This is a genomic window from Pseudomonas delhiensis (assembly GCF_900187975.1).
Classification (GTDB): Bacteria; Pseudomonadota; Gammaproteobacteria; order Pseudomonadales; family Pseudomonadaceae; genus Pseudomonas; species Pseudomonas delhiensis.
This window is the reverse complement of record NZ_FZPC01000007.1, coordinates 55450-109702: the sequence shown is the minus strand read 5'-3', so window position 1 is coordinate 109702 and position 54253 is coordinate 55450. Positions and strand designations below refer to the sequence as shown.

General features: G+C 68.1%; 54 protein-coding genes and 1 other RNA gene. 27 read left to right on the top strand and 28 right to left on the bottom strand.

Annotation, left to right across the window (positions count from 1 at the left end):
- Nucleotides 1–17: 17 nt before the first annotated feature.
- Nucleotides 18–473, bottom strand: coding sequence for an EVE domain-containing protein (locus CHC02_RS08325; RefSeq protein WP_089391014.1), 456 nt, complete (start codon nucleotides 471–473; stop codon nucleotides 18–20).
- 187 nt (nucleotides 474–660) lie between these two features.
- On the opposite strand from CHC02_RS08325, the gene CHC02_RS30720 reads away from it, so the two are divergent.
- Complete coding sequence (locus CHC02_RS30720) at nucleotides 661–792, top strand: hypothetical protein (RefSeq protein ID WP_279615544.1); 132 nt, start codon at nucleotides 661–663, stop codon at nucleotides 790–792.
- A gap of 1 nt (nucleotide 793) precedes the next feature.
- Here the strand turns inward: CHC02_RS30720 and CHC02_RS08320 are convergent, their stop codons facing one another.
- The 4 genes from CHC02_RS08320 to CHC02_RS08305 all read right to left on the bottom strand — a co-directional run bounded on the left by CHC02_RS08320 (nucleotide 794) and on the right by CHC02_RS08305 (nucleotide 2176).
- Nucleotides 794–1435, bottom strand: coding sequence for a 5-formyltetrahydrofolate cyclo-ligase (locus CHC02_RS08320; protein WP_089391013.1), 642 nt, complete (start codon nucleotides 1433–1435; stop codon nucleotides 794–796).
- A gap of 10 nt (nucleotides 1436–1445) precedes the next feature.
- A non-coding RNA gene (ssrS, locus tag CHC02_RS08315) (6S RNA) lies at nucleotides 1446–1624 on the bottom strand.
- A gap of 31 nt (nucleotides 1625–1655) precedes the next feature.
- The gene (locus tag CHC02_RS08310; protein ID WP_009615099.1) at nucleotides 1656–1970 is read right to left on the bottom strand and encodes a cell division protein ZapA; all 315 of its coding nucleotides are present in this window, start codon (nucleotides 1968–1970) and stop codon (nucleotides 1656–1658) included.
- Nucleotides 1967–2176: a TIGR02449 family protein gene (locus CHC02_RS08305; protein ID WP_009615100.1), complete on the bottom strand. Its 210-nt coding sequence runs from the start codon at nucleotides 2174–2176 to the stop codon at nucleotides 1967–1969. Before CHC02_RS08305 ends, CHC02_RS08310 begins: the two co-directional genes overlap by 4 nt.
- A gap of 172 nt (nucleotides 2177–2348) precedes the next feature.
- Here CHC02_RS08305 and CHC02_RS08300 point away from each other — a divergent pair, with 172 nt between their 5' ends.
- The 10 genes from CHC02_RS08300 (at nucleotide 2349) to gcvP (ending at nucleotide 14697) form a co-directional block, all read left to right on the top strand.
- Complete coding sequence (locus tag CHC02_RS08300; RefSeq protein ID WP_089391012.1) at nucleotides 2349–2903, top strand: UPF0149 family protein; 555 nt, start codon at nucleotides 2349–2351, stop codon at nucleotides 2901–2903.
- Nucleotides 2904–2912: 9 nt separating this feature from the next.
- Nucleotides 2913–4247 carry a Xaa-Pro aminopeptidase gene (gene pepP / locus CHC02_RS08295; RefSeq protein WP_089391011.1) on the top strand — a complete coding sequence of 445 codons (1335 nt, stop codon included), beginning with the start codon at nucleotides 2913–2915 and terminating at the stop codon, nucleotides 4245–4247.
- A gap of 1 nt (nucleotide 4248) precedes the next feature.
- Nucleotides 4249–5433 carry a 2-octaprenyl-6-methoxyphenyl hydroxylase gene (gene ubiH / locus CHC02_RS08290; protein ID WP_089391010.1) on the top strand — a complete coding sequence of 395 codons (1185 nt, stop codon included), beginning with the start codon at nucleotides 4249–4251 and terminating at the stop codon, nucleotides 5431–5433.
- A 9-nt stretch (nucleotides 5434–5442) separates the two neighbouring features.
- Nucleotides 5443–5925 (top strand): DUF4442 domain-containing protein, encoded by a 483-nt coding sequence (locus tag CHC02_RS08285; protein WP_089391009.1) that lies wholly within the window; start codon nucleotides 5443–5445, stop codon nucleotides 5923–5925.
- A 22-nt stretch (nucleotides 5926–5947) separates the two neighbouring features.
- Entirely contained in the window at nucleotides 5948–7165 is a 1218-nt protein-coding gene (locus CHC02_RS08280) for a 2-octaprenyl-3-methyl-6-methoxy-1,4-benzoquinol hydroxylase (protein ID WP_089391091.1), read from the top strand.
- 117 nt (nucleotides 7166–7282) lie between these two features.
- Entirely contained in the window at nucleotides 7283–8284 is a 1002-nt protein-coding gene (locus tag CHC02_RS08275) for an extracellular solute-binding protein (RefSeq protein WP_089391008.1), read from the top strand.
- 193 nt (nucleotides 8285–8477) lie between these two features.
- The gene (locus CHC02_RS08270; protein WP_089391007.1) at nucleotides 8478–10124 is read left to right on the top strand and encodes an ABC transporter permease; all 1647 of its coding nucleotides are present in this window, start codon (nucleotides 8478–8480) and stop codon (nucleotides 10122–10124) included.
- A gap of 73 nt (nucleotides 10125–10197) precedes the next feature.
- Entirely contained in the window at nucleotides 10198–11280 is a 1083-nt protein-coding gene (gene gcvT / locus CHC02_RS08265) for a glycine cleavage system aminomethyltransferase GcvT (RefSeq protein WP_089391006.1), read from the top strand.
- Nucleotides 11281–11331: 51 nt separating this feature from the next.
- Nucleotides 11332–11721 (top strand): glycine cleavage system protein GcvH, encoded by a 390-nt coding sequence (gene gcvH, locus CHC02_RS08260; protein ID WP_089391005.1) that lies wholly within the window; start codon nucleotides 11332–11334, stop codon nucleotides 11719–11721.
- 99 nt (nucleotides 11722–11820) lie between these two features.
- On the top strand, nucleotides 11821–14697 hold the full coding sequence (gcvP, locus tag CHC02_RS08255; protein ID WP_089391004.1) for an aminomethyl-transferring glycine dehydrogenase: 2877 nt from the start codon (nucleotides 11821–11823) through the stop codon (nucleotides 14695–14697).
- Between the two features lie 197 nt (nucleotides 14698–14894).
- Here gcvP and CHC02_RS08250 read toward each other — a convergent pair whose 3' ends face one another.
- The 3 genes from CHC02_RS08250 to CHC02_RS08240 form a co-directional block, all read right to left on the bottom strand.
- Nucleotides 14895–15221, bottom strand: a complete 327-nt coding sequence (locus CHC02_RS08250; protein WP_089391003.1) for a DUF2388 domain-containing protein — start codon at nucleotides 15219–15221, stop codon at nucleotides 14895–14897.
- Nucleotides 15222–15339: 118 nt separating this feature from the next.
- Nucleotides 15340–15663: a DUF2388 domain-containing protein gene (locus CHC02_RS08245; RefSeq protein ID WP_089391002.1), complete on the bottom strand. Its 324-nt coding sequence runs from the start codon at nucleotides 15661–15663 to the stop codon at nucleotides 15340–15342.
- A 100-nt stretch (nucleotides 15664–15763) separates the two neighbouring features.
- Nucleotides 15764–18133, bottom strand: coding sequence for a tetratricopeptide repeat protein (locus CHC02_RS08240; RefSeq protein WP_089391001.1), 2370 nt, complete (start codon nucleotides 18131–18133; stop codon nucleotides 15764–15766).
- A gap of 361 nt (nucleotides 18134–18494) precedes the next feature.
- Between CHC02_RS08240 and CHC02_RS08235 the strand changes: the two genes are divergently transcribed.
- Nucleotides 18495–19289 (top strand): thymidylate synthase, encoded by a 795-nt coding sequence (locus CHC02_RS08235; RefSeq protein ID WP_089391000.1) that lies wholly within the window; start codon nucleotides 18495–18497, stop codon nucleotides 19287–19289.
- 64 nt (nucleotides 19290–19353) lie between these two features.
- Here CHC02_RS08235 and CHC02_RS08230 read toward each other — a convergent pair whose 3' ends face one another.
- From CHC02_RS08230 to CHC02_RS29885, 3 genes are read right to left on the bottom strand one after another with little or no spacing between them, the layout of a single operon-like run.
- On the bottom strand, nucleotides 19354–20175 hold the full coding sequence (locus CHC02_RS08230) for a class I SAM-dependent methyltransferase (RefSeq protein WP_089390999.1): 822 nt from the start codon (nucleotides 20173–20175) through the stop codon (nucleotides 19354–19356).
- Between the two features lie 5 nt (nucleotides 20176–20180).
- Nucleotides 20181–20549, bottom strand: a complete 369-nt coding sequence (locus CHC02_RS08225; protein WP_279615545.1) for a CARDB domain-containing protein — start codon at nucleotides 20547–20549, stop codon at nucleotides 20181–20183.
- 2 nt (nucleotides 20550–20551) lie between these two features.
- On the bottom strand, nucleotides 20552–21838 hold the full coding sequence (locus tag CHC02_RS29885) for a CARDB domain-containing protein (RefSeq protein ID WP_139210203.1): 1287 nt from the start codon (nucleotides 21836–21838) through the stop codon (nucleotides 20552–20554).
- A gap of 302 nt (nucleotides 21839–22140) precedes the next feature.
- On the opposite strand from CHC02_RS29885, the gene CHC02_RS08220 reads away from it, so the two are divergent.
- Nucleotides 22141–23304: an iron-containing alcohol dehydrogenase gene (locus CHC02_RS08220; protein ID WP_089390997.1), complete on the top strand. Its 1164-nt coding sequence runs from the start codon at nucleotides 22141–22143 to the stop codon at nucleotides 23302–23304.
- Between the two features lie 7 nt (nucleotides 23305–23311).
- Nucleotides 23312–23743: an acyl-CoA thioesterase gene (locus tag CHC02_RS08215; protein ID WP_089390996.1), complete on the top strand. Its 432-nt coding sequence runs from the start codon at nucleotides 23312–23314 to the stop codon at nucleotides 23741–23743.
- Nucleotides 23744–24002: 259 nt separating this feature from the next.
- Here the strand turns inward: CHC02_RS08215 and CHC02_RS08210 are convergent, their stop codons facing one another.
- From CHC02_RS08210 to fdhD, 4 genes are all read right to left on the bottom strand, one after another.
- Complete coding sequence (locus CHC02_RS08210; RefSeq protein WP_089390995.1) at nucleotides 24003–24422, bottom strand: glycine zipper domain-containing protein; 420 nt, start codon at nucleotides 24420–24422, stop codon at nucleotides 24003–24005.
- 110 nt (nucleotides 24423–24532) lie between these two features.
- Nucleotides 24533–25024 (bottom strand): hypothetical protein, encoded by a 492-nt coding sequence (locus tag CHC02_RS08205; RefSeq protein ID WP_089390994.1) that lies wholly within the window; start codon nucleotides 25022–25024, stop codon nucleotides 24533–24535.
- Nucleotides 25025–25356: 332 nt separating this feature from the next.
- Nucleotides 25357–27678, bottom strand: a complete 2322-nt coding sequence (locus tag CHC02_RS08200; protein ID WP_089390993.1) for an FdhF/YdeP family oxidoreductase — start codon at nucleotides 27676–27678, stop codon at nucleotides 25357–25359.
- 13 nt (nucleotides 27679–27691) lie between these two features.
- Nucleotides 27692–28516: a formate dehydrogenase accessory sulfurtransferase FdhD gene (gene fdhD, locus CHC02_RS08195; RefSeq protein WP_089390992.1), complete on the bottom strand. Its 825-nt coding sequence runs from the start codon at nucleotides 28514–28516 to the stop codon at nucleotides 27692–27694.
- Nucleotides 28517–28767: 251 nt separating this feature from the next.
- On the opposite strand from fdhD, the gene lysM reads away from it, so the two are divergent.
- On the top strand, nucleotides 28768–29205 hold the full coding sequence (gene lysM, locus CHC02_RS08190) for a peptidoglycan-binding protein LysM (RefSeq protein ID WP_089390991.1): 438 nt from the start codon (nucleotides 28768–28770) through the stop codon (nucleotides 29203–29205).
- Nucleotides 29206–29287: 82 nt separating this feature from the next.
- On the opposite strand, the gene yrfG is transcribed toward lysM, so the two are convergent.
- On the bottom strand, nucleotides 29288–29950 hold the full coding sequence (gene yrfG, locus CHC02_RS08185) for a GMP/IMP nucleotidase (RefSeq protein ID WP_089390990.1): 663 nt from the start codon (nucleotides 29948–29950) through the stop codon (nucleotides 29288–29290).
- A 114-nt stretch (nucleotides 29951–30064) separates the two neighbouring features.
- Between yrfG and nudE the strand changes: the two genes are divergently transcribed.
- The 6 genes from nudE (at nucleotide 30065) to CHC02_RS08155 (ending at nucleotide 35526) form a co-directional block, all read left to right on the top strand.
- Nucleotides 30065–30631, top strand: a complete 567-nt coding sequence (gene nudE / locus CHC02_RS08180; protein ID WP_089390989.1) for an ADP compounds hydrolase NudE — start codon at nucleotides 30065–30067, stop codon at nucleotides 30629–30631.
- Nucleotides 30631–31449, top strand: a complete 819-nt coding sequence (cysQ, locus tag CHC02_RS08175) for a 3'(2'),5'-bisphosphate nucleotidase CysQ (RefSeq protein WP_089390988.1) — start codon at nucleotides 30631–30633, stop codon at nucleotides 31447–31449. Before nudE ends, cysQ begins: the two co-directional genes overlap by 1 nt.
- Nucleotides 31450–31685: 236 nt before the next feature.
- Nucleotides 31686–32498 (top strand): bifunctional DNA-formamidopyrimidine glycosylase/DNA-(apurinic or apyrimidinic site) lyase, encoded by an 813-nt coding sequence (mutM, locus tag CHC02_RS08170; RefSeq protein ID WP_089390987.1) that lies wholly within the window; start codon nucleotides 31686–31688, stop codon nucleotides 32496–32498.
- Between the two features lie 112 nt (nucleotides 32499–32610).
- Nucleotides 32611–33189 (top strand): lysophospholipid acyltransferase family protein, encoded by a 579-nt coding sequence (locus CHC02_RS08165; RefSeq protein WP_089390986.1) that lies wholly within the window; start codon nucleotides 32611–32613, stop codon nucleotides 33187–33189.
- 85 nt (nucleotides 33190–33274) lie between these two features.
- Nucleotides 33275–33616, top strand: coding sequence for a multidrug transporter (locus CHC02_RS08160; RefSeq protein ID WP_089390985.1), 342 nt, complete (start codon nucleotides 33275–33277; stop codon nucleotides 33614–33616).
- 44 nt (nucleotides 33617–33660) lie between these two features.
- Nucleotides 33661–35526, top strand: coding sequence for a Na/Pi cotransporter family protein (locus tag CHC02_RS08155; RefSeq protein WP_089390984.1), 1866 nt, complete (start codon nucleotides 33661–33663; stop codon nucleotides 35524–35526).
- 1 nt (nucleotide 35527) lies between these two features.
- Here the strand turns inward: CHC02_RS08155 and ggt are convergent, their stop codons facing one another.
- The 6 genes from ggt to CHC02_RS08125 all read right to left on the bottom strand — a co-directional run bounded on the left by ggt (nucleotide 35528) and on the right by CHC02_RS08125 (nucleotide 42071).
- Entirely contained in the window at nucleotides 35528–37231 is a 1704-nt protein-coding gene (gene ggt / locus CHC02_RS08150; RefSeq protein ID WP_089390983.1) for a gamma-glutamyltransferase, read from the bottom strand.
- Between the two features lie 144 nt (nucleotides 37232–37375).
- Nucleotides 37376–37627, bottom strand: a complete 252-nt coding sequence (locus CHC02_RS08145) for a YfhL family 4Fe-4S dicluster ferredoxin (RefSeq protein WP_089390982.1) — start codon at nucleotides 37625–37627, stop codon at nucleotides 37376–37378.
- 131 nt (nucleotides 37628–37758) lie between these two features.
- Entirely contained in the window at nucleotides 37759–38238 is a 480-nt protein-coding gene (gene coaD, locus CHC02_RS08140) for a pantetheine-phosphate adenylyltransferase (protein ID WP_089390981.1), read from the bottom strand.
- Between the two features lie 185 nt (nucleotides 38239–38423).
- On the bottom strand, nucleotides 38424–40019 hold the full coding sequence (locus CHC02_RS08135; protein WP_089390980.1) for a GMC family oxidoreductase: 1596 nt from the start codon (nucleotides 40017–40019) through the stop codon (nucleotides 38424–38426).
- 42 nt (nucleotides 40020–40061) lie between these two features.
- Complete coding sequence (locus CHC02_RS08130; protein WP_089390979.1) at nucleotides 40062–40607, bottom strand: twin-arginine translocation pathway signal protein; 546 nt, start codon at nucleotides 40605–40607, stop codon at nucleotides 40062–40064.
- A gap of 33 nt (nucleotides 40608–40640) precedes the next feature.
- Nucleotides 40641–42071 carry a coniferyl aldehyde dehydrogenase gene (locus CHC02_RS08125; RefSeq protein ID WP_089390978.1) on the bottom strand — a complete coding sequence of 477 codons (1431 nt, stop codon included), beginning with the start codon at nucleotides 42069–42071 and terminating at the stop codon, nucleotides 40641–40643.
- Nucleotides 42072–42316: 245 nt separating this feature from the next.
- Here CHC02_RS08125 and CHC02_RS08120 point away from each other — a divergent pair, with 245 nt between their 5' ends.
- Nucleotides 42317–42988, top strand: a complete 672-nt coding sequence (locus CHC02_RS08120; protein ID WP_089390977.1) for a TetR/AcrR family transcriptional regulator — start codon at nucleotides 42317–42319, stop codon at nucleotides 42986–42988.
- 360 nt (nucleotides 42989–43348) lie between these two features.
- Here the strand turns inward: CHC02_RS08120 and CHC02_RS08115 are convergent, their stop codons facing one another.
- The 6 genes from CHC02_RS08115 to CHC02_RS08090 all read right to left on the bottom strand — a co-directional run bounded on the left by CHC02_RS08115 (nucleotide 43349) and on the right by CHC02_RS08090 (nucleotide 49357).
- Nucleotides 43349–43759 carry a GNAT family N-acetyltransferase gene (locus CHC02_RS08115; RefSeq protein WP_089390976.1) on the bottom strand — a complete coding sequence of 137 codons (411 nt, stop codon included), beginning with the start codon at nucleotides 43757–43759 and terminating at the stop codon, nucleotides 43349–43351.
- Between the two features lie 79 nt (nucleotides 43760–43838).
- Nucleotides 43839–44834: a hydrolase gene (locus CHC02_RS08110; protein WP_089390975.1), complete on the bottom strand. Its 996-nt coding sequence runs from the start codon at nucleotides 44832–44834 to the stop codon at nucleotides 43839–43841.
- A gap of 11 nt (nucleotides 44835–44845) precedes the next feature.
- Entirely contained in the window at nucleotides 44846–45850 is a 1005-nt protein-coding gene (locus CHC02_RS08105; RefSeq protein WP_089390974.1) for a virulence RhuM family protein/type II toxin-antitoxin system death-on-curing family toxin, read from the bottom strand.
- 45 nt (nucleotides 45851–45895) lie between these two features.
- Complete coding sequence (gene rsmD / locus CHC02_RS08100) at nucleotides 45896–46501, bottom strand: 16S rRNA (guanine(966)-N(2))-methyltransferase RsmD (protein WP_089390973.1); 606 nt, start codon at nucleotides 46499–46501, stop codon at nucleotides 45896–45898.
- Nucleotides 46501–47994 (bottom strand): M16 family metallopeptidase, encoded by a 1494-nt coding sequence (locus tag CHC02_RS08095; protein WP_089390972.1) that lies wholly within the window; start codon nucleotides 47992–47994, stop codon nucleotides 46501–46503. The genes rsmD and CHC02_RS08095 overlap by 1 nt, the downstream gene beginning before the upstream one ends.
- The gene (locus CHC02_RS08090) at nucleotides 47987–49357 is read right to left on the bottom strand and encodes a M16 family metallopeptidase (protein ID WP_089390971.1); all 1371 of its coding nucleotides are present in this window, start codon (nucleotides 49355–49357) and stop codon (nucleotides 47987–47989) included. Before CHC02_RS08090 ends, CHC02_RS08095 begins: the two co-directional genes overlap by 8 nt.
- 149 nt (nucleotides 49358–49506) lie before the next feature.
- Here CHC02_RS08090 and ftsY point away from each other — a divergent pair, with 149 nt between their 5' ends.
- From ftsY to CHC02_RS08065, 5 genes are all read left to right on the top strand, one after another.
- A complete protein-coding gene (ftsY, locus tag CHC02_RS08085) occupies nucleotides 49507–50922 on the top strand; it encodes a signal recognition particle-docking protein FtsY (protein WP_089390970.1) in 1416 nt (471 codons plus the stop codon).
- Nucleotides 50919–51590 (top strand): cell division ATP-binding protein FtsE, encoded by a 672-nt coding sequence (ftsE, locus tag CHC02_RS08080; RefSeq protein ID WP_009615202.1) that lies wholly within the window; start codon nucleotides 50919–50921, stop codon nucleotides 51588–51590. Before ftsY ends, ftsE begins: the two co-directional genes overlap by 4 nt.
- Nucleotides 51590–52597, top strand: a complete 1008-nt coding sequence (gene ftsX / locus CHC02_RS08075) for a permease-like cell division protein FtsX (RefSeq protein ID WP_089390969.1) — start codon at nucleotides 51590–51592, stop codon at nucleotides 52595–52597. The genes ftsE and ftsX overlap by 1 nt, the downstream gene beginning before the upstream one ends.
- 113 nt (nucleotides 52598–52710) lie before the next feature.
- Nucleotides 52711–53565, top strand: coding sequence for an RNA polymerase sigma factor RpoH (gene rpoH / locus CHC02_RS08070; RefSeq protein WP_089390968.1), 855 nt, complete (start codon nucleotides 52711–52713; stop codon nucleotides 53563–53565).
- Nucleotides 53566–53644: 79 nt separating this feature from the next.
- A complete protein-coding gene (locus tag CHC02_RS08065) occupies nucleotides 53645–54247 on the top strand; it encodes a hypothetical protein (RefSeq protein WP_089390967.1) in 603 nt (200 codons plus the stop codon).
- The last annotated feature ends 6 nt before the right edge of the window (nucleotides 54248–54253 follow it).

Here is a 54253-nt window from a genome sequence, read left to right as displayed (position 1 = left end):
GACAACCGGCCTGTGTCCTAGCGCCGCGCCAACCCAAGAATGATCTTCCACTGCTCCTCGCTCACCGGCATCACCGACAAACGGCTGCCGCGCTGCACCAGGGCCAGTTCCTCCAGCCCGGCGGCGGCGCGGATGGCAGCCAGCGGCAGCACTTCCCTGAACGCCTCGACGAAACTCACGTCCCGCGCGCTCCAGGGGTTCTTCCCGGCGCTGGCCTTGGCGTCGTGGTAGGGGCTCTGCGGGTCCAGCGCCGTGGGGTCGGGGTAGGCCTCGCCCTCGATCCGGCCGATGCCGGCCACGCCCGGCTGCGGGCAGCTGGAGTGGTAGAAGAAGAACAGGTCGCCGGGCTGCATGCTGCGCACGAAGTTGCGCGCCTGGTAGTTGCGCACGCCGTCCCAGCGCGCCTTGCCCAGGCGCTGCAGGTCGTGGATCGACAGTTCGTCGGGTTCGGATTTCATCAACCAGTGCGGCATGATCCTTGCTCCAGTTTCGCCGTTTTTGTGGGAAGTGGCTGACTCCGACGACTGGACCAGGCATGGAATTGCGAGACGCTTTCCATTGTCGGAGAATGCCGCCGTTTTTCAGCTTGGCACGCGCCGGACGGACCAAAAACCACCGCCGGCCATCGTTGACAGTTTGCCTGGAAGGGGGAGGCAATCGATGAAGCGTAAGCCCGATCTGTTGTGGGTGCTGGTGATCCTGTTCGGCCTGGGTGTTGTCACCACCGGTTACACCCAGAGCCTGTGGGACCGCCAGGGCGAGGTCCCGGTCCAGGTGACCAGACAGCCCTGATTCACCCCGCCTGGCGCCGCAGGGAACGCGGCGCCTGTGCGAGCGCGCCGTACCAGCCGGCGTCGCTGACGATGCCCTGCAGCGGCACATCCCAGCTGGCCAGGTCCAGCCTGTCCACCTTCTGGCATTCGTGCGCCAGGCCCAAAAGTGTCGGTTTGCGCCAGATTTTGCGCCTGCCCAGGTACGCCAGGGTGCGGTCGTAGAACCCCTTGCCCATCCCCAGGCGCCCACCCCGTTCGTCGAAACCCACCAGCGGCAGCAGCACCAGGTCCAGCGCCCAGGGCTCGCGCTGGCGGCCGCGGTCCGGCAGCGGCTCGGCGATGCCGTAGCGGTTGTTCCGCCAGCGCTCGCCGTTGCCGACGCGCTGGAAGGTCATGTGGGTGTGCGGCCAGCGGCTGAGCACCGGCAGGTAGGTGGCCTTGCCGCGTTTCTGCGCGGCCTTGAGCAGCGGGCGCGGGTCGATCTCGCCGTCGGCGGGCAGGTACAGGGCGATGTGGCGGGCGCGGCGGAACAGCGGGTGTTGCGCCATGCGGCGCTGCAGGTCGCGGGCGGCCTGGCGTTGCTGTTGCGCGCTGAGCTGGCGGCGGGCCTGGCGCAGCAGGCGGCGCAGGGCGGCGCGGGAAAGGTCTTGGGCGTGGATCATGGCAGGAGGAAAGCTCCCCGGACATGCCGCTGTCGGGTTAGCCCTTGAACCCGAAAGTTCAAGGTGGCGGTTGCAGTAGGCTTTAAGGCTTTCCGTCGTGCGGACATGCACACCAGCCCAACTGGCAACCTCCGTTGTTGCGATTATCGGCTCAGGGACATCACCGACTGGCCAACACACCAGGGAGCGTGGCCAGTATACCCCAGGGTTTTCTCCGGGGTCAGTCTTCCCGCCCGGGCTGATCGGTGGTAAGGGCGCGGTCGACGCGCTCGAGCAGCTCGCGCACGCGCTCGCGGGTGGAGCTGTGCTCGTTGTCCATGCGCTCCTGCTTGTGCAGCAGGTCGTGGGTGATGTTCAGCGCGGCCATCACGGCGACGCGGTCGGCGCCGATGACCTTCCCGCTCGAGCGGATCTCGCGCATCTTGCTGTCCAGGTAGCGCGCGGCGCTTTCCAGGTTGACGCGCTCCTCGGCGGGGCACGTGATGCAGTATTCCTTGTCGAGAATCTGCACGTTCAGGGTGTTCGTCTGGCTCATGAGTCCTGCTCCAGGGCTTTCAGGCGCAAAATCATCGCTTCGACCTTGTGGCGCGCCAATTCGTTCTTCTCGATCAGATGAGCGCGCTCCTCGCGCCAGCTCTTCTCGTTGGCCCGCAGCAGCCGGTTCTCCGCCTTGAGCTGTTCCAGGCGCTGGAGCAGGAGGTCGAATTTGGCGATCAGCGTTTGCAGGTCGGCGTCTTCCATGGGCTCTCGCTTGGGCAAGGGGATGACCGGAAACTATACAGGGTGCGGCAGCGCACCGGGCTGCCCGACACGCCGTCGCATGGTCTGAGCGCGCCCGGCGGTGCTAGGATAGCCACTCTCATTCTATGCATAGCGCCTGGTGGCGCCTAGCGTCGATATTCAGGTCCCGCGCATGTCCACAGTAAATTCCGCCTACACCGCTTTCGCCAACCTGCTCGCCGAGGCGGCCCTGCCGATCTCCCCGGCGGAACTGCATGGCCACCTGCTCGGGCGCGTCTGCGCCGGCGCCGGCTTCGACCAGGGCGAGTGGCTGCAGGCCGCCGCCGAACTGCTCGGCGGCGAACTCGGCGAACGCCTGCAGGCAGCCCTGGGCGGCCTGCTGGGCATGGTCCAGCAGGACCTGAGCGCCGGCGAGATGGCCGTGGTGCTGATGCTGCCCAACGACGACGCCCCGCTGGCCGAGCGCGCCCAGGCCCTGGGCCAGTGGTGCCAGGGCTTCCTCGCCGGTTTCGGCCTGGCGCTGCGCCAGGCCAGCCTGTCCGACGAGGCCGACGAAGTGCTCCAGGACATCGCCGCCATCGCCCAGGTCCAGGGCCAGCTGGAAGAGTCCGAGGACGGCGAGACGGACTACATGGAAGTCCAGGAATACCTGCGGGTCGCCCCGCTGCTGCTGTTCTCCGAATTCGGCAAGGTGCCGGCGCCGGCCGACAAACCCTCCCTGCACTGAGGTAGCTGCATGATCCGTATCGCCAAACCGGAATACGCCCGTCGGCGCAAGGCGCTGATGGCGCAGATGGAGCCCAACAGCATCGCCATCCTGCCGGCGGCGCCGATGTACATCCGCAACCGCGACGTCGAGCACGTGTACCGCCAGGACAGCGACTTCCAGTACCTCACCGGCTTCCCCGAGCCGGAAGCGGTGATGGTGCTGATCCCCGGCCGCGAGCACGGCGAATACGTACTGTTCTGCCGCGAGCGCGACCCCGAGCGCGAACTCTGGGACGGCCTGCGCGCCGGCCAGGACGGCGCGGTCAGGGATTTCGGCGCCGACGACGCCTTCCCCATCGGCGACATCGACGACATCCTCCCCGGCCTGATCGAGGGCCGCGACCGCGTCTACTACGCGCTGGGCGCCAACCCCGAGTTCGACCGCCGGCTGATGGACTGGATCAACGTCATCCGCTCCAAGGCCCGCCAGGGCGCGCAGCCGCCGAACGAGTTCGTCGCCCTCGACCACCTGCTGCACGACCTGCGCCTGTACAAGAGCGCCGGCGAGGTGAAGGTGATGCGCTACGCCGCCGAGGTTTCCTGCGGCGCCCACATCCGCGCCATGCAGGCCTGTCGGCCGGGGCTCTACGAATACCACCTGGAGGCCGAGCTGGAATACGCCTTCCGCCTGGGCGGGGCGAAGATGCCGGCCTACGGCTCGATCGTCGCCACCGGGCGCAACGCCTGCATCCTGCACTACCGGGAGAACGACGCGCAGATCAGGGACGGCGACCTGATCCTGATCGACGCCGGCTGCGAGATCGACTGCTACGCCAGCGACATCACCCGCACCTTCCCGGCCAACGGCAAGTTCAGCCCCGAGCAGAAGGCCATCTACGAGCTGGTGCTGGAGGCCAACATGGCCGCCTTCGACTACATCGCCCCCGGCCGCCACTGGAACGAGGCCCACGAGGCCACCGTGCGCGTCATCACCGCCGGCCTGGTGAAGCTCGGCCTGCTCAAGGGCGACGTCGACGAACTGATCGCCAGCGAAGCCTACAAGGCCTTCTACATGCACCGCGCCGGCCACTGGCTGGGCATGGACGTGCACGACGTCGGCGAATACCGCGTCGGCGGCGAATGGCGCGTGCTGGAACCGGGCATGTCGATGACCGTCGAGCCGGGTATCTACATCGCGCCGGACAACACCGACGTGCCGAAGAAATGGCGCGGCATCGGCGTGCGCATCGAGGACGACGTGGTGGTGACCAGGAATGGTTGCGAAGTGCTGACCAACGGCGTGCCCAAGACCGTCGCCGCCATCGAGGCGCTGATGGCCGAAGCCAAGGCCCAGGCGGCCTGAGATGCAACGCGCGAACCTGGCGATCATCGGCGGCGGCCTGGTCGGCGCCAGCCTGGCGCTGATCCTGCAGGCCGGCGCCCGCGAGCGCGGCTGGCGCATCGTGCTCATCGAGCCCTTCGCCCCCGGCGATGCCTACCAGCCCAGCTATGACGCCCGCTCCTCGGCGCTGTCCTTCGGCAGCCGGCAGATCTACGAGCGCCTGGGGGTGTGGCAACGCATCGCCCAGCGCGGCGCGCCGATCAGCCAGATCCACGTGTCCGACCGCGGGCGCTTCGGCTCCGCGCGCCTGACCGCGGTGGAGGAGGGCGTGCCGGCGCTGGGCTACGTGGTGGAGAACGCCTGGCTCGGCCAGTGCCTGTGGCAGGCCCTGGACCACGAGGTGGTGAGCTGGCGCTGCCCGGCCGAAGTGCGCCGTATGGAGGCCCTGGACGACGGCTACCGGCTGACCCTGGACGACGACTCGCTTTTGGACTGCGGCCTGGCCGTGCTGGCCGACGGCGGCCGCTCCGGCCTGCGCGAGCAGCTGGGCATCGGCGTGCGCGAGGCGCCCTACGGGCAGACCGCGCTGATCGCCAACGTCAGTCCCAGCGAGGAACACCGCGGCCAGGCCTTCGAACGCTTCACCGAACACGGGCCCATGGCCCTGCTGCCGCTGCCGGACAACCGCTGCGCGCTGGTCTGGACGCGCCCGCCGCGCGACGCCGAGCGCCTGCGCGAGCTGCCCGAGCGGCAGTTCCTCGACGAGCTGCAGGCCACTTTCGGCTACCGCCTGGGCGGCTTCCGCCAGGTCGGCGCGCGCTACTGCTACCCGCTGACCCTCAGCGAGGCCGAGGAACAGGTGCGCCCGCACCTGGTGGTGCTCGGCAACGCCGCGCACAGCCTGCACCCCATCGCCGGCCAGGGCTTCAACCTGTCGCTGCGCGATGCCCAGGCCCTGGCCGACCAGCTGCTCGGCGCGGACACCGTGCCCGGCGACTTCGCCGTGCTGCAGCGCTACCTGGACGCCCAGCGCCTGGACCAGCAGATGACCGTCGGCTTCTCCGACCGCGTCACCCGCCTGTTCTCCAACGCCCAGCCGGTGCTGGCCACCGGGCGCAACCTGGGCCTGCTCGGCCTCGACCTGCTGCCACCGGCCAAGCGCTGGTTCGCCCGCCAGGCCATGGGCCTGGGCGCGCGGCCGGTCTAGGGAGCGGCGATGTCCTCAGGCAAGATGGCCCGCCGCGCCCGCCTGCTGCGCTTCGGCCTCAACCTCTACCCGCCGTACATCGGCGCCGGCGTGCGGGTGCGCCACATCAGCCCGGACTTCCGCGAGGTGCGGGTGAAGATGGTGCTGTCCTGGTTCAACCGCAACTACGTCGGCACCCAGTTCGGCGGCAGCCTGTACAGCATGACCGACCCCTTCTTCATGCTCATGCTGATGGAGAACCTGGGGCGCGACTACATCGTCTGGGACAAGGCCGCCAACATCGAATTCATCACCCCGGGCAAGGGGCCGGTGTACGCCGAGTTCCGCATCGACCAGCAACTGCTGGACGAGGCCCGCGAGCGCACCGCCGACGGCGGCAAGTTCCTGCCCAGGCTGCACGCCGAGGTGCGCGACGGCGAGGGCACGCTGGTCGCGCGGGTGCAGAAGACCCTCTACATCAGGCTCAAGCCGCGCCTGCGCAAGGCCGGCTGACGACATGGAAAAAGGAATGCAGATGCACGCGGATCTGGTGATTGTCGGGGCGGGGATGGTCGGCAGCGCGCTGGCCCTGGCGTTGCAGGGCAGCGGCCTGGAAATCCTGCTGCTCGACGGCTCGCCGCTGAGCGTGAAGCCCTTCGACCGCGAGGCGCGCTTCGAGCCGCGCGTCAGCGCCCTGTCCGAGGCCAGCCGGCGCATCCTCCAGCGCCTGCACGCCTGGGACGGCATACTCGCGCGGCGCGCCGAGCCCTACCGCGAGATGCACGTATGGGACGGCTCCGGCACCGGCCAGGTGCACTTCAGCGCGGCCAGCGTGCACGCCGAGGTGCTCGGCCACATCGTCGAGAACCGCGTGGTGCAGGACGCCCTGCTGGAGCGCCTGCACGACACCACACTCGGCCTGCTGCCCGGCGCGCGCCTGGAGCAGCTGCGCCATTCCGGCGACGACTGGCTGCTGACCCTGGCCGACGGCCGGCAGATCCGCACGCCGCTGGTGGTCGCCGCCGACGGCGCCAACTCCGCCGTGCGCCGCCTGGCCGGCTGCGCCACCCGCGAGTGGGACTACCTGCACCACGCCATCGTCACCAGCGTGCGCTGCGAAAAACCGCACCAGGCCACCGCCTGGCAGCGCTTCACCGACGACGGCCCGCTGGCCTTCCTGCCGCTGTCCCGCGGGGGCGATGCGCACTGGTGCTCGATCGTCTGGTCGACCACCCCGGAGCAGGCCGAACGCCTGATGGCGCTGGACGACGACGGTTTCCGCGCCGCCCTCGGCCAGGCCTTCGAGCAGCGCCTGGGCGGCATCGAGCAGGTCGACCCGCGCCTGTGCATCCCGCTGCGCCAGCGCCACGCCAAGCGCTACGTGGAGCCGGGCCTGGCGCTGATCGGCGACGCCGCGCACACCATCCACCCGCTGGCCGGGCAGGGCGTCAACCTGGGCTTCCTCGACGCCGCGGTACTGGCCGAGGTGCTGATGCACGCCCACGCCCGTGGCGAGCGCATCGCCGACGAGCGCGTGCTGAGCCGCTTCGAGCGCCGGCGCATGCCGCACAACCTGGCGATGATGGCGGCGATGGAAGGCTTCCAGCGCCTGTTCCAGGCCGACCCGCTGGCCGTGCGCTGGCTGCGCAACGCCGGCCTGCGCCTGGTCGACCGCCACCACGAGGCCAAGGGGCTGTTCGTCCGCCAGGCACTTGGGCTGTCCGGCGACCTGCCGGCGCTGGCGCGGGTCTGAGGCGCCGCGACCCCGTGTCGCGGCCCTGTGAAACACCCGGTCACAAAGGCCGGCTCCGGGGCTAAATGAGGTTCCTTATCATCTGGAACCTCATTCCGCTACCCAGGAGCCGCCAGCATGTCGGTACGCAAAGGCCTTCTCGCTTCCCTCGCCCTCACCGCCCTGGCCGGCACCGCCCAGGCCGCCGACGAGGTGGTGGTCTATTCGTCGCGCATCGACGAGCTGATCAAGCCGGTGTTCGACGCCTACACCCGGAAGACCGGCGTGCAGGTGAAGTTCATCACCGACAAGGAAGCGCCGCTGATGGCGCGGATCAAGGCCGAAGGCGCCAACACCCCGGCCGACCTGCTGCTCACCGTGGACGCCGGCAACCTCTGGCAGGCCGAGAAGATGGGCATCTTGCAGCCGTTCGACTCGCCGACCCTGGACGCCAACATTCCCCCGCAGTACCGCTCCGGCACCGACAGTTGGACCGGCCTGTCGCTGCGCGCGCGGACCATCGCCTATTCCACCCAGCGGGTGAAGCCGGAGGAACTCTCGACCTACGAGGCCCTGGCCGACAAGCAGTGGGAAGGCCGCCTGTGCCTGCGCACGGCGAAGAAGGTCTACAACCAGTCGCTGACCGCCACCCTGATCGAGACCCACGGCGAGCAGAAGACCGAGCAGATCCTCAAGGGCTGGGTGGGCAACCTGGCCACCGACGTGTTCTCCGACGACACCGCGCTGCTCCAGGCCATCGCCGCCGGCCAGTGCGACGTCGGCCTCGTCAACACCTACTACTACGGGCGCCTGCACAAGCAGAAGCCGGACCTGCCGGTGAAACTGTTCTGGCCGAACCAGGCCGACCGCGGCGTGCACGTCAACCTCTCGGGCATCGGCCTGACCAAGCATGCGCCGCACCCCGAGCAGGCCAAGGCCCTGGTGGAATGGATGACCGGCCCCGACGCCCAGGCGCTGTTCGCCGGCCTCAACCAGGAGTTCCCGGCCAACCCCAAGGTCGCGCCCTCCGAGGAAGTGGCGGCCTGGGGCAGCTTCAAGGCCGACAGCATCCCGGTGGAAGTCGCCGGCAAGCGCCAGGCCGAGGCGATCAAGCTGATGGATCGGGCAGGGTGGAACTGATGGCTGCAGGCGGCAGGCTACAGGCTGCAGGTCAGAGCGACGGAGCCGTGGCCTGCTTCCCCTGTAGGAGCGAGCTTGCTCGCGAACTCGGGCCGCGTGCCGAGGCGTTCGCGAGCAAGCTCGCTCCTACGAAAAGCCCGCCCCCCGCTCTTCGCCTGCAGCCTGCCGCTTGTAGCCTGCAGCCCGAATAACCATGTCCCGCCGCTGGTATCCCATCACCTTCTCCGTTGCCGCCCTGGTGGCGTTGCCGCTCGTCGTGCTGGCGCTGAGCTGGGGCGAGATCGACACGGAAATCTGGGCGCACCTGTGGGACACCCAGTTGCCGCGCCTGCTGGGCAACAGCCTGGTGCTGGTGCTCGGCGTGGGCGTCGGGGTGACCGTCCTGGGCACCAGCCTGGCCTGGCTCACCGCGCTCTGCGAGTTCCCCGGGCGGCGCTGGCTGGACTGGGCGCTGATGCTGCCCTTCGCCATCCCGGCCTATGTGCTGGCGTTCGTCTTCGTCGGCCTGCTGGATTTCGCCGGGCCCTTGCAGAGCCTGCTGCGCGAGTGGTTCGGCAGCGGCCTGCGACTGCCGCGGGTGCGTTCCACCGGCGGGGTGATCCTGGTCCTGGTGCTGGTCTTCTACCCCTACGTGTACCTGCTGGCGCGCGGCGCCTTCCTGGCCCAGGGCCGCGGCCTCACCGAGGCGGCGCGGGTGCTCGGGCTGTCGCCCTGGCGGGCCTTCTGGCGCGTGGCGCTGCCCATGGCGCGGCCGGCCATCGGCGCCGGCCTGGCGCTTGCGATCATGGAGACCCTGGCCGACTTCGGCGCCGTCTCGGTGTTCAACTTCGACACCTTCACCACCGCCATCTACAAGACCTGGTACGGCTTCTACAGCCTGTCCAGTGCCACCCAGCTGGCCAGCCTGCTGTTGCTCGGGGTGTTCCTGGTGGTGCTCGGCGAGCGCCACAGCCGTGGCCGCGTCGTGGCCGGCAGCGAGAAGCCGCGCACCGCGCCGCTGTACCGCCTGCGCGGGGCCAGGGCCTGGGCCGCCAGCGCCTGGTGCGGCCTGGTGTTCGCCTGCGCCTTCGCCATTCCCATGGCGCAGTTGCTGGCGTGGTGCTGGCAACGCGGCCGCTTCGACCTCGACGAGCGCTACTGGGGCCTGCTCTGGCACAGCCTTGGCCTGGGCGCCACGGCGGCGGCGCTGTGCGTGGCGGTCGGCCTGCTGCTGGCCTTCGCCCGCCGGCAGACGCCGGCGAGGTCGGTGCGCGCCGCGGTGGGCCTGGCCAACCTCGGCTACGCGGTGCCCGGCTCGGTGCTGGCGGTGGCGATCATGCTGGCCTTCAGCTGGCTGGACAACCGCTGGGTGATCCCGCTCTCCAGCGCCCTGGGCGGCGCCGGCAAGCCGCTGCTGCTGGGCAGCCTGGGGGCGCTGCTGCTGGCCTACCTGATCCGCTTCCTGGCGGTGGCCGAGGGCCCGCTGGAAAGCACCCTGGTGCGCATCCGCCCGTCCTTCGCCGAGGCTTCGCGCAGCCTCGGCGTGGCGGGGCCGGCGCTGTTCGCGCGGGTCTACCTGCCGCTGCTGGCGCCGGGGCTGATGAGCGCCGCACTGCTGGTGTTCGTCGACGTGCTCAAGGAAATGCCGGCGACCCTGCTGATGCGCCCCTTCGGCTGGGACACCCTGGCCGTGCGCGTGTTCGAGATGACCAGCGAGGGCGAATGGGCCCGCGCCGCGCTGCCGGCGCTGAGCCTGGTGCTGGCCGGGCTGCTGCCGGTGGTGCTGCTGATCCGCCGTTCCGCGGCCAGCGCGGCGGGGCGCGACTCGGCCGTCGGCCGAGGTGTCCAGGCTCCCGCCTAGCGGCTACAATGCGCCGGTTTCGTGCGGGCCGCCCTCGCGCTCCGCATCCGCCATTCCCGGAAGGAGAACACCCATGGGACAGCGCACCCCGCTCTACGACCTGCATGTCGCGCTCGGCGCGAAAATCGTCGATTTCGGCGGTTGGGACATGCCCCTGCACTACGGCTCCCAGGTCGAAGAGCACCACCAGGTCCGTCGCGACTGCGGCGTGTTCGACGTCTCCCACATGACCGTGGTCGACGTCACTGGTCCGCAGTCCAGGGAATACCTGCAGCGTCTGCTGGCCAACGACGTCGAACGCCTGCAGGTGCCCGGCAAGGCGCTGTACAGCGGCATGCTCAACGAGCGTGGCGGGGTGGTCGACGACCTCATCGTCTACCTGGGCGTGTACGGCTACCGCGTGGTGGTCAACGCCGCCACCCGCGAGAAGGACCTGGCCTGGATGCAGGCCCACACCGAGGGCTTCGAGGTCCAGCTGCACGCGCGCCCGGACCTGGCCATGCTGGCCGTCCAGGGTCCCAACGCGCGGGACAAGACCGCCGAGCTGGTCAGCTCCTCCCGCGCCACCCTGATCCGCGAACTCAAGCCCTTCCAGGGCAAGGCCGATGGCGACTGGTTCATCGCCCGCACCGGCTACACCGGCGAGGATGGCCTGGAGATCATGCTGCCGGCCGCCGAGGCGCCGGGCTTCCTCAACGAACTGGTGGGCGCCGGCATCGCCCCCGCCGGCCTGGGCGCGCGCGACACCCTGCGCCTGGAAGCCGGGATGAACCTCTACGGCCAGGACATGGACGAGGACATCTCGCCCCTGGCCGCCAACATGGGCTGGACCATCGCCTGGGAGCCGGCCGATCGCGACTTCATCGGCCGCCAGGCCCTGGAGGCCCAGCGCGCCGCCGGCGACCAGCCGAAGCTGGTCGGCCTGGTGCTGGAGGAGCGCGGCGTGCTGCGCGCCCACCAGGTGGTGCGGGTGGCCGGCATCGGCGAAGGCGAGATCACCAGCGGCAGCTTCTCCCCGACCCTCGGCAAGTCCATCGCCCTGGCCCGCCTGCCGGCGGCCACCGGCGACCGCGCCGAGGTGGAAATCCGTGGCAAGTGGTACCCGGTGCGCGTCGTTCAGCCGAATTTCGTGCGTCATGGCAAGGCCCTGATCTAAATTGCATAGGCGACCCGTCGTCGCCGCTGCCCCGTCCCCGAGGAAAACAAGATGAGCAATGTTCCCGCCGACCTGCGTTACGCCGCCAGCCACGAGTGGGCGCGCCTGGAAGCCGACGGTACCGTCACCGTGGGCATCTCCGACCATGCCCAGGAAGCCCTGGGCGACGTGGTCTTCGTCGAGCTGCCGGAACTCGGCAAGCAACTCAACGCTGGCCAGGAAGCCGGCGTGGTGGAATCGGTCAAGGCCGCTTCTGACATCTACGCCCCGGTCGGTGGCGAGGTGATCGCCATCAACGAGGTCCTGGCCGACACCCCCGAGGAAGTCAACAACGACCCCTACGGCTCCTGGTTCTTCAAGCTCAAGCCGAGCAACCCGGCCGAGCTGGACAAGCTGCTGGACGCCGCCGGCTACCAGGCCGCCTGCGACGCAGACGCCTGATCGCCCTGCCGCCCCCCAAGGCCCCGCTCAGTCGGGGCCTTGTTCTTCCTGCCTGGCCTATCCTGTCTTGATCGTGCATTCCCGATCGAGGTCCAGGCCATGTCGAAAAGCCCTTCGCTGTCCCAGCTGAACCAGCCCGATGCCTTCCTGCGCCGCCATCTCGGCCCCGACGAGGCGGAGCGACGGACGATGCTCGAGGCCCTGGGCGTCGCCAGCCTCGACGAACTGATCGTGCAGACGGTGCCGCCGGCCATCCGCCTGAACCGCCCGCTGGAGCTGCCGCCGGCGCTGGACGAGCAGGGCGCCCTGGCCAGGCTGCGTGGCTATGCGCAGCAGAACCAGCTGTGGACCAGCCTGATCGGCACCGGCTACTACGGCACGGTCACGCCCACGGTGATCCTCCGCAACGTGCTGGAGAACCCCGGCTGGTACACCGCCTACACCCCCTACCAGCCGGAGATCGCCCAGGGCCGCCTGGAGGCGCTGCTGAACTTCCAGCAACTGACCATCGACCTCACCGGCCTGGACCTGGCCAGCGCCTCGCTGCTGGACGAGGCCACTGCCGCCGCCGAGGCCATGGCCCTGGCCAAGCGCGTGGCCAAGGCCAAGAGCAACCTGTTCTTCGTCGACGTGAACTGCCACCCGCAGACCATTTCCGTGGTGCGCACCCGCGCCCAGGCCTTCGGCTTCGACCTGGTGGTGGACGAGTTGGACACATTGGGCCAGCACGCCGTGTTCGGCGCGCTGCTGCAGTACCCGGACAGCCGCGGCGAGGTCCGCGACCTTCGGCCGCTGATCGATGGCCTGCACGCGCGGCAGGCCATCGCCTGCGTCGCCGCCGACCTGCTCAGCCTGCTGCTGCTCACCCCGCCGGGCGAACTGGGCGCCGACGTGGTGCTCGGCAGCGCCCAGCGCTTCGGCGTGCCCATGGGCTACGGCGGGCCCCACGCGGCCTTCTTCGCCACCCGCGACGAATTCAAGCGGGCCATGCCCGGGCGGATCATCGGCGTGTCCCGCGATGCCCGCGGCAACACCGCGCTGCGCATGGCGCTGCAGACCCGCGAGCAGCACATCCGCCGCGAGAAGGCCAACTCCAACGTCTGCACCTCGCAGGTGCTGCTGGCCAACATCGCCAGCCTGTACGCCGTCTACCACGGCCCCGAGGGCCTCAGGCGCATCGCCCAGCGCGTGCACCGGCTGACCGCGATCCTCGCCGCCGGGCTGTTCGCCAAGGGCCTCAAGCGCGTCAACGCGCATTTCTTCGACACCCTGACCCTGGAAGTGGGCGCGCAGCAGGCGGCCATCCTCGAACGCGCCCGCGCGGCGCGCTACAACCTGCGCATCGTCGGCGAGGACCGGCTGGGCGTCAGCCTGGATGAAACCAGCAGCGCCGAGACCGTCGCCACCCTGTTCGACATCTTCCTCGGCGCCGGCCACGGCCTGAGCATCGCCGTGCTGGATGCCGGCGATCTCTCCGACGGCATTCCCGGCACCCTGCAGCGCCGTTCCGGCTACCTCGGCCACCCGGTGTTCAACCGCCACCACAGCGAGACCGAGATGCTGCGCTACCTGCGCCAGCTCGAAGGCAAGGACCTGGCGCTGAACCAGGCGATGATCCCGCTGGGCTCCTGCACCATGAAGCTCAACGCCACCAGCGAGATGATCCCCATCACCTGGCCGGAGTTCGCCAACCTGCACCCCTTCGTGCCGCGCGAGCAGGCCGAGGGCTACCGGCTGATGATCGACGAGCTGGAGAGCTGGCTGCGCACCATCACCGGCTTCGACGCCATCTGCATGCAGCCCAACTCCGGGGCCCAGGGCGAGTACGCCGGGCTGCTGGCCATCCGCAGGTACCACGAGAGCCACGGCGAGGGGCACCGCAACCTCTGCCTGATCCCGTCCTCGGCCCACGGCACCAACCCGGCCTCGGCGATCATGGCGAGCATGCGCGTGGTGATCGTGGAATGCGACAAGGGCGGCAACGTCGACCTCGAGGACCTCAAGCTCAAGGCCGCCGAAGCCGGCGCCCAACTGGCCTGCCTGATGATCACCTACCCCTCGACCCACGGCGTGTACGAGGAGGGCATCCGCGAGATCTGCGAGGTTATCCACAGCCATGGCGGGCAGGTGTACATGGACGGCGCCAACCTCAACGCCCAGGTCGGCCTGGCGCGGCCGGCGGACATAGGCGCGGACGTCTCGCACATGAACCTGCACAAGACCTTCTGCATCCCCCACGGCGGCGGCGGGCCGGGCATGGGCCCGATCGGCGTGAAGCAGCACCTGGCGCCGTTCGTCGCCAACCACCCGGTGATCCGCATCGAGGGGCCCAACCCGCTGAACGACGCGGTCAGCGCCGCGCCCTGGGGCAGCGCCAGCATCCTGCCGATCAGTTGGATGTACATCGCCATGATGGGCCCGCAGTTGGCCGATGCCACCGAGGTGGCCATCCTCAACGCCAACTACCTGGCCCAGCGCCTGGACGGCGCCTTCCCGGTGCTCTACCGCGGGCGCAACGAGCGCGTGGCCCACGAATGCATCCTCGACCTGCGGCCGCTCAAGGCGCAGACCGGCATCAGCGAGGAAGACGTGGCCAAGCGCCTGATGGACTATGGCTTCCACGCGCCGACCATGTCCTTCCCGGTGCCCGGCACGCTGATGGTGGAGCCCACCGAGAGCGAGTCGCTGCACGAGCTGGACCGTTTCGTCGAGGCCATGCTGAGCATCCGCGCGGAGATCGCCAAGGTGGAGACCGGCGAATGGCCGGCCGAGGACAACCCGCTCAAGCGCGCCCCCCACACACTGGCCGACGTCACCGGCCCCTGGGAGCGGCCCTACGGCATAGCCGAAGCAGTGACGCCCAGCGAACACACCCGCGCCTTCAAGTACTGGCCGGCGGTGAACCGGGTGGACAACGTGTTCGGCGACCGCAACCTGTTCTGCGCCTGCGTACCGGTGGACGAGTACCGGGAGTGAAGGCAGCCGCCCGGGATGTGGCGGGGCATTTTCGTAGGGCGCATAACGCCTACGGCGTTATCCGCCGTTACCCTCAAGCTCCGGTGTTCCGGCCGGCGGCGGATAACGCTTCGCGTTATTCGCCCTACGGTTCGGGCGGGTGCAGCTCCGTAGGATGGCGTTGAGCGCAGCGATACCCATCGCCACGGCACACGGCATTACTGCACCACACCTTCCTGGCTCATCAGGATGGCATTGGCCAGCTCCATGTCGCTGCGTTGCTGCAGCTCCGGATGGTCGTTGCGCAGGCGCTGCAGCGCGGCTTCCAGGTAGGGGCCGCGGATGGCGCCGTCGCTGGCCACGTAGCTGCCGGCGTCGTCGCGGGCGGCGAGGATCAGCTTGTGGTCGTGCTTGAAGGTCAGGTAGGTCGAGGCGGTGGTGGCCCCGGAGGAGATGATGTCGCGCCAGAAACCGTCGGCCATGGCCGGGGCCAGGGGCAGCAGGCTGAAGAGGGCGAGGATGCCGGTCAGTTTGAGCATGCGCATGGGAGTTTCTCCTCCGTAGGTCCGCATGCTTCTGTGAGCCGCAACTGCGCCGGGGAGTTCAGGGAAACTGCTCGGCGGTAAGTTCCGGGCCCGCGCCGATGGGCCCGGAGCATCTGATTCAGGGCGCCTCTCGACCGCCGAGGATGGCGCTGGCCAGCTCCAGGTCGCTGTGCTGCTGCAACTGCGGGTAGTCGCTGCGCAGGCGCTGCAGTTCGGCTTCCAGCCAGGGGCCGCGGATGGCGCCGGCGCTGGCGACGAAGCTGCCGGCGTCCTCGGCCAGCGGGCCGACCAGTTTGTGGTCGTCGCGGCTGGTCAGGTAGCTGGAGGCGGTGGTGGCGCCGGTGGACAGCACGCCGCGCCAGAAGCCGGCGTCTTCGGCCTGGGCGCCGGCGAAGGGGAGGGTGGACAGGGCGACGGCCAGGGCCGCTCCGGGGATACGCATGGGTGCTCCTTGGGTGACTGCGTTCGCGTCCCCTCAGAGTGCCTGCCCGCCGGCGAGTTCCGGAGCGCCCGGTGGAATAGGGCGCTTCCGAATGGCGCCGTCATTCGCCCTTGAGCGCCGGGTCGTCGGGGTTCTGCTGTTCCAGCTCGGCCAGTTGCATCTGCACCTTCTCCAACTGGCCGATCTCGCGCAGGTAGGCGATCAGCGCCAGGCGTGCGTCGCGGTTGGCCGGGTGGCGCTGCAGCAGTTGCTCCAACTGGCGGCAGGCAGCGTCGGCCTGGCCGCTGTCGTGCAGGCCGATGGCCAGGATGTAGCGGAACTGCGCGCTGTCCGGGGCCAGGCGCACCGCCTCCTGCAGTTCCTTGAGCGCTGCGTCGCGCTGGCCCTGGCGGATCAGCGCCAGGCCCAGGGCGTGGTGCAGCAGGCCCGACTGCGGGTGGCGCTTGAGCGCGCCGTCCAGCAACTGGCGGGCTTCGTCGGGGCGCTGGCGGGCTTCCAGCCACTGGTAGAGGCTGACCAGTGCCGGCAGGAAGTCGGGGTCGCGCACCAGGGCCGCGCGCAGCGCCGGCTCCACCTCGGCGTCGCGGCCGGTGACCTGGTAGAGCATGGCGCGGTTGAGGTTGGACTCGGCGCGCTCGGCCAGGCTCAACTGGACTTCCTCGTACTCCTTCAGGCCCTTGGCCAGCGGCGCCTGCAGCCCGGCGCGCACTTCCGGCGGCAACTGCGCCAGCTGCCAGGTGGCGGAGAGACGCACGGCGCGCAGCGGGTCGTCCAGCAGCGGCGCCAGCAGCAGCGCCTGGCGCGGCGGGCCGGCCAGGGCGGCGACCGCGCCTATGGCGGTGTTGCGCACCTGTGGGTCGGCGTCCCGCAGGCCCTGGCTGGCCAGCTCCAGGGAACGCGAGCTGGGGTAGGCGGGCAGTTCGGCGAGCAGGGTGGCGCGGCGGATCGCCGGCAGCTCGTTGCTGGCCAGCAGCAGGTGCAGCGCCCGCGAGGCGCCGGGCTGGCCGTTGCGGGCCTTCCACAGGGTGTCGTCGTAGCGCGGCACGCTGCCGCGCTGCTTCGCCTCGCTGGCGTACCACAGGCGGAACTGCTCGGCGACCTTCGAGGCGCTGTCGCGGTGGCAGCCCATGCAGGCATCCGGCGCGCCTATCTTCTGCGCGTGCTGCGGGTCGGGGATGCTGAAGCTGTGGTCATGCCGGTAGTGGTTGACCATGTAGTACTTGCCCGGCATGTGGCAGGCGGTGCACTGCGCGCCCGGGGTGCCGGGTTCATGGTGATGGTGCTCGGGCGAGTCGTAGTCCTTCGCCAGCAGGCCCTTGCCGTCGATGCCCGGGCGCACCGGCTTGCCGGCCTTGTTGTGGCACTGCAGGCAGAGGCCGTTGCCGGCGATCTTCACCTGGCCGCTGTGGGGGTTGTGGCAGTCGGTGCACTTCACGCCCTTCTCGAACATCTTGCTCTGGGTGAAGGAACCCCACTCGAAGACCTCGTCCTTGATCTTGCCGTCGATCTGGTACAGCTCGCGGGTCAGCAGGCTGGGCAGGTAGTCGTCCATGAACCGGTGGCTGTGCTGGAAGCCGTCGCCCAGCGGCGCGCGGCGGGCGTGGCAGCGCGCGCAGTTCTCCACCAGCTCGCTGGCGGCGGTGCTGGCGCCCAGCGGCTTGTCGAAGCCGCGGCTGGCGTCGCCGTCGGGCTTCTTCGCCCACTCCAGGTGGCGCGAGGCCGGGCCGTGGCAGGCCTGGCAGCCGACGCCCAGGCTCTGCCAGTGGCTGGCGAAGGCGTTCTTGCCGGCGTCGAAGTTGCGCTTGAAGTCGGTGGTGTGGCACTCGATGCACATGAAGTTGGCGTTCTGCGTCGGGCGCGTCCAGTGCAGCTCGTCCTTGAAGTCGACGCGCTGCCCGGGGTTGAGCTCGAACCAGCGGTGCTTCTGGGTATCCCAGGCCACGCCCAGGGCCTGCAGGCGGCCGCCGGGGTATTCCAGCAGGTACTGCTGCAGCGGGGCCACGCCGAAGGTGTAGGCCACCTTGAAGTCCGCCGGCTTGCCGTCGGCGCCGGGCGTGTTGACCCAGAATTCCCCGCCCTTGCGGAAGAAGCGGGTGCTTTCGGCCTCGCCCTTGAACTTCACGTCGGCGAAGTCGCCCAGCACGTTGGCCTCGCTGGCCACCTGCATCGCCTTGTGGTGGTGCGAGCCCTGCCAGTCCTGGAACTGGCCCTGGTGGCAGCCCTGGCATTGCTGCTCGTCGACGAAGCCGGCCTTGGGCGCCTCGGCCACCACGGGCTTCGCCGGAGGGGCGGGCGGGGCCGCGATGGGCAGCGACGGGGCGCTGTGTTCCACGTACCACCAGGCGGCGGCGCTGGCCAGCAACAGCACGGCGACCAGCGCGGTGGCCAGGTTCCGCGCCAGGCGCGGGGTGGCGGGGGTGTGGGCCGGTGCGGCCCCTTTCCGGTCTTTCTTCTTGGCAGGCTTCTGCATGCGGACGTCCGTTGTTCGGGCAGGCATGTATCACGGTGGCAGCAGCTTCAGTGACAGGCGGGGGGATGTCAAACCCCCGGTCAGGGGGGCGGCTTCACCCTTGGGTGTGAGGCCAGGTTCAGGGCTGGAGGATGGCGTGGCTTGCGCTCGCCGTCGCTGGCCGCCCTGGCACTGCGCAGGTAGCCGGGCAGCAGGTACTGGAGGCTGTGTTCCACGGCCACGACGCCGCACATCGTCGGCAAGGCTGGCGGTACGCAGGCCTGCCCCTTAGTATTGCGGCATCTCGCGATTCTGCAGGGCGAATGCGCCCGCGCCGAACCTTCGGCGTGCCTCGCGGACCTCTCTACGACACGGGTTTTCCATGAAACAGTACCTCGACCTGATGCGCCACGTGCGCGAGCACGGCACCTTCAAGAGCGACCGTACCGGCACCGGCACCTACAGCGTGTTCGGCCACCAGATGCGCTTCGACCTGGGCGAAGGCTTCCCCCTGGTGACCACCAAGAAGTGCCACCTGAAATCGATCGTCCACGAGCTGCTGTGGTTCCTCAAGGGTTCGACCAACATCGCCTACCTGAAGGAAAACGGCGTCTCCATCTGGGACGAATGGGCCGACGAGAACGGCGAGCTGGGCCCGGTCTACGGCTACCAGTGGCGCTCCTGGCCGGCGCCGGATGGCCGCCACATCGACCAGATCGCCAACCTGATGACGATGCTGAAGAACAACCCGGACTCGCGCCGGCTGATCGTCTCGGCCTGGAACCCCGCGCTGATCGACGAGATGGCCCTGCCGCCGTGCCACGCGCTGTTCCAGTTCTACGTCGCCGACGGCAAGCTCAGCTGCCAGCTGTACCAGCGCTCGGCGGACATCTTCCTAGGCGTGCCCTTCAACATCGCCAGCTACGCGCTGCTGACGCTGATGGTGGCGCAGGTCGCCGGCCTGCGGCCGGGCGACTTCATCTGGACCGGCGGCGACTGCCACCTGTACGCCAACCACCTGGAGCAGGCCGACCTGCAGCTGACCCGCGAGCCGCTGGCGCTGCCGACCATGAAGCTCAACCCGGCGGTGAAGGACCTGTTCGACTTCCGCTTCGAGGACTTCGAACTGGTCGGCTACGAAGCCCATCCGCACATCAAGGCGCCCGTGGCGGTCTAGAAGGACGCTCCGCAGGCTACCTGGTCCGTAGCCTGTGGACTTGCTGCCGGAGCCCCTTGCGGGGCTAGGTCGTTCTGAGCCAGAACGCTGCCCCATGCTTCTCTACGCCTTTCATTCTCTCGTCGGCCCAGAGGTCGTTCAGTAACTGCATGCTCTCGGTGCAGTAGTAGAGGTAAACCAGAGGTAGTTCGATCTCCAGCCTGTTCATCCCGCCCAGCAAGTAACAGCACAGTAGATACTGTTCGTTGTAGAAGCGGTCCGCCCATTCGTTGGGGTAGTCGAATGGGAGGTAGATGTCGTGTATGCCAATGGTTATGCCGGCACGCAGGGTGGGAAGTATCTCTGTGAAGAAGACCGTCACATCGGAATTCTGGAATGACCGATGGCTGTTGTCGATAAAGAAGACATCCCCCTCCTGAAGCATCGAAAAGAAGCCTGTATCCAGCTCCTCCAGCGGAGCCCTGACGACTTCATCGCAAATGGCATCTATCTCGGCACGGGGACATGGGTCTATCGAAATGATCCTGGTTTGCAGGTCATGGTCCTTGATGGCCTGGCGGACGAACTTCGTCGAGTTGCCCGAACCGACCTCGACGTAGTGGCGGGGGTTCCCGAGGGCCGCATAGCCGTAGAGCGAAAGGGCGTCGGCGCCAGGCAACCAGCCATTTATCCAGTTGGGCGCCTGCGGCCTGTCCTTGTTGAAATCCCTGCTTATTTCACAAAGCTGCTCCTTGAGTGATATAAATCTATTTAGTTTGTTTTCTATTTTTGTTTTGTTTTCAAGGTAGTGCTTGTCTAGTAAGTATCTTACTGGAGAGTTTTCCAGGCTGTCTCTTCTTTTGGGGGAATATGTAGAGTAGTCGTTGATTATGATTTTGCTTTTCATAATGCCTATTTTGGTTTGACTGTTATGGGCCTTGTTATGATGTTGTTGTCTTCGTTTGATTCTTTTATTAGATTTTGGTCATCGATCAATGCTCCTATTTGATGCGTTCCTAGCGTGGAGTTCCATAAGCTCTCATTGGTGCCGATTATTATTTTTTCACCAGGTTCTAAGCTTGTTTTTACACCGCCCCATTGGCAGTGCATTGCTTCGGGACATATGCCGTTGATGGTGTATAGAACGCCTATCCAATCATTTGGTGTGGTAATATTTCCTATGTTTTCAACTTCCACGGAGAGAGCTAGGGGGCTTCCCACAACTGGCGATGATGGGCTCCAATGTAGGCTGGTAGGAGTGAGGTCTGGCTTGTTTTGAATGTTTATTTTTCTTGAAATAGTGTTATTGATTTTTTTGCTTCAACTGCATATTTTTGGTCATCGACCAATGCTGTGATCTTGTGTGTGCCTGCTTCTGCTCGCCAAGAGCCATTGCCGTTAATTGAAATTTTCTTTGTTTCTCCAATCGCTAAAGAGCTCGTTGTTCCTCCCCACATGCAGCCTGAGGCTGGGCATTTGCCATCAATTAAAAGCAAGACTCCAATCCATTGGTTTGGTAGCTCTCTGCCTCCTATGTTTTTTATCTCTGCGGAAAATTCCACAGGCTCGCCTGGGAGGAAGTCTTTAGGGGTATTTGATAGCTTTGTTATAATGAGGTCGGGTAGATTTTTTAGGTGTTCTATTGTTGATTCTGCTATTTCCCTGCAGTTGTCTATCGAGTATTTGAAGTCTGGTTTGTTTTCTGGCCAATAGGCAAAGTATGAAACCCCTAGGCTGGGTATGGATGTGTTTCCAAAGGTGCTTTTTATCGCCTGATACAAGGCGGGTTGAAATTGCTCGTTAAAATAAGGGGATGCGCATGCTTCTGTATTGTAGGCAGGAAAGGTGTATATATATTTGTTTTTGTGTAAATTATTTCTTTTTAGTTTTTCAAATGTGTCTATGAGTGCTCGAATATCTCCATCATATATCTCTAGGAATGTTGCATCTTGAATGTTGGTGCTCATTGTTTCTTTGATCTTGTCGTCACTCAAACTCCAGAAAGTGTTGGAAACTAGTACTGGTCTTTTTTCTTTGTTTGTATCTAGGCTTCTGATTTGCTTGTAGATTAGCTCTTGGAATTCTTTGCAGATTCCTTTCTTTCCTGTCTGGGAGATAGTAATTGCCGGTTCGTCGAATGTGTAGTAGCCGGAGATAGTGTCGTTGGATAAGCCCAAGGATGTTATTGATTTAAGTATGTCCTTTGTTTCGTCTGGTAAATACTCACTCCCTTTCGCACATACGCTGGGTGACCTTAGACTCCACGTGTCGTGGAGTATCCCAGATATGTCTATTATTAGTTCGAATCTGGATAAGGTAGGGTCTGAGCGAAAATTGACTATTTTGGTTTGTATCTCGTTTATGGAGTATCCTTTCACTGCAATGGTGTTTATACCTGCGTAGCGGAGAGAGCTTAAATCTTCACGATATTTCTGAGTGATGGCTTTAGGTATGCTTGCATAGAGCATATTTATTTCTTTTGGCTCTGCAGATTGTGCCTGTGTGGGAAGAAATGCTGCAGTGGTCACGAATACCGAGTTTATTATTTTTTTAGCGATATTCCCGGGCATTTTTTTACTCCTTGAAAACTCGGATTTTATAGTCTTTCCATGTAGGATGTTTCTCGTTGTCGTGTGTAATTATTCTTTAGGTTTGAACTAGATATCTTATGCAATTAAGTTTGGGGCTAATTCGAGACTAATGCTGCTTTGGGTCCTACTCCGATCTGCATTCCTATTCACCCAATGAATAAGAGTTTCGCCTGGCGGTATATGGTTTCGCGACTCTGGGCTACATTGCTATGCTGCGAAGGCTGGCCGTCACTGGCGGCCTATGGATTTTCCGCAATACAACGACAAGATCGGGAAACGTCATGCAGCCTTTCAGCTTCGCCACCACCGCGCAGATCCTCTGCGAGAGCGGCTCCGCCGCCCGCCTCGGCGCGCTTTGCCGGGAGCGCGGTGCCGCGCGCGTGCTCATCGTCAGCGACCCCGGCATCACCCGCCTGGGCCTGCTCGACGGGGTGCTGCCGGGCTTCGCCGCCGCCGGGGTGGCGGTGCGGGTGTTCGACCAGGTGCTGGCGGACCCGCCGGAGGCCGTGGTCCTGCAGGCCGCCATGCAGGCGCTGGAGATGGGCGCGCAACTGGTCGTCGGCTTCGGTGGCGGCAGTTCCATGGACGTGGCCAAGCTGGTCGCGCTGCTGGCCCACCCGCAGGCCACCCAGGCCCTGCCGGAGCTGTTCGGCGTGGGCAATGCCCGCGGCCCGCGGCTGCCGCTGATCCAGGTGCCGACCACCGCCGGCACCGGTTCGGAAGTCACCCCCATCGCCATCGTCACCACTGGCGCCACCACCAAGAGCGGCGTGGTCAGCCCGCACCTGTTGCCGGACCTGGCGCTGCTCGACGCCGACCTGACCCTCGGCCTGCCGCCGGCGGTGACCGCCGCCACCGGCATCGACGCCATGGTCCACGCCATCGAGGCCTATACCAGCAAGCTGAAGAAGAACCCGCTGTCCGACCTGCTGGCCCGCGAGGCCCTGCGCCTGCTGGCGCGGAACCTCGATACGGTGGTGCACCACGGCGCCAACCGCGAGGCGCGCCAGGCCATGCTGCTGGGCGCCTGCCTGGCCGGCCAGGCCTTCGCCAACGCGCCGGTGGCGGCGGTGCACGCCCTGGCCTACCCGCTGGGCGGGCACTTCCACATTCCCCACGGCCTGTCCAATGCCCTGGTGCTGCCGGAGGTGATGCGCTTCAATGCGCCGGCCGCCGCCGCGCTGTATGCGGAGCTGGCGCCGTTGCTGCTCGGCGAGCGCCTGCGCCGCGGCGACCGCGACGGCCTGGTCGAGCAGTTCATCGACGAACTGGCGGCCCTCAGCCCGCGCTGCGGCCTGCCTTCGCGGCTGCGCGATGCCGGCGTGCCGGAGCACGCGCTGGTCGTGCTGGCCAGCGACGCCATGCAGCAGCAGCGCCTGCTGGTCAACAACCCGCGCGAGGTCGGCGAGGCCGATGCCCTGGCGATCTACCGCGCCGCCTACTGAGGACGACATGAGCGAACACCCCAGCCGCGCCGACTACCGGCACTTCCAGCCGATCACCACGCGCTGGCACGACAACGACGTCTATGGCCACGTGAACAACGTGACCTACTACGGCTTCTTCGACACCGCGGTGAACACCTACCTGATCGAACGGGGCGGGCTGGACATCCACGACGGCGAGGTGGTCGGCTTCGTGGTCAGCTCCAGCTGCGACTACTTCGCCCCGGTGGCCTTCCCCGAACGCATCGAGGTCGGCCTGCGCGTCGGCAAGCTGGGCAGCAGTTCGGTGCAGTACGAGCTGGCGGTGTTCCGCGAGGGCGAGGAACTGGCCTGCGCCGCCGGGCGCTTCGTGCATGTCTTCGTCGAACGCGCGAGCAACCGCCCGGTGCCGATTCCCGCCGGCCTGCGCGAGGCCATGCAGGCTCTGCTGGCCGGCTGAGGCCAGGTCTCGTCGAGCGCGCAGCGGCAGGCACGGCCTCTCGTAGGAGCGAGCTTGCTCGCGAATGAGCCCCGCTGCGGAACCTGTTCGCGAGCAAGCTCGCTCCTACGAAGAGCAGCCCGGCGCGGCCATCGGCGCCGGTCTGGGCGGCGCAGCCGGCACAGATCCGCTACGGTCAGGGACGCCAGGCACCATGAAAAACGCCGTTTCCCCCCTATGGAGGAAACGGCGTTTCTGTCTTGCCCGAGCGAACGATGGCTCAGTCGCGGTGCTTATGCTTGCGCTTGTGTTTGTGCTTGTGGCCGCCGTCGTGGTGGTCGTCGTCATCGGCCAGCGAGCTGCCCACCGCGCCGCCGGCCGCGCCGCCCAGGCCGGCGCCGATGGCCGCGCCGGTGGAGCCGCCGACCTTGTTGCCCAGCACCGAGCCGCCGGCCGCGCCCAGGCCGCCGCCGATGGCGGCCTCGGTCTTCTTGCCGTCCTTGGCGCCCACGGCGCCGCCGGCCGCACCGCCGACGCCGGCGCCGATGGCCGCGCCGGTGCTGCCGCCCAGGGCGCCGCCGACGACGTTGCCCAGGGCACCGCCCAGGCCGCTACCGACTGCCGCGTTGGTGTTGTCGCCGGCCAGGGCATACTGGCTGGCGACCAGGCCGATGGCCAGGACCGAGAGAGTCTTGCGCATGTTCTAACCTTTCAGAGAGGGAAAGTCGGAAGCATTGTTCCCAACGCAAAACAGCCGGACAAGTCTGTCCGGCTGAGCTGCAGGGTTTATCGCGGGGAGCCTGCCCTGGGTCAATCCCAGTGCTTGTGGTGGCGATGGTGCTTGTACCAGCCACGATGGCGGCCGCGGTCGTGCCCGTGCCAGTGGCGGTCGTCGTAGCGGGCGCGGCGGTAGCCGCGGTAGTCGTCGTCATCGTCGTGGCGGTTGCTGTCGGCATAGTGGTTGCCCAGCGCGCCACCGCCGCCGCCGCCCAGGGCCGCGCCGATCAGGCCGCCGGTGCTGCCGCCGATCTTGTTGCCGATGACCTGGCCGCCGGCCGCGCCGAGGCCGCCGCCGATGGCCGCTTCGGTCTTGTTGCCGCGGCGGGCGCCGACCGCGCCACCGGCCGCGCCGCCGACACCGGCGCCAATGGCGGCACCGGTGCTGCCGCCGACCGCCTGGCCGACGACGGTACCCAATACCCCGCCCAGGGCGCCACCGACGCCGGCACGGGTGTCGCCGTCCGCGAAGGCGGAACCACCGACCAGCGCAAGAGACAACAGGAGCATCGAGGAGTACTTCATAGAGAGGTTCTCTGTGTGGATGTTGGCGTCGATGCTGCTGTTGCGTGACAAGGCTTACAAGCCTCTGCCGACGAGTGACGCGACTTTCATCAAAAAAGGCAAGTATTTGATTTAAGAACAGAACTTTTTCTATTTCGGGCTGTCTGAATGACATTCCGAGGGTATGAATTTCGCGTGTTGTTCGCACAAAGTGCTGTTGCAATGATGGCATTTCACGCGATGAGGAAAAAGGCGAAAGCCGGTTCCGTAGACCAGCCTCGGCTCTTTCCCGTCGAATTTTCCGGACGAATGACTCGGGCGTACAACCGTGCGGGGTCGTACGCCCGAGACCGTCAAAGGATGCGGCCGTCGTCCCGGGCGTTTTCCAGGCGTACCGCGACGAACTTCGAGGTCGGGGTGAAACTGCCTTCGCCGTGGCTCTGCAGCGGCACCAGCGGGTTGGTCTCCGGGTAGTAGGCGGCCGCCTGGCCCGCGGGGATGTCGAAGGCCAGCAGGGTGAAGCCGCTGACCCGCCGTTCCACGCCATCGTCCCACAGCGAAACCATGTCCACCTTCTGCCCGGGCTCGAAGCCCAGCCGGCGGATGTCCGCCTCGTTGGCGAAGACCACCTCGCGCTGGCCGCGCACGCCGCGGTAGCGGTCGTCCAGGCCGTAGATGGTGGTGTTGTACTGGTCGTGGGAGCGCAGCGTCTGGAGGATCAGGTGGGGGCGCTCGCCGGTGCGCCGCACCTGTTCCGGCAGCAGGTCCTCGGGTAGCGGCGCGGCACTGAAGTTGGCCAGGCCGCTGGCGGTGTTCCAGCGCCGCTCCCGGGCCGCGTTGCCCAGGTAGAAGCCGCCGGGGTGCTTCAGCCGCTGGTTGAAGTCGGCGAAGCCGGGGATGGTGTCGGCGATCAGCTCGCGGATGCGGTCGTAGTCGGCGATCAGCGCGTCCCAGTCCACCGGGTGGTCGCCCAGGGTGGCCTTGGCGATGCCGGCGATGATCGCCGGTTCCGAGCGCATCTGCGCCGACAGCGGCTCCAACTGGCCGTAGGAGGCGTGGAGCATGCTGAAGGAGTCTTCCACGGTCACCGCCTGCGGGCCGCCGGCCTGGCGGTCGATGTCGGTGCGGCCCAGGCAGGGCAGGATCAGCGCGTCCTCGCCGCAGGTCAGGTGGCTGCGGTTGAGCTTGGTGCTTATGTGCACGGTCAGCGCGCAGCGCTCCAGGGCGCTGTGGGTGCGCGGGCTGTCCGGCGTGGCCTGGGCGAAGTTGCCGCCCAGGCCGATGAAGACCCTGGCCTGGCCTTCGAGCATGGCGTTGATGGCTTCCACGGTGTTGTGGCCATTGTGCCGCGGCACCTGGAAGGCGAAGCGCTTCTCCAGGGCATCGAGCAGCGCCGCCGGCGGCCGGTCGTTGATGCCCATGGTGCGGTCGCCCTGCACGTTGCTGTGGCCGCGCACCGGGCACAGGCCGGCGCCGGGCCGGCCGAGGTTGCCGCGCAGCAACTGCAGGTTGACCACTTCCTGGAGGGTCGGCACCGAATGGCGGTGCTGTGTCAGGCCCATGGCCCAGCACATGATGACGCGCTCGGCGCGGCGGTACATGGTCGCCGCCGCCTCGATCTCGGCCAGGCTCAGGCCCGACTGGCGCTCGATGGCGTCCCAGGCGGTGGCATCCAGCTCGGCCAGGTAGGCCTCGACGCCGTGGGTGTGTTCGGCGATGAAGGCGTGGTCGAACACCGCCGGCTCGCCCTTGGCCTGGGCCTCGCGCTCCCACTGCAGGAGGAACTTGGCCATGCCGCGCACGGCGGCCATGTCGCCGCCCAGGGCGGGGCGGAAGAACGCGGTGTTCAGCGGCTCGGAACCGTTGGTCAGCATCTCCAGGGCGTGCTGCGGGTGCTGGAAGCGTTCCAGGCCGCGTTCCTTCAACGGATTGAAGGCCACCACCTGGGCGCCGCGCTTCACCGCCTCGCGCAGCGGTTCGAGCATGCGCGGGTGGTTGGTGCCGGGGTTCTGGCCGAACACGAAGATGGCGTCGGCATGCTCGAAGTCGTCGAAGGTGACGGTGCCCTTGCCGACCCCGACGCTCCGCCCCAGGGCCACGCCGCTGGCCTCGTGGCACATGTTCGAGCAGTCCGGGAAGTTGTTGGTGCCGAAGGCGCGGACGAACAGCTGGTAGAGGAAGGCCGCCTCGTTGCTGGCCCGGCCGGAGGTGTAGAACTCGGCCTGGTCGGGGCTTTCCAGGTCGTGCAGGTGCCTGGCCACCAGGGCGAAGGCCTCGTCCCAGGCCACCGGCACGTAGCGGTCGCTGGCGCGGTCGTAGCGCATCGGCTCGGTCAGCCGGCCCTGGTACTCCAGCCAGTAGTCGCTCTGCTGGCGCAGCGCGCTGACGCTGTGGCGGGCGAAGAAGGCGGCGTCCACGCGGCGCTTGGTGGCTTCCCAGTTCACCGCCTTGGCGCCGTTCTCGCAGAACTTCACCCGGCCGTCCTCGGGGGAGTCGCCCCAGGCGCAGCCGGGGCAGTCGAAGCCGCCGTTCTGGTTGGTCTTGAGCAGCGCGCGCAGGTTCTTCAATGGCTGCTTGCTGTCCAGCCAGAAGCGCGTGACGCTGATCAGCGCGCCCCAGCCGGCGGCCGGGCTCTTGTAGGGTTGGTAACGGGGGTTGATCGGTTGCAGGCTCATCGGATGTCGGGCGTCAGTGGGGGGCCGGCGCCGGGCTGTAGACCCGCGGCGCGTTGTGATGGGGGAGGTGGATCAGGTTCAGCCGGTGCCGGCGCGCCCACTCGACGGTGAGCGCGGTGGGCGCGGACAGGCTGACCAGGGTGGCGATGCCGGCGCGCACGGCCTTGTGGATAAGCTCCAGGCTGCAGCGGCTGGTGACCACGGCGAAGCCGTCGCGGCAGTCGCGGCGCTGCCGCTTGAGCGCGCCGATCAGCTTGTCGAGGGCGTTGTGCCGGCCGATGTCCTCGCGGCACAGGACGACCTGGCCGGCGCCGTCGACATGGAGCGCCGCGTGCAGCGCGCCGCTGCGCCGCGCCAGCTTCTGCACCTGGTCGATGCGCTGGCGCAGGCCCAGCAGGTGGGCCGCCGGCGGCAGCGGCGCCGGCTCCAGCGGGCGCAGTTCGGGCAGTGCCTGCTCGAGCGCCTCCACGCCGCACAGGCCGCAGCCGCTGGTGCCGGCCTGGCGCCGGCGTTGCTGCTTGAGCGCCCAGAAGGCCCGGCTCGATATCTGCACCTCGGCGCTGACGGCCTCGGCGAAGCGGTTCAGGCGGATGTCATAGATGTCGTCGATGGACTCGACCAGGCCGGCGCTCAGGCTGAAGCCGCGGATGAAGTCCTCGATGTCCTCGGGAGAGGTCATCATCACGGCCTGGCTCAGGCCGTTGTAGGCGATCGCCAGGGCCACCTCCCCGGCCAGCTCGGCGCGGTCGGAAGCGGGCTCGGCGCCCAGTTCGGCGTAGGCGTAGGCGCCGCGGGCCGTGGCATCCGCGGGCGCCGGGCAATGGGGCTGGCAAGGCATGGGCTGGGGCCCTGTATTGGAATAGTGGCGCCAGCCTAGGGCCCCGCCGCGGGAGCGTCTAATCGGAAGTGCCAATGCCTTGATCGACGCCATCTATCACGGCGCCGTGGCGCTCGTCGCGGGCTTTTCGTCGGCGGCCGGCGGCTTTCGGACGGCTCCTATCGTTGCCCCCGGCGCTGGCGTCTAGACTTCCTGGCGGCGCGGTCAGCCCGGAGTCGGCCGCAGGAACTCTAATCGCAAGGAGAAAGGACATGGGCATTCTGTCATTCGTTAAGGAAGCCGGCGAGAAGCTGCTGGGCGGCCTGCTGGGCGACAAGGCGCAGGCCGCCGAGTCGCTGAAGGAGCACGTGGCCAAGGTCGGCCTGGGCAACCCGAACATCCAGGTCAGCGTCGAGGGCGACAAGGTGATCGTCAGCGGCGAGGCGGCCAGCCAGGAAGAAAAGGAAAAGATCCTCCTGGCGCTGGGCAACGTCGAGGGCGTGGCCGGCGTGGAGGACAGCATCAGCGTGGCCCAGGCGGCGCCGGCGGCGCGCTTCGTGACGGTGAAGAAGGGCGACACCCTGAGCGCCATCGCCAAGGCCGAGTACGGCAACGCCAACGCCTACATGAAGATCTTCGAGGCCAACAAGCCGATGCTCAGCCACCCGGACAAGATCTACCCGGGGCAGGTGCTGCGGATTCCGGAATAAACGCGGCGGCAGGCTTCAGGCGGCAGGCTGCAGGCGAGAGCGGGCTGGGCTTTTGCCTGCAGCCTGCGGCCTGTAGCCGCTCTTAAAGCCCCTCGATCAGGCTGCGATAGTCGTCCACCGCCGCGAATTCCGCGGTGTCCTTCGCGCCCTGGCGGCTGTCCGGCTGGCGTACCGCCAGCAGGTGGGCGATGCCGAAGGTGCGGGCGCTGCGCAGGATCGGCAGGCTGTCGTCGATGAACAGGCTGCGCGCCGGCTCGAAGCCGAAGTCGGTGTGCAGGGCCTGCCAGAACTGCTGGTCTTCCTTGGGGAAGCCGTAGTCGTGGGAGCTGATCAGGCGGTCGAACCAGGGCGCCAGCTCCACCCGTTCCAGCTTCAGCGACAGCGAATCGCGGTGCGCGTTGGTGATCAGCGCCACGCGCTTGCCGGCGCCGCGCAATGCGGCGAGGAAGGTGTCGGCGTCCGGGCGCAGGGCGATCAGGTGCGCCACCTCGCGCTTGAGGTCGCGGACCGACAGCCTCAGTTCGCGGCTCCAGAAGTCCAGGCAATACCAGTTGAGCTGCCCGGCGTTGTCGCGGAACAGCGGCAGCAGCTCGGCGTCGGCCTGCTCGCGGCTGATGCCGTGGTGCTCGGCGTAGCGCTGCGGCAGGTGCTGCAGCCAGAAATGGTTGTCGAAGTGCAGGTCGAGAAGGGTGCCGTCCATGTCCAGCAATACGCTGTCGATCCCGGCCCAGTCCAGGCGTGGCATGCTCTGCCCTGTCGCGAAGTGCCGCCCTGTCGCCGCCGGGGCGCAAGGTTCGGCACGGATTATCGGAAAAGGCGGGTATCATAGCCCACCCGGACCCGCCCCAGGAGTCGTCCCATGCGTCAGAAACCCGAGGTGCTCGCCCGCGAGATCGTCGCCAAGAGCCGCCTGTTCGCAGTCGAAGAGCTGCAGTTGCGCTTCGCCAACGGCGTCGAGCGGACCTACGAGCGCCTGGTGGGCAAGGGCCAGGGCTACGGCGCGGTGATGGTGGTGGCGCTGCTGGACGCCGAGCACGCGGTGTTGGTGGAGGAATACTGCGCCGGCGTCGACGAGTACCAGCTGTCGCTACCCAAGGGGCTGGTGGAGCCGGGCGAGGACGTGCTGGCCGCGGCCAACCGCGAGCTGAAGGAAGAGGCCGGCTACGGCGCCGGGCGGCTGGAGCACATCACCGAGCTGTCGCTGTCGCCGGGCTACATGAGCCAGCGCATCCAGGTGGTGCTGGCCCGCGACCTCTACCCCGAAAGCCTGCCGGGCGACGAACCGGAGCCGCTGCGAGTGGACCGCATCAACCTGCGCGAGCTGTCGAGCCTGGCGCAGAACGCCGCCTTCAGCGAAGGCCGCGCCCTGGCCGCGCTCTACCTGGTGCGCGACATCCTGACCCAGCGTGGGGAGCTGCAGCTCTGATGCAAGACCTGATTCCATCCGTCGTGGCGCTGGTGCAGCGCGCCGGCGACGTCATCCTGCCGTTCTGGCGCAGCGAACTGAAAGTCGACGAGAAGGCCGATGCCTCGCCGGTGACCGCCGCCGACCTGGCCGCCCACCGTGTGCTGGAAGAGGGCCTGCGGGCGCTGGCGCCGGAAGTGCCGGTGCTGTCCGAGGAAGACTGCGCCATCGCCCTGGCCGAGCGCCGCCAGTGGTCGCGCTGGTGGCTGGTCGATCCGCTGGACGGCACCAAGGAATTCATCGCCGGCAGCGAGGAATTCACCGTCAACGTCGCCCTCATCGAGCGCGGCAAGGTGCTGTTCGGCGTGGTGGGCGTGCCGGCCACCGGCCGTTGCTACCACGGCGGCGCCGGCCTGGGTGCCTGGCGCCAGGACGCGGGCGGCGCCATCGAGCCGATCAGCGTGCGCAACGCGCCCGCCGAAGCCTTCACCGTGGTGGCCAGCAAGCGCCACTCCAGCCCGGCCCAGGAGCGCCTGCTGGCCGGCCTGGGCGAGCGCTTCGGCGACCTGACGCTGGCCAACATCGGCAGCTCGCTGAAGTTCTGCCTGCTCGCCGAGGGCGCCGCCGATTGCTACCCGCGCCTGGCGCCCACCTCGCAGTGGGACACCGCGGCGGCCCAGGGCGTGCTGGAAGGCGCCGGCGGCGAAGTGCTGGACCTGCGCGGCGAGGCCTTCACCTACGAGGCCCGCGAGGATTACCTGAACGGCTCCTTCCTGGCCCTGCCGAAGGCGGCCGCCTGGCGCGACGAGCTGATCCAACTGGCCCGGGCGCTGGATTGATTTCACGCCTTGCGCGCGAAATCGCTTCCCGTAGGAGCGGACCTTGTCCGCGATAGCCGGATACACCGGCGCGATTCGCGGATAAGATCCGCTCCTACGCCACGCCTCCGCGCCATTCCCCTGCAGGAGCGCGCCCTGCGCGCGATTTCGCGGGCAGGGCCCGCTCCTACTGGCAAGCGAGGCGGTTCGCGAGCAAGCTTGCGCCTACAGACCGATCATCATCGCCGTGACTTTCCATGCCTGAACTACCCGAAGTCGAGACTACCCGCCGGGGCATCGCGCCCTATCTCGAAGGCCAGCGCGTCAGCCGTGTGGTCGTCCGCGACCGGCGCCTGCGCTGGCCGGTGCCCGAGGACCTGGACGTTCGCCTGTCCGGGCAGCGCATCCTGAGCGTGGGGCGGCGGGCCAAGTACCTGCTGCTGGAGGCCGAGGCGGGCACGCTGATCAGCCACCTGGGCATGTCCGGCAGCCTGCGCCTGGTGGAATGCGGGCTGGCGGCGGCCAAGCACGAGCACGTCGACATCGAGCTGGAGTCGGGCCTGGCGCTGCGCTACACCGACCCGCGGCGCTTCGGCGCGCTGCTCTGGAGCCAGGCGCCGCTGGAGCACGAACTGCTGCGCCACCTGGGCCCGGAGCCGCTGACCGATGCCTTCGAGGGCGAGCGCCTGTTCCAGCTGTCCCGCGGCCGCAGCATGGCGGTCAAGCCGTTCATCATGGACAACGCCGTGGTGGTCGGGGTGGGCAACATCTACGCCACCGAGGCGCTGTTCGCCGCCGGCATCGACCCGCGCCGCGAGGCCGGGAGCATCTCGCGGGCGCGCTACCTGAAGCTGGCCGAGGAGATCAAGCGCATCCTGGCCATCGCCATCGAGCGCGGCGGCACCACCCTGCGCGACTTCGTCGGCGGCGACGGCCAGCCGGGCTACTTCCAGCAGGAGCTGTTCGTCTACGGCCGCGGCGGGGAGTTCTGCAAGGCCTGCGGCGGCACCCTGCGCGAGGTGCGCCTGGGCCAGCGCGCCAGCGTCTACTGTCCGCGCTGCCAACGCTGAGCGGGCGCTTTTCCGCTATTGCTATTGGGCGGTTCGCGAAGAGCGGCCGTCTGTAGGAGCGAGCTTGCTCGCGAACCATGTCCTGCACCCATAACAACAAGAAGGTCCATCGATGTCCGGCAACTACCTGCCCCCCAACCCTTTCGCCGAGTGGCTCGGCCGCAGCATGCTGAGAATCGCCGGCTGGCGCATCGAGGGCGCGCTGCCGGCCCTGGACAAGTTCGTGGTGATAGGCGCGCACCACACCTCCAACTGGGATTTCATGCTGTTCCTGGCGGCCAAGTTCGTGCTGCGCCTGAACGCCCGCTGGTTCGCCAAGCACACCCTGTTCCGCCGGCCCTTCGGCGGCCTGTTGCGGCGCTGGGGCGGCATCCCGATCCGGCGCCACCTCAGGCTGAACACCGTGGACCAGGCGGTGCAGGCCTTCCGCGACAGCCGCGAGATGATGTTGATCATCTCCCCCGAGGGCACGCGCAAGAAGGTCGAGCGCTGGAAGATGGGCTTCTACCACATCGCCCGCGGCGCCGGGGTTCCGGTGGTGCTGGCCGCGCTGGACTACGGCAACCGGCGCATCGTCATCGGCGAGCCGTTCTGGCCCAGCGGCGACGAAGCGGCCGACCTGGGGCGGATGCTGGCCTTCTACCGCCCCTTCGTACCGCGCAAGCCGGCATACGCCTTCCTCGGCGGTTGATGGCCATCACGCTGACAAGCCCTGTCGCGCTGATATAGTTAATGGCAGTCTGCCTGCCAACCCAGCATGAAAAAGGATTTACGCCATGAACCTGTTCCGCGCCCTGGCCGTCGTTCTGGCCCTGACCCTCGGCCTGTCGGCCGTTCCCGCCCAGGCCTCCGACGCGATCAGCAACACCTCCAGCGGGGACCCGATCTACAGCACCAACTCGCCGCCGTTCTACAAGATGCTCGGCGACCTGATCATCGCCCGCCCGCTGCTGCTGGGCGCCACCGTGATCGGCACCGCGGCCTTCATCGTCAGCCTGCCGTTCACCGCCCTGGGCGGCAACGTCAAGGAAGCCGGCCAGGCCCTGGTGGTGGACCCGGGCAAGGCCACCTTCGTGCGCTGCCTGGGTTGCACCGAAAGCGGCTACAAGCAGGACTGACCCTGCCGCGCCGGTGATGCCGGCGCGCCCTTCCCGAGGGGGCCATGGCCCGTAGCGAATTGAAGAAGCACCTGCGCCCGCTGCTCCTGCTGCTGGCGGCGGGCGTGCTCGGCTACGCCTTCTGGTCCAGCGCCGGGTTGCTGCAGCTGGGCGCGGGCCTGGCGCTGTTCCTGTTCGGCATGCAGTGCCTGGAGGAGGGCCTGCGCGACCTGGCCGGCAGCCAACTGGAGCTGTGGCTCGAACGCAGCACCTCGACACCGTCCAAGAGCCTGCTGTTCGGCCTGTGCGGCACCTTCGTGCTGCAGTCCAGCACCCTGGTCTCGCTGCTCACCATCGCCTTCATCAGCACCGGGCTGATCCAGTTGGCCAGTGGCATCGCCATTCTCTTCGGCGCCAACCTCGGCGCCACCAGCGGCATCTGGCTGCTGGCCCTGGCCGGGCAGAACCTGAGCCTCAGCCCCCTGGCCCTGCCGCTGCTGGTGTTCGGCGTGCTGGCCGGCTTCAACGGGCCGAAGAGCAAGGCCGCCGGGCGCATCCTCATGGGCATCGCCTTCATCTTCCTGGGCATCGACCAGATCAAGGACGGCTTCTCCAGCTTCGGCGACGCCCTGGACATGACCGGCCTGCAGGCCGAGGGTGTGCCGGGGGCCTTGCTGTTCGTCGGCATCGGCACCCTGATCACCGTGGTGCTGCAGTCCAGCCATGCCACCCTGATGCTGACTCTGGCGGCCCTGGCCGGCGGCCAGTTGGAGCTGGGCCAGAGCCTGGCCATCGCCATCGGCTCCAACGTCGGCAGCAGCGTCACCACCGCCTTCGTCGGCTCCCTGGGCGGCAACCGCAACGGCCAGCGCCTGGCCCTGGCCCACGTGCTGTTCAACCTGGTCAGCGGGGTGCTCGCCTTCGCCCTGCTGGCGCCGCTGACCTGGCTGGTGCGCTGGCTGACCGCCCAGGTCGGCCTGGGCGACAACCTGCTGATCCAGCTGGCGCTGTTCCACACCCTGTTCAACGGCATGGGCGTGCTGCTGTTCTGGCCGCTGCAGACGCGCCTGGCGCAGTGGCTGATCCGCTGGCTGCCGGACGTGGAGGAACCTTCGGTGCTGATCACCGACCTGGCCCCGGCGACGGCGGCGCCACTGCCGGAGCGTACCCATGCGCGCTACCTCAGCGAGCGCGCCCTGGACTCGGCGGACGCCGCCGCCAGCGCGGTGACCCAGGAGCTGCAGCACCTGGGGCGCCTGAGCATCGAGGTGATCTGCCACGCGCTCTACCTGCCGGTGGACCTGCTCAACCAGCCGAAGGTGGACGAGGCCGCCCTGCAGGCGGGGCCGGAGCGCTTCGCCATGGACGCCCAGGCGCTCTACCAGCAGCACATCAAGGGCGTGTACGGCGACCTGCTGAGCTTCATGGGGCGCCTGGAGACGCCGCTGGACGAGGCCCATCAGCATTTCTGGATGGCCTGCCAGGTGGCGGCGCTGCAACTGGTGGACGCGGTGAAGGACGCCAAGCACCTGCAGAAGAACCTGGGCGCGGCCCTGCAGGGCGAGCCTTCGGTGGCGCGGGACTGCTACCTGGAACTGCGCCGCCACCTGCTGGGCGCGCTGCGCGAGGTTCGCGCCATCGGCGCCCTGGACCCCCGCCAGCTACCGGAAGGCGCCTGGGCCGCGCGCCTGGCGCTGTTCGACGAGCAGGCCGCGCAGTTCGACGGCGCCTTCCGCAACCACCTGTTCGCCGCGGTGCGCCGCCATGAGCTGGACGGCGCCCGGACCAGCTCGCTGATGAACGACCTGGGCTACGCCAGCCGTATCGTGCAGAGCCTGCGCAACGTGTTGCAGCTGCGCATCGAGCAGGGCCTGGACGGCGCCCTGCCCGAGCGCGCCGCCGACGAGGCGTCGCCGCTGCTGGTGCCCTGACTCAGTAGTGCACCGTGGTCCCGGCGGCCAGGCCGATGCCGCGCGGGTCGCTGGCGGCGTCCACGTCGCCGGTCTTCTTGCGCCACAGCAGCACCTGCTGGTTGCCGTAGGAGGGCGCGACTTCCTTGAGGCTGTAGCCACGGCCGGCCAGCTCGGCCTTCTGCGCCTCGGTGAAGGTGCGCGGCTCGTGCTCCAGCACGTCGGGCAGGTACTGGTTGTGGTAGCGCGGCGCGCCCACCCAGTTCTGCACCGAGCGGCCGTCCAGGTACTGCAGCATGGCCAGCAGCACCATGCTGGGGATGCGGCTGCCGCCCGGGGTGCCGAAGGCCGCCAGTTCCCCGGGGCTCTCGATGAAGCTCGGGCTCATGCTCGACAGCGGGCGCTTGCCGGGGGCGATGGCGTTGGCCGCGCTGCCGGCCAGGCCATAGGCGTTGCTGCCCTGGATGTCGGCGGCGAAGTCGTCCATTTCGTCATTGAGCAGCACGCCGGTGCCGGGCGCGGTGAAGGCGGCGCCGAACGGCAGGTTCACCGAGAGGGTGGCGGCCACCGCGTTGCCCTGTTCGTCGATCACCACGAAGTGCGTGGTGTGGTCGCCTTCGCGCCAGCTCGGCGCCGGCGGCAGGGCGGCGCTGGGGGTGGCGCGGCGCGGGTCGATGCCGGCGGCCAGGCGCTTGAGGTAGTCGGGGGCCAGCAGTTGCTGCACCGGGTTGGCGATGCGGTCGGGGTCGCCGAGCATGCTGCGGTCGTGGTAGGCGCGGCGCAGGACTTCGGCCACGTAGTGCACGCGCTGGATCGGCTCGGCCTTCTGCCAGGGCAGCTGGGCCAGCATGCCCAGGCTCTGGGCGATGGCCACGCCGCCGGCCGAGGGCGGCGGCGCGCTGACCAGCTCGCGGCCTTCGCCCAGCGGGTAGCGCAGCGGCTGGCGCTCCACCACCTGGTAGCTGCGCAGGTCTTCCAGGCTCCAGATGCCGCCGGCGGCGCGCACGCCCTGCACCAGCTTGTCCGCCGTCTCGCCTTCGTAGAAGCCGCTGCGGCCGTAGCGCGCCAGGCGCGACAGGGTGTTGGCCAGTTCCGGCTGGCGCAGCAGGTCCCATTCCTCGGGCAGGTTGCCCTGCTGCAGGAAGATGCGCGAGGTCTCGCGGTCCTTGCGCATGGCCTCCAGGCGGCCGGCGGCGCGAGTGATGTAGATGCGGTCGACGGAGACGCCGTCGGTGGCCAGGCGGATCGCCGGCACCAGGTTGTCGGCCAGCGGCTTGCGGCCGAAGCGGCTGGTGAGCTCCACCAGGGCCGCGGGCAGGCCGGGAATGGCGGCGGCCAGGGGGCCGTTCAGCGACAGTTCCGGCTGCACCTTGCCGTTGCGCACGTACATCTGCGCGCTGGCGGCCAGCGGCGCGCGCTCGCGGGCGTCGATGAAGCGGTAGCTGGGCGTCGGCCCGGCCTGGCGCAGCAGGAAGAAGCCGCCACCGCCCAGGCCCGAGCTGTAGGGCTCCGCCACCGCCAGCGCGGCGGCGATGGCCACCGCGGCGTCAAAGGCGTTGCCGCCGCCGGCGAGGGTTTCCAGGCCGGCCACGGTGGCCGCCGGGTGGGCGCTGGCCACGGTGGCCTGGGCCACCGGCTGGCTGGCGGCGTGGACGCTGGCGGCGCCGAGCAGCAGCAGGCCGCAGGAGAGGGCGAGGGAATGGAAGCAGCGGTTCAGCAGGGACATGGCATCTCACGAATCGTCGGGTGGCCCCGGACCGGCGTCCGGGAAAAACCACGGGAGCGAATTGGGAGGATAGACAATCCCGCTGCCTCGCGGTTGCCGAATGCGCTGTGGGAAGCCGGCGATCGGCCTGTCAAGCCGCCGGGGTCAGGCCTTGCCGGTGAGCTTGAGGTACTTCTGCATCAGTTCGTCCTTGCTCTCGACATGGGCGTCGTCGAGGGGGATGCAGTCCACCGGGCAGACCTGCTGGCACTGCGGCTCGTCGTAGTGGCCGACGCACTCGGTGCACAGGTTGGGGTCGATCACGTAGATCTCCTCGCCCTGGGAGATGGCGCCGTTCGGGCACTCGGGTTCGCAGACGTCGCAGTTGATGCAGTCGTCGGTGATTTTCAGGGACATCGAAAAACTCCGGCCTTGGCGCGTGGCCAGGCTGTCAGCAAGAGGAATGCTGCAATTTTGCCGCATTGGCGTGCGCGTTGCACGCTGGCCGGATCAATTGCCGCCTTCCCTGGCGGCGCGCAGGCGCTGGATCAGCGCTTGAAGCGCTCGGCCAGGGCGCTGGCCACCGCGGGGTGGACGAACTTGGTGATGTCGCCACCCAGGGCGGCGATCTCGCGCACCAGGGTCGAGGAGATGAAGGAATACTTCTCCGACGGGGTGAGGAACATGCTCTCCACGTCCGGGGCGAGCTGGCGGTTCATGTTGGCCAGCTGGAACTCGTACTCGAAGTCCGATACCGCGCGCAGGCCGCGCAGCAGGATGTTGGCGTTCTGCTCCTTGACGAAGTGCGCGAGCAGGGTGGAGAAGCCGACGACTTCGACGTTGGGCAGGTGCGAGGTGACCTGGCGCGCCAGTTCGACCCGTTGTTCCAGGGGGAACAGGGGGTTCTTCTTGGGGCTGGCGGCGACGGCGATGATCACCTGGTCGAACAGGCGCGAGGCCCGCTCGACCAGGTCGGCATGGCCTTTGGTGATGGGGTCGAAGGTACCCGGGTACAGCACTCGGTTCATCGCAGCGTCCTGGTGGTTCAAGGGGCAGGCGTGGGCATTGGCGGGGCTGGATGGTAACGCAGCAGCCCGGATGGGCCAAGCGACCTTGGTAGTGCCCGCCGGCGCGGACTACCTGATTTTTCCCGGCGAATGCCGCCGGCCGGCGCGCAAGGCCCGTGGCAGAGCCTTCGCGCCGGGAGCGGGGCTCAGGCCTTGCCGAGGCGTTCGGCGAGGCCGCTGGCCAGTTGCGCGGTCAGGCCGTAGACCGACAGCTGCGGGTTGGCGCCGATGCTGGTGGGGAACAGCGAGCCATCGTGGATCGACAGGTTCTCCAGCTGGTGGTGGCGGCCGAGGCTGTCGCACACCGACTGCTTCGGGTCCTCGCCCATGGCGCAGCCGCCCATCACGTGGGCGCTGCCCAGGCGGGTGCGGTACAGCTCCAGGCTCAGGCCGTCGATCAGCGCGCGAGCCTCGGCGGGGGTCTTCACGTAGCCGGCGTCGGCGTGCAGCGGCAGCACGGCCTTGGCGCCGGCGGCGAACTGCACCTCGGCCATGGTGTGGAAGGCACGGCGGATGCCGTCCCAGGTGTAGTCGGTCATGCGGTAGTCGAGCACCGGGGTGTCGTCGCCGCGCAGGCTCACGCTGCCCACCGCGCTGTCCGGGTGGAAGCCGTCGCGCATCAGGGCGAGGATCATGTTGGTGTGCGGCAGTTGCTCCATGCGCAGGGCGTTGTCGATGCCGAAGCGGCCGAGCAGGGTGGTCGCCAGGGCCGGCTGCAGCGGCGGCACCTCCAGCTTGTAGGACATGCGCCCGGCGGTGCCGTCGTCCCACTGGAAGTGGTCGGAGTAGATCGACTGCGGCGCGCCGTAGAAGGGGTTGACCACCTGCTCGAACTGCGCGGCGCTGAAGTTCACCACGTGCAGGAAGGTGCGCTGGCCGACGCGGCCGTTGGGGTCCGGGGCCTTGGAGCGCAGCAGCACCGCCGGGCTGTTGATGCCGCCGCCGGCGAGCACGTAGTGGCGCGCCTTGACGATGACCTTGCGGCCGGTGGGCGCCACGCAGCGGGCGTCCATGGCCAGGCATTCCAGGCCGCTCACCTTGTCGCCGTCCAGCAGCAGGCGGTTGGCGCGGGCCAGGAACAGCAGCTCGCCGCCTTTGTCCAGGGTGGCCGGGATGGTGGTGACCAGCATCGACTGCTTGGCGTTGGTCGGGCAGCCCATCCCGCAGTAGCCGAGGTTCCAGCAGCCGCGCACGTTGCGCGGGATGACCTTCCAGTGATAGCCGAGCTTCTCGCAGCCCAGGCGGATTACGTCGTTGTTGAAGTTCGGCGGCATGATCCAGGGCGCCACGCCCAGGCGCTCTTCCATCCTGGCGAACCAGGGCGCCATTTCCGCGGGGCTGTGGCCCTTCACGCCGTGTTCCCTGGCCCAGTGTTCCAGGGTGGCGTCCGGGGTGCGGAAGCTGGAGGTCCAGTTGACCAGGGTGGTGCCGCCCACGGCGCGGCCCTGGAGGATGGTGATGGCGCCGTCCTTGCTCATCCGCCCGACGCCTTCCTGGTACAGGCTGGAGTAGGCCTCCGGCTCCTGCAGCTTGAAGTCGGAGCTGGTCTTGAGCGGGCCTTCCTCCACCAGCAGCACCTTGTAGCCGGCGCCGCTGAGGATTTCCGCGGTGGTGCCGCCGCCGGCGCCGGAGCCGATGACGACCACGTCGGCTTCCAGGGTCAGGTCGTTGTCCAGGCGCGAGCCGTCGTGGACTTTCCAGCCGCGGGCCAGGCCTTCGGCGAACAGATCGGGTACGGGCATCAGGGGTACTCTCGGGAATTCTTGTTATGGGAGTGGCGGGGCTCAGACCTTCGGCGGCCCGGGGTAGCCGCAGTGCGCCCAGGATTCCGGGCGCCCGTACCAGGCCATCATCACCAGCTGCAGCAGCGAGCTGTGGCCCATCTTCAGCAGGCCGATGGAGCTGTTCTGCCAGCGCTCCAGGAAATGCCGCACGTCGTCCGCGCTGGCCTTCTCCCAGCTGCCCCAGACGCCGGTGAGCGGGCCGCGGGTGACCGGCAGGGCCAGCACGTCGAACAGCTGCACGGTGAGCTTGAGCATCTCCTGCGAGAGGTGGTCGAGGGTGTGGTCCAGGCCCGCGAGGGTGCCCTGCACCGCCTCGGCCATGCGCTCGGCCGGCACGGCGCCGGCCAGCATCACCGGGATCAGGGCGCGCAGGAAGGGCAGGTCGGATTCGCGGATGACCTTCATGCCGGCGGCCGGGGTGCTGGCCGAGCAGCCGCTGAGGGTGGCGGTGACGCCGGCGGTGGCCAGGAAGGCGCCGCCGAGCAGGCCGATCTTGAGCACGCCGCGCCGGGAGAGTCCCGGCGCGCTCAGGGAGGTGTCTGTCATTCTTGTTGTTTCACCTGGGTGGAGTACGCGGTCTCAGCGGATGAACAGCTTGTAGACCAGTTTCTGCAGCGACTTGCCGTAGGGCGGGTAGATCACCCGGGCGGCGTTGAAGCGCGGCTTGCTGAACACCGCCTTGGCCTTGCTGAAGGTGAGGAAGCCTTCGTGGCCGTGGTAGTGGCCCATGCCCGAGGGGCCGACGCCGCCGAAGGGCATGTCGTCCTGGGCGACGTGCAGCAGGGTGTCGTTCAGGCACACGCCGCCGGAGTGGGTCTGCGCCAGCACCCGGTCCTGCTCGCGCTTGTCGTAGCCGAAGTAGTACAGCGCCAGCGGCCGCGGCCGGTCGTTGATGTAGGCCAGGGCCTCGTCCAGGCGCTGGTAGGGGATGATCGGCAGCAGCGGGCCGAAGATTTCGTCCTGCATCACCTTCATGTCGTCGTCGACGTTCAGCAGCAGCGCCTGGGGCAGGCGCCGCCCGCTGGCTTCCGGCAGCAGGCGGATGACCTGCGCGCCCTTGGCCTCGGCGTCGCTCAGGTAGCCGTTGAGACGGGCCAGCTGGCGTTCGTTGATGATGGCAGTGTAGTCCGGGTTGTTCTCCACGCTGGGGAAGAAGCCCTGCACCACCTCGCGGTAGGCGCTGACGAATTCCTCGACGCGCTGCTGCGGCACCAGCACGTAGTCCGGTGCCACGCAGGTCTGCCCGGCGTTGAGCGACTTGCCGAAGGCGATGCGTTCGGCGGCGTCCTTGATCGGCACGTTCTCCGAGACCAGTGCCGGCGACTTGCCGCCCAGCTCGAGGGTGACCGGGGTGAGGTTCTCCGCCGCGGCGCGCATCACGTGCTTGCCGACGCTGGTGGCGCCGGTGAACAGCAGGTGGTCGAAGGGCAGCCTGGAGAAGGCCACGCCGACGTCCACCTCGCCCTGGACCACGGCCACCAGGTCCTCGGGGAAGACCTTGGCCAGCAACTCCTTGAGCACCTGGGCGGTGGCCGGGGTGGACTCGCTCATCTTGATCATCACCCGGTTGCCGGCGGCCAGGGCCGCGGTCAGCGGGCCGATGGCGAGGAACAGCGGGTAGTTCCACGGCACTATCACCCCGGCCACGCCCAGCGGCTGGTACTCCACGCGGGCCGACGCCGGCATGAACTGCATGCCGACGCTGCGCCGCGAGGGCTTCATCCAGCGCGCCACGCGTTTGCGCGCGTAGTGCACGCCGTGCAGGCTGGGCATGATCTCGGCCAGGCGGGTCTCGTCGGCGGAGCGGTTGCTGAAGTCGCGGGAAATGGCGTCGATGATCGGCTGCTGCTCGCGCACCAGCAGGTCGGCCAGGCTCCTGAGCCATTGCTGGCGCTGGCCGGCGCTGGGCAGCGGGTTGGCGCGGTAGGCCTGGCGCTGGCGCTCGAACAGGCTCTGAAGCTGGTTGATGTCCTGCTGCGTCTGCTGCAGGTAGGCGATGTCGGCGACCATGGCGGGCTCCTCGGCGGACCGGCTGGGGGAAGCGCTCCGGGTGGGGGGGGGCGCTTCGCGTTGTGCTTGTCGCTGGATTTTTAGAGCAATTACTCTAATATGTCAAATAGCATGCCGCGCCAACGCCGCGCGGCCTACCCAACGAAAAGCTGGGCGAGCGCCCGGAGTGTTACGCCGGCTGCACCGCACGTAGCAATCCGTGTACCTTTGCCCCTTGCCGTAGAAAAGTGATTCCGAGCCCGCGCATGGCCCCACGCATCAAGACCCGCGACCGCATCGTCCAGGAGAGCCTGGCGCTGTTCAACGCCCAGGGCGAGCGCAGCGTCACCACCAACCACATCGCCGCGCACCTGGGGATTTCCCCGGGCAACCTGTACTACCACTTCCGCAACAAGCAGGCGATCATCGCCGAGCTGTTCGCCGAGTACGAGGCGCGGGTGGACGACTTCCTGCGCCTGCCCGACGGCCGCGGGCTGACCATCGAGGACAAGACCTTTTACCTGGAGGCGCTGCTGGCGGCCATGTGGCGCTACCGCTTCCTGCACCGGGACCTGGAGCACCTGCTGGAAAGCGACGCGGAGCTGGCCGCGGCCTACCGCGCCTTCGCCCGGCGCGCGCTGGTGAACGCCAAGGCCATCTACCGCGGCTTCGTCGAGGCCGGCATCCTGCGGATGGACGAGATCCAGCTGGAGGCCCTGACCCTCAACGCCTGGATCATCCTCACCTCCTGGGTGCGCTTCCTCTGCACCACCCACCAGGTCACCGGCGACCTCAGCGAGGAGCTGCTGCGGCGCGGCATCTACCAGGTGCTGGCGCTGGAGAGCGGGCACATTGCCGAGGGCTCGCAGGCGGCGGTGGAGCGGATCGCCGAAAGGCTGTATGTGCCGTTGGCGGAAAGTCCTTCGCAGGGCGTGTGAGTTATCCACAGGGATGATCGCGGACAGCGTCCTACGTTCGGCTTTTCGTAGGAGCGAGCAAGCTCGCGAACGGGCGTATGCCGGTTGCTTCGGTGCGACGTTGAATTCCTTTCCCTCTCCCCAGCCCTCTCCCTGAAGGGAGAGGGGGCTTGTCCGTGCCAACGGGAAGAACGTCGCTCGCTGGATGCCTTAGTGATAACCGGCTAACGCCGAAGCAACCGAGCACACCGAACGGTCCCCTCTCCCTTCAGGGAGAGGGTTAGGGAGAGGGCGCTCTTGGGCAAACACCAAGCACTCACCGGCAAACACCGTTCGCGAGCAAGCTCGCTCCTACGAAAAGCCGAATCGGCCCCGCCGGTATCAATCTTTGCGCGGCCCCGGCACCAGCGGCTGGCGCAGTTCCAGGCCATGGCGGAGGAAGAATCCCTCCACCCCAGCGGTGGCATCGGTGTACAGGCGAGCGCCGGGATGGTCGGCGATGAAGCGCTGCATCAGCGAAGTGCCGATGCCACGGCCCTGGTGAGCGGGCAGCACCGCCAGCTCGGCCAGCCAGGTGGTCTGGGCGTTCTCCGGCTCGGCGCGGAGCAGGCCGACCACCTGCTCGCCCTCGCTGGCCAGCAGCACGTAGCCGGACGATTCGCAGAGATCGCGCAATTCATCCGCGTCGTTCGGGTGGCCCCAGCCGACGGTGCGGTAGAGCGCCGCTATGCCAGCGCACTGGGCGTCGTCCAGTGAGGTGACGCGGTGAATCCGGATGGTCGCTTCGCTCATGGCTTCCCCTCCTTGCCCTTTGGCGCCTCCAGCCTGGACCATCGCTGGCCGGCCGATGCTGATCCCGGTCAAGCCCGCGTCAGCCGGCGTTGCCGTGCAGGGCCAGCAGCCAGTCGGGGATGCGCCTTTCCAGATAGTAGTCCGGCTGCCCGGGCGTGCCGCCGATGAAGCCCACGTGGCCGCCGTGCTCGTGCAGCTCCAGCTGGGTGCTGGCGGAGAGTTCGTCCGCCGGCGGGATGCTGCCGGCGTCGATGAAGGGGTCGTCGCTGGAGTGGATGATCAGCGTCGGGGTGCGGATGCCGCCCAGGTAGAAGCGGCTGGAGGCGCGCTTGTAGTAGTCGTGGGCGTCGGCGAAGCCGTGCAGCGGCGCGGTGACGCGGCCGTCGAAGTCCCAGAAGGTGCGCATGCCGTCCAGCGGCCCCAGGCGTTCCAGGGCCGCCAGGTGCTCCTGGGCGCCGCGCTCGGCGAAGCTCTGCTGCTTGTTGCGCACGTAGGCCACCAGTTCGCGCATGAAGTGCGCCTGGTAGATGCGCGAGAAACCGATGCCGATGCGGTCGGCGCAGCGGTCCAGGCGGAACGGCACCGACACCGCCACGGCGCCGCGCAGCGGGCTGTCGCCGCCGCGCTCGCCCAGGTACTTGAGCAGCACGTTGCCGCCCAGCGAATAGCCCACCGCGTACAGCGGCGCCAGCGGGCGCATGCGCCGCAGGTGCTCGATGACCGCTGCCAGGTCCTCGCTGATGCCCGAGTGGTAGCCGCGCGGCAGCAGGTTGGGCTCGCCCGAGCAACCGCGCCAGTTCAGCGCCACGCTGGCCCAGCCGCGGGCCTGCAGGGCGAACTGCAGGCCGCGGATGTAGTGCGAGTCGGAGGAACCGGTCAGCCCGTGGACGGCCAGCACCAGCGGCGTGCGGGCGTTGTGCGGGCCATGCCAGTCGAGGTCGAGGAAGTCGCCATCCTCCAGCCACAGCCGCTCGCGCTCGCGCTGCAGCACCGGCGCCTTGCGCAGCAGCGAGCCGTAGAGCGTCTGCAGGTGCGGGCCGGGGAGCCACCAGGCGGGTTGGAAGGGCGGTGTCATGGGGGCAGGGCTCAGTTGCGGATGAGGTTCATGATCAGGTGGATCATCAGTTCTTTCTGTCGTGGATCGCTTTGCGCCACCAGCAGGGCGATGGCGGCCAGGGCGTTGTCGTTGATCTTCAGTTCGCCGTCGTGCTTGAGGTGATGCTGGTTGCGCTGCAGGAACCAGATGAACAGGAAGGCGCCAATACGCTTGTTGCCGTCGGTGAACGGATGGTTCTTGATGATGAAGTAAAGCAGGTGTGCAGCCTGCTCCTCGATGCTGGGGTAGAGGAACTGGCCGGCGAAGGACTGCGTGACGTTGCCGAGGATGCCGAGGAAACTGTCGTCCTTGGGGCGTCCGAACAACTCGCTTGCCTCGCCCTTGGCCAGCAGGTCGGTCTTCAGGGCCGTGATCGCGGCGTGAGCATCGGCGGGTTCGATGGCGTAGCGGATGCTTTCATCGAAACCTTCCGCGGGCAGGCGCTCGCTGTCGAACTGGTTGAGCAGCACGAAGGTGCGCGCATAGCCGGCGATGACACTCACCAGGCCCCGCGCCTCGGGTAGGTTGGCCTGGTCGATGAGGTTCTGCTGGAACAGCGTCAGCGTCCGCTCCAGTTCGCGAACCCGTGCCTGCTGGGCTTTCAGGCGTTGCTCGTTGAGTGCGTAACCCTGAACCAGATAGTCCTTGAGCACCTGGTTGGCCCAGATGCGGAACCGCGTGCCTTGCCGGGAGTTGACGCGGTAGCCCACGGAGATGATGGCGTCGAGGTTGTAGTAGTCGATCTGCCGGGTGACTTCGCGATCCCCCTCGCGTTGAACGGTTGCACTTTTTGCAACGGTTCGTTCGCGATCCAGTTCCCTGCTGTCGAAGATGGCTTTCAGGTGCCGCGAAATGACCGACTTGTCACGCCCGAAAAGGTCGGACAGTTGCTGCAGGCTGAGCCAGAGCGTGTCGTGCTCCAATCGAACCTCGACTGCCAGATGACCGTCGTCCGCTTCGTAGATCAGAATCCCCTGCTCATCGGTATCGCTCATCCAGCACATCCTTTTTGTCTGACCGCCTTCCCCTGGGGGATCAACTCATCCTTCGCGCTGCCACAGCGCGTAATGCACGTTCCCCGCCTGCTTCTCCCGGTGCAGCCGCCAGTTGGCCGGCAGGCCGAGGCTGGAGGGCAGGCTTTCGCTCTCGGTGTAGACCCAGGCGTCGGGGGCCAGCCAGCCGTTTTCCTCCAGCAGGCGGCAGGCGTTCTGCAGCAGGTCCTGGTGGAAGGGCGGGTCGAGGAATACCAGGTCCACCGGCCCGGGGGCCGGCTTGGCCAGGTAGGCGAGGGCGTCCTGCAGCTGCACTTCGCCGTTCTCGCACTTCAGCGTGGCCAGGTGGCCGCGCAGGGCGGCCACGGCTTCGCGGTTCAGGTCCAGGGCGGTGCCGCGGCTGGCGCCGCGGGACAGGGCTTCGAGGAAGAGCGCGCCGCTGCCGGCGAAGGGGTCGAGCACGCGGGCGCCGGGCACGTAGGCGGCCAGCCAGTTGAACAGCGTCTCGCGCACCCGGTCGGGGGTCGGGCGCAGGCCCGGGCCCTCGGGGAAGGCGAAGCGGCGGCTGCGCCATTCCCCGCCGATGATGCGCAGCTGGCCCTGCCCGCCGTGCTGGCGGGCGGCCTGGGCGGGGGCCTTGGGTCGTCTGTTCATCAATGCTCCGGAACGCCGAGGGGCTGTTCGGCCGGTTTGTCGGTGGGCGGCGGCAGCGGTTTCTGCGGCACGGTCGGGCCGGCGGTGACGACGACGAAGGCGTCCGGGTCGACGTGGCGCTGCATGGCCGCCTTGACCTTGTCCACGTCCAGCGCCTGGACCTGGGCCAGGAAGGTCTCCAGGTAGTCCGAGGGCAGGCCGTAGAAGCCGATGGCGCCGAGCTGGCCGACGATGTCGGCATTGCTCGCGGTGGACAGCGGGAAGCTGCCGGCCAGCTCGCGCTTGGCGTCGTCCAGTTCCTTCTGCGTCGGGCCGTTCTTCACGTAGTCGCGGACTATGTCCTGGACCAGCCTGAGGGTGCCCTCGCTCAGCTCGGCGCGGGTCTGCAGGCCGATGGTGAAGGGGCCGCGCGCCTGCATGCCGGTGAAGCCGGAGGACACGCCGTAGGTCAGCCCGCGCTTCTCGCGCACCTGGTCCATCAGGCGGGTGCCGAAGCCGCCGCCGCCGAGGATCTGGTTGCCCAGGTAGAGCGCCGGGTAGTCCGGGTCGTTGCGGGTGATGCCGAGCTGGGCCAGCAGCAGGTGGGTCTGCTTGGAGGGGAACTCGATGTGGCTGGGGCCCGGCTTGGGCACGGCCGGCTGAGCCACCGGCGGCAGCGCCGGGCCCTTGGGCAGCGAGGCGGAGACCTTGGCGGCGATGGCCTCGGCCTCGGCGCGGCTGAGGTCGCCGACCAGCGCGATCACCGTGTTGCCGGCGGCGTAGCCCTTCTGGTGGAAGGCGCGCAGCTGGGCGACGCCGATCTTCGGCACCGACTGCTCGTTGCCGTCGCTGGAGTGGGCGTAGGGGTGGTCGCCGTAGAGGCGCTTGAACAGTTCCAGGCCGGCCAGCTTGCCGGGGTTCTGCTTCTGGTACTCGAAGCCGGCCAGCACCTGGTTCTTGATGCGCGCCAGGGCTTCCTCGGGGAAGGTCGGCTGGCCCACCACCTGGTCGAACAGGGCGACGGCGGCTTCGCGCTTGTCCTTCTCGCTCAGGCTGCGCAGGCCGGCCACCGCCATGTCGCGGTAGGAGCCGTTCATGAAGTCGGCGCCCAGGTCCTCGAAGCCAGCGGCGATGGCGCTGGTGTCCTTGCCCGGCACGCCTTCGTTGAGCATGGCGTTGGTGAGCATGGCCAGGCCGGGGGCGTCGCCGTCCTGGCTGCTGCCGGCGGCGAAGGTCAGGCGCAGGTCGAACATCGGCAGCTCGTGGGCCTCGACGAAGAGCACGCGGGCGCCTTCGGCGGTGGTCCAGCGCTGGATGTCCAGCTGGCGGTGGCCGGGTTTCTTGCCGGCGGCCTCGGCCAGCGACTGCAGGCCGCTGGGCGTTGCGGCGGCCGGCGCCTGCGGGGTTGGGTTGCTGCCGCCGGCGGGGCGGCTGACGCAGAACGCCAGGCCGGCGACCAGCAGCAGGACGACCAGGCCGAGCAGGCCGTAGCGCAGGCCGTTTCGTTCACTCATGGGTCGGCTCCTTGTCGGTATCGGCTTGCGGCAGCACCTGGGCGAGGGTCAGGCGCGAACGGACGAAATAGGTGCGGGCGGCCTTCCGGATGTCTTCGGCGGTGACCTGGCGGATGGCCTCCAGGTCCTGGTCGGCGAGGCGCCAGGACAGGCCGACGCTCTCCAGCTGGCCGATGCCGCTGGCCTGGGCGGCGATGGAGTCGCGCTCGAAGACCAGCCCGGCGATCAGCTGGGCGCGTACGCGCTCCAGTTCTTCCTGGCTGGGCGGGGTGGTCTTGAGCTCGTCGAGCTGCTGCCAGAGGGCCTTCTCCACCTGCTCCAGGGTCTTGCCCTTCTGCACGTTGGGGGTGGCGCTCAGGGTGAACAGGGTGTCGCCGCGGGCGAAGGCGTCGTAGGCGGCGGAGGCGCCGGCCACCAGTTCCTGGCCGCGCTCCAGGCGCGAGGACAGGCGGGCGCTGTAGCCGCCGTCGAGCAGCGCGGAGATCAGCCGCAGGGCGTGCACCTCGCGCGGGTTCTCGCTGCTGCCCAGGCTGGGCACGTTGAAGCCCATGATCAGGCTGGGCAGTTGGGTGCGCACCTGGAGGGTCAGCCGGCGCTCGCCCGGGTCGGGCACTTCCAGCGGCTTGCGCGCCGGCGGCAGTTCGCGCCGCGGGATGTCGCCGAACCAGCGCTGGGCCAGGGCCCTGACCTCCTCGGGCTGGACGTCGCCGACCACCACCAGGGTGGCGTTGTTCGGCGCGTACCAGGCCTTGTACCAGGCGCGCAGGTCGTCGATGGTCATGCGCTGCAGGTCGGCCATCCAGCCGATGGTCGGCGAGTGGTAGCCGCTGGACAGGTAGGCCGCCGCCTTGAAGCGCTCGTAGGCCAGGGCGTAGGGCTTGTCCTCGGTGCGCAGGCGGCGTTCTTCCTTGATCACCTCGATCTCGCTCTTGAACTGGTCGGCCGGCAGCGTCAGGTGCGCCATGCGGTCGGCCTCCAGCTCGAAGGCCACCGGCAGGCGGTCCTTGGCCAGCACCTGGTAGTAGGCGGTGTAGTCGTCGGTGGTGAAGGCGTTCTCCTCGGCGCCGAGGTCGCGCAGGATGCGCGAGGCCTCGCCCGGGCCCATCTTGCTGCTGCCCTTGAACATCATGTGCTCCAGGGCGTGGGACAGGCCGGTGAGGCCGGGCGTCTCGTAGCTGGAGCCGACCTTGTACCAGAGCTGGGAGACCACCACGGGGGCGCGGTGGTCTTCGCGAACTACCAGCTTGAGCCCGTTGTCCAGTACGTATTCGTGGGTCGGCTGGGGTTCGGCGGCGAGGGCGAACAGCGGCAGGCAGAGCACGCCCCAGAGCAGGCCGAGCGTGCGGCGTGGAGGGTTTTTCATGGTCGAACGGATCCTTGCTGGTGGCCCGTTGGGTGGCGGGATGACTGTCGGGCAGCCGCCTAACCCCGGCAGGCGAGGAGATGCTAGGATACCCATCCGTTTTCCGGGCGGCCACGTCCCGTGCCGCTCCCTTGAGATGCAAGCCATTCATGTTTGGTTCCAACGACGACAAGAAGGCCCCGCAGGGCGGGGACAAGAAAGGCCTGTTCAGCTGGTTCCGCAAGAAACCCCAGGCCGAAGAAACCGTAGCGCCAGCCTCCGAAGCCGAGGCGGCCCCCGCGCAGCCGGCGGAAAGCCCGGCGGCGCAGGCTGAGCCGGCCGCACCGGCCCCGGCGGCCGAAGCACCCCGGCCGGCGCCCGTCGACGAGCTGCGCACGCCGCTGCCCGTGGCCCCCGCCGAACCGCTGGCGCCAGCCCCACAGGCCGAAAGCCTGCCCGCCGAGCCGCTGGAGCCGATCCGCCCGGCCGAGCCGCAGGTCGCCAGCGAACCGCAGCCCCCGGTCGAGGCGGTAGCACCCGTTGCCCCCGCCGCGCCCGTGGTCGAGCCTGCCCCGGCTCCGGTCGCGGAACAGCCGCCGGCCGCCGCGCCCGCGCCCGTCGCCGTCGAGAAGCCCGCCGCGGCCGAACCGGCCAAGCTGGGCTTCTTCGCCCGCCTCAAGCAGGGCCTGTCGAAGACCAGCGCCAGCCTCGGCGAGGGCATGGCCAGCCTGTTCCTGGGCAAGAAGGCCATCGACGACGACCTGCTCGACGAGATCGAGACGCGCCTGCTGACCGCCGACGTCGGCGTCGAGGCCACCACCGCCATCGTGCAGAACCTGACCCGCCGAGTGGCGCGCAAGGAGCTGGCCGACAGCGAGGCGCTGTACAAGGCCCTGCAGGAAGAACTGGCCGGCCTGCTGCGCCCGGTGGAGCAGCCGCTGGCCATCGAGGCTGGCAAGCAGCCCTACGTGATCCTCGTGGTCGGGGTGAACGGCGTGGGCAAGACCACCACCATCGGCAAGCTGGCGAAGAAGCTGCAGATGGACGGCAAGAAGGTCATGCTGGCCGCCGGCGACACCTTCCGCGCCGCCGCGGTGGAGCAACTGCAGGTGTGGGGCGAGCGCAACAACATCGCGGTGATCGCCCAGCACACCGGCGCCGACTCGGCCTCGGTGATCTTCGACGCCGTGCAGGCCGCCAAGGCCCGTGGCGTCGACGTGCTGATCGCCGACACCGCCGGGCGCCTGCACACCAAGGACAACCTGATGGAAGAGCTGAAGAAGGTGCGCCGGGTCATTGGCAAGCTGGACGACACGGCTCCCCACGAGGTGCTGCTGGTGCTCGACGCCGGCACCGGGCAGAACGCCATCAACCAGGCCAGGCAGTTCAACAACGCCGTGGAACTCACCGGCCTGGCCCTGACCAAACTGGACGGCACCGCCAAGGGCGGGGTGATCTTCGCCCTGGCCAAGCAGTTCGGCCTGCCGATCCGCTACATCGGCGTCGGCGAAGGGATCGACGATCTGCGCACCTTCGAGGCCGACGCTTTCGTCCGCGCATTGTTCGAGACCCGGGAGACCGCATGATCCGCTTCGAGCAGGTCGGCAAACGCTATCCCAACGGCCACGTCGGCCTGCATGACGCCTCGTTCCGCATCCACCGCGGCGAGATCCTCTTCGTCACCGGCCACTCCGGCGCCGGCAAGAGCACCCTGCTGCGGCTGATCCTGGCGATGGAGCGGCCGACCTCCGGCAAGCTGCTGCTCGGCGGCCAGGACCTGGCGCGCATCACCACCGCGCAGATTCCCTTCCTGCGCCGGCAGATCGGCGTGGTGTTCCAGAACCACCAGTTGCTCAACGACCGCACGGTGTTCGACAACGTCGCCCTGCCGCTGCAGATCCTCGGCCTGCCCAAGGCGGAGATCGCCCAGCGGGTGGAGGCGGCGCTGGACCGCGTGAGCCTCAAGGAGAAGGCCGAGGACCTGCCGTCCGACCTCTCCACCGGCCAGCAGCAGCGCGTCGGCATCGCCCGCGCGGTGGTGCACCGCCCGGCCCTGCTGCTCGCCGACGAACCCACCGGCAACCTCGACCCGCGCCTGGCCTCGGAGATCATGGGCGTGTTCGAGGATATCAACCGCCTCGGCACCACCGTGCTGATCGCCAGCCACGACCTGGCGCTGATCGCGCGCATGCGCCATCGCATGATCACCCTGCAGCGCGGGCGGATCATCGCGGACCGCGAGGAGGAGGCCTGATGAACGACCAGCAACTGCCGCACGCCCCGGAAGAGGGCACGCAGCCGAAGAAGAGCCGCGAGCGCGTGGAGAAGGAATCCACCGACTGGGGCCAGCTGTTCAGCGCCTATGGCGAAAGCCACCGCGCCAGCCTGGTGGACAGCCTCAAGCGCCTGTTCGGCCACCCTTTCGGCAGCTTCTTCACCTGCCTGGTGATGGGCATCACCCTGAGCCTGCCCATGGGCCTGTCGCTGCTGCTGGGCAACGTCGAGCGCCTGGGCGGCTCCTGGCAGCGCGCGGCGCAGATTTCCCTGTACCTGGACCTGAAGACCAGCGAGAACCAGGGCCAGGACCTGCGCGAACAGATCGAGCGCATGCCCGACGTGATCGAGGCGCAGCTGATCAGCCGCGAGGACGCGCTGAAAGAGCTGCAGGAACAGTCCGGCCTGGGCGAGGCGCTCAAGGAGCTGCCGGAGAACCCGCTGCCGGCGGTGATCTCGGTGACGCCCAAGCAGGTCGACCGCAACCAGCTCGATGCGCTACGTCAACGCCTGGCCGAGCTGCCCGGGGTACAACAGGCCCAACTGGACCTGGTGTGGGTCGAGCGGCTGTCGGCCATCCTCAAGCTGGGCGACCGTTTCGTCTTCGGCCTGACCGTGGTGCTGGTGCTGACCCTGCTGCTGGTGATCGGCAATACCATCCGCCTGCACATCGAAAACCGCCGTAACGAAATCGAGGTGATCAAGCTGGTCGGCGGGACCGACGGCTACGTGCGTCGGCCCTTCCTTTATATGGGCGCGCTCTACGGCCTGGGCGCCGGCATCCTGTCCTGGGCCCTGCTGGAGTTCGGCCTGAACTGGCTGAACGCCTCGGTGGTCAACCTGGCCGGCCTCTACGGCAGCGATTTCGCCCTGGCCGGGGTGCCCTTGAACGACGGACTGTCGCTGACCATAGGCGCGGTGCTGCTGGGCTGGATCGGCGCCTGGCTGGCCGTGGCGCGGCACCTGCGGGAGCTGGCGCCGCGCTGACAACCGACTGATTTCCCCTGTTTTCTTCATGGCTGTAAAGGAACTTTTACACCCGCTTGCAGTCAGATCGCCCAGTGCTACACTGCGCGAGTTTCGTGAATCGGAGGATTCGCATGACCACTTCCCTGCAACCTGTCTATGCCCTGGCTCCCGGTGCGAACCTGGAAGCCTACGTGCACTCGGTGAACAGCATCCCGCTGTTGACGCCGGAGCAGGAGCGCGAACTGGCCGAACGCCTCTTCTATGAGCAAGATCTGGAAGCGGCACGGCAAATGGTGCTGGCGCACCTGCGCTTCGTCGTGCACATCGCCCGGAGTTATTCCGGGTACGGCCTGGCCCAGGCCGATCTGATCCAGGAGGGCAACGTCGGCCTGATGAAGGCCGTGAAACGCTTCAACCCGGAAATGGGTGTGCGTCTGGTGTCCTTCGCCGTGCATTGGATCAAGGCGGAAATCCACGAGTTCATCCTGCGCAACTGGCGGATCGTCAAGGTCGCCACCACCAAGGCGCAGCGCAAGCTGTTCTTCAACCTGCGCAGCCAGAAGAAACGTCTGGCCTGGCTGAGCAACGACGAAGTCGAACGCGTCGCCGAGAGCCTGGGCGTGGAAGCCCGGGAAGTGCGCGAAATGGAAAGCCGCCTGAGCGGCCAGGACATGGCCTTCGACCCGGCGGCCGACGCCGACGACGAGAGCGCCTACCAGTCCCCGGCGCACTACCTGGAAGACCATCGCTACGACCCGGCACGCCAGCTGGAGGACGCGGACTGGAGCGACAGCTCCACCGCCAGCCTGCACGAGGCGCTGGAAGGCCTGGACGAGCGCAGCCGCGACATCCTCCACCAGCGCTGGCTGGCCGAGGAGAAGGCGACGCTGCACGACCTGGCAGCCAAGTACAACGTGTCCGCCGAGCGCATCCGTCAGCTGGAAAAGAACGCGATGAACAAGCTCAAGGGGCGCATCGAGGCCTAAGCGCCCGCTGCACCGCTAGACTGAAGACCGCACCCCTCGGGGTGCGGTTTTTTTCTGCCCGCGCATGCCCGGAGACCCGATGCCCCGACTACGCCCGGCCCATGGCCTGCTGATCCTCGCCTTCGCCTTGCTGGCCTTCGCCGCCGGGCTCTGGGTGGCGCGCTCCACGACGCCGCTGCCGCCGCCGGCCTGGCTGGAGGACTGGCAACGCGAGGTGTTCGGGCCCCTGGCCGACGGCACCCTCGACCTCGGCCAGTTGCACAGCTGGCAGGACGGCGCGCTGTGGCTGACCCGCGATGAGCAGGGCGCCCAGCTGAGCTACCGCGGTACCCTGGGTACGCCCGACGGCCCCTGGCGGGTGGAGGCCGAGCTGGTGCTGAGCGACGAGGAGCGCGGCAGCCTGCAGAGGGCCACCGGCATGGCGCCGGGAGCGCCCGACCAGCCGCTCAGCGACGGCATGCTGGAGCAACTGCGCCGGCAGGCGGTGGCCTCGGTGCTGCTGGCGCCCAGCCAGGCGCTGAGCGTCGGCCGCCTGGTGGCCAGCTTCGGCCCGCCGCGCCTGCGCCTGCAGACCGACCGCGGCGAGGCCTGGATCTACCCCGAGCGCGGCCTGACGCTGCTGCACCGCAATGGCGAGCTGGTCTGGCTGCAGGTGGTGCCGCGGGAGAGCCTGGCGCACTGAGCGCGG

Excerpts from the sequence above, each read along its gene's own strand:
- CHC02_RS08210 (WP_089390995.1), bottom strand. The coding sequence starts at position 24,422 with ATGCGCAAGACTCTCTCGGTCCTGGCCATCGGCCTGGTCGCCAGCCAG.
- CHC02_RS08090 (WP_089390971.1), bottom strand. The coding sequence starts at position 49,357 with ATGAAAAACCCTCCACGCCGCACGCTCGGCCTGCTCTGGGGCGTGCTC.
- CHC02_RS08205 (WP_089390994.1), bottom strand. The coding sequence starts at position 25,024 with ATGAAGTACTCCTCGATGCTCCTGTTGTCTCTTGCGCTGGTCGGTGGT.
- gcvH (WP_089391005.1), top strand. The coding sequence starts at position 11,332 with ATGAGCAATGTTCCCGCCGACCTGCGTTACGCCGCCAGCCACGAGTGG.
- CHC02_RS08065 (WP_089390967.1), top strand. The coding sequence starts at position 53,645 with ATGCCCCGACTACGCCCGGCCCATGGCCTGCTGATCCTCGCCTTCGCC.
- CHC02_RS08320 (WP_089391013.1), bottom strand. The coding sequence starts at position 1,435 with ATGATCCACGCCCAAGACCTTTCCCGCGCCGCCCTGCGCCGCCTGCTG.
- CHC02_RS08275 (WP_089391008.1), top strand. The coding sequence starts at position 7,283 with ATGTCGGTACGCAAAGGCCTTCTCGCTTCCCTCGCCCTCACCGCCCTG.
- ftsE (WP_009615202.1), top strand. The coding sequence starts at position 50,919 with ATGATCCGCTTCGAGCAGGTCGGCAAACGCTATCCCAACGGCCACGTC.
- CHC02_RS08220 (WP_089390997.1), top strand. The coding sequence starts at position 22,141 with ATGCAGCCTTTCAGCTTCGCCACCACCGCGCAGATCCTCTGCGAGAGC.
- ftsX (WP_089390969.1), top strand. The coding sequence starts at position 51,590 with ATGAACGACCAGCAACTGCCGCACGCCCCGGAAGAGGGCACGCAGCCG.
- CHC02_RS08200 (WP_089390993.1), bottom strand. The coding sequence starts at position 27,678 with ATGAGCCTGCAACCGATCAACCCCCGTTACCAACCCTACAAGAGCCCG.
- fdhD (WP_089390992.1), bottom strand. The coding sequence starts at position 28,516 with ATGCCTTGCCAGCCCCATTGCCCGGCGCCCGCGGATGCCACGGCCCGC.
- CHC02_RS08305 (WP_009615100.1), bottom strand. The coding sequence starts at position 2,176 with ATGGAAGACGCCGACCTGCAAACGCTGATCGCCAAATTCGACCTCCTG.
- rsmD (WP_089390973.1), bottom strand. The coding sequence starts at position 46,501 with ATGAACAGACGACCCAAGGCCCCCGCCCAGGCCGCCCGCCAGCACGGC.
- CHC02_RS08155 (WP_089390984.1), top strand. The coding sequence starts at position 33,661 with ATGGCCCGTAGCGAATTGAAGAAGCACCTGCGCCCGCTGCTCCTGCTG.
- ftsY (WP_089390970.1), top strand. The coding sequence starts at position 49,507 with ATGTTTGGTTCCAACGACGACAAGAAGGCCCCGCAGGGCGGGGACAAG.
- CHC02_RS08245 (WP_089391002.1), bottom strand. The coding sequence starts at position 15,663 with ATGCGTATCCCCGGAGCGGCCCTGGCCGTCGCCCTGTCCACCCTCCCC.
- CHC02_RS08325 (WP_089391014.1), bottom strand. The coding sequence starts at position 473 with ATGCCGCACTGGTTGATGAAATCCGAACCCGACGAACTGTCGATCCAC.
- CHC02_RS08280 (WP_089391091.1), top strand. The coding sequence starts at position 5,948 with ATGCACGCGGATCTGGTGATTGTCGGGGCGGGGATGGTCGGCAGCGCG.
- cysQ (WP_089390988.1), top strand. The coding sequence starts at position 30,631 with ATGCAAGACCTGATTCCATCCGTCGTGGCGCTGGTGCAGCGCGCCGGC.
- coaD (WP_089390981.1), bottom strand. The coding sequence starts at position 38,238 with ATGAACCGAGTGCTGTACCCGGGTACCTTCGACCCCATCACCAAAGGC.
- CHC02_RS08105 (WP_089390974.1), bottom strand. The coding sequence starts at position 45,850 with ATGAGCGATACCGATGAGCAGGGGATTCTGATCTACGAAGCGGACGAC.
- yrfG (WP_089390990.1), bottom strand. The coding sequence starts at position 29,950 with ATGCCACGCCTGGACTGGGCCGGGATCGACAGCGTATTGCTGGACATG.
- ggt (WP_089390983.1), bottom strand. The coding sequence starts at position 37,231 with ATGTCCCTGCTGAACCGCTGCTTCCATTCCCTCGCCCTCTCCTGCGGC.
- lysM (WP_089390991.1), top strand. The coding sequence starts at position 28,768 with ATGGGCATTCTGTCATTCGTTAAGGAAGCCGGCGAGAAGCTGCTGGGC.
- CHC02_RS08145 (WP_089390982.1), bottom strand. The coding sequence starts at position 37,627 with ATGTCCCTGAAAATCACCGACGACTGCATCAACTGCGACGTCTGCGAA.
- CHC02_RS08160 (WP_089390985.1), top strand. The coding sequence starts at position 33,275 with ATGAACCTGTTCCGCGCCCTGGCCGTCGTTCTGGCCCTGACCCTCGGC.
- CHC02_RS08270 (WP_089391007.1), top strand. The coding sequence starts at position 8,478 with ATGTCCCGCCGCTGGTATCCCATCACCTTCTCCGTTGCCGCCCTGGTG.
- CHC02_RS08115 (WP_089390976.1), bottom strand. The coding sequence starts at position 43,759 with ATGAGCGAAGCGACCATCCGGATTCACCGCGTCACCTCACTGGACGAC.
- CHC02_RS08125 (WP_089390978.1), bottom strand. The coding sequence starts at position 42,071 with ATGGTCGCCGACATCGCCTACCTGCAGCAGACGCAGCAGGACATCAAC.
- gcvT (WP_089391006.1), top strand. The coding sequence starts at position 10,198 with ATGGGACAGCGCACCCCGCTCTACGACCTGCATGTCGCGCTCGGCGCG.
- rpoH (WP_089390968.1), top strand. The coding sequence starts at position 52,711 with ATGACCACTTCCCTGCAACCTGTCTATGCCCTGGCTCCCGGTGCGAAC.
- CHC02_RS30720 (WP_279615544.1), top strand. The coding sequence starts at position 661 with ATGAAGCGTAAGCCCGATCTGTTGTGGGTGCTGGTGATCCTGTTCGGC.
- CHC02_RS08230 (WP_089390999.1), bottom strand. The coding sequence starts at position 20,175 with ATGAAAAGCAAAATCATAATCAACGACTACTCTACATATTCCCCCAAA.
- CHC02_RS08300 (WP_089391012.1), top strand. The coding sequence starts at position 2,349 with ATGTCCACAGTAAATTCCGCCTACACCGCTTTCGCCAACCTGCTCGCC.
- CHC02_RS08250 (WP_089391003.1), bottom strand. The coding sequence starts at position 15,221 with ATGCGCATGCTCAAACTGACCGGCATCCTCGCCCTCTTCAGCCTGCTG.
- CHC02_RS08235 (WP_089391000.1), top strand. The coding sequence starts at position 18,495 with ATGAAACAGTACCTCGACCTGATGCGCCACGTGCGCGAGCACGGCACC.
- CHC02_RS08130 (WP_089390979.1), bottom strand. The coding sequence starts at position 40,607 with ATGACAGACACCTCCCTGAGCGCGCCGGGACTCTCCCGGCGCGGCGTG.
- CHC02_RS08120 (WP_089390977.1), top strand. The coding sequence starts at position 42,317 with ATGGCCCCACGCATCAAGACCCGCGACCGCATCGTCCAGGAGAGCCTG.
- gcvP (WP_089391004.1), top strand. The coding sequence starts at position 11,821 with ATGTCGAAAAGCCCTTCGCTGTCCCAGCTGAACCAGCCCGATGCCTTC.
- CHC02_RS08110 (WP_089390975.1), bottom strand. The coding sequence starts at position 44,834 with ATGACACCGCCCTTCCAACCCGCCTGGTGGCTCCCCGGCCCGCACCTG.
- CHC02_RS08095 (WP_089390972.1), bottom strand. The coding sequence starts at position 47,994 with ATGAGTGAACGAAACGGCCTGCGCTACGGCCTGCTCGGCCTGGTCGTC.
- ubiH (WP_089391010.1), top strand. The coding sequence starts at position 4,249 with ATGCAACGCGCGAACCTGGCGATCATCGGCGGCGGCCTGGTCGGCGCC.
- CHC02_RS29885 (WP_139210203.1), bottom strand. The coding sequence starts at position 21,838 with ATGCCCGGGAATATCGCTAAAAAAATAATAAACTCGGTATTCGTGACC.
- CHC02_RS08285 (WP_089391009.1), top strand. The coding sequence starts at position 5,443 with ATGTCCTCAGGCAAGATGGCCCGCCGCGCCCGCCTGCTGCGCTTCGGC.
- mutM (WP_089390987.1), top strand. The coding sequence starts at position 31,686 with ATGCCTGAACTACCCGAAGTCGAGACTACCCGCCGGGGCATCGCGCCC.
- CHC02_RS08135 (WP_089390980.1), bottom strand. The coding sequence starts at position 40,019 with ATGCCCGTACCCGATCTGTTCGCCGAAGGCCTGGCCCGCGGCTGGAAA.
- CHC02_RS08240 (WP_089391001.1), bottom strand. The coding sequence starts at position 18,133 with ATGCAGAAGCCTGCCAAGAAGAAAGACCGGAAAGGGGCCGCACCGGCC.
- CHC02_RS08215 (WP_089390996.1), top strand. The coding sequence starts at position 23,312 with ATGAGCGAACACCCCAGCCGCGCCGACTACCGGCACTTCCAGCCGATC.
- nudE (WP_089390989.1), top strand. The coding sequence starts at position 30,065 with ATGCGTCAGAAACCCGAGGTGCTCGCCCGCGAGATCGTCGCCAAGAGC.
- CHC02_RS08310 (WP_009615099.1), bottom strand. The coding sequence starts at position 1,970 with ATGAGCCAGACGAACACCCTGAACGTGCAGATTCTCGACAAGGAATAC.
- CHC02_RS08165 (WP_089390986.1), top strand. The coding sequence starts at position 32,611 with ATGTCCGGCAACTACCTGCCCCCCAACCCTTTCGCCGAGTGGCTCGGC.
- pepP (WP_089391011.1), top strand. The coding sequence starts at position 2,913 with ATGATCCGTATCGCCAAACCGGAATACGCCCGTCGGCGCAAGGCGCTG.